This is a genomic window from Haloarcula marina (genome assembly GCF_024218775.1).
Lineage (GTDB): Archaea > Halobacteriota > Halobacteria > Halobacteriales > Haloarculaceae > Haloarcula > Haloarcula marina.
In genome coordinates this window covers 2,853,626-2,903,522 of the sequence record NZ_CP100404.1, presented here as the reverse complement: position 1 = coordinate 2,903,522, position 49,897 = coordinate 2,853,626, and the positions used below count along the sequence as shown (strand labels likewise).

Below are 49,897 nucleotides of genomic sequence, written 5' to 3'. Positions count from 1 at the left end.
CCGGCGTCATCGGCGACACCGTCGTCGCCGGTGGACGCGAGTTCTTCGTTCCCGAGTCGACTCACGACACGCCCGAGGAACCCCTGCCGACGGCCGTGTACGGTCTTGACGCCGCGAGCGGCTCGGTCCGGTGGACCCGTGAGTTCCGTGGCGTCACGGCCGGCGGGACGGCCGCGAGTCGGGTCGTGGTCGGCGAGGGTGACCGGGTGACCGGCCTCGACGCGGAAGGGCACACGCTGTGGTCCGCCTCGACCACCGACCCGCGTGCGGTCCTCGCTGTCGGTGACGGCGTCGTCGTGGCCGCTGCGGACGGCGAGGGGTCGACGCTCCGTGCGTTCGGTTCCGACGGCAAAGAGCGGTGGCGCGATACCCGGCCGGTTGAGGAGTTCCTCGCGGTCGGGGACCGCCTGTACGCACTCGGCGACGAAACGGTCGCCTACGACGCCGACGGCGACGTTCGCTGGCAGGTCGACGGCTACAGCCAATGGCCGCTACTAGCCCCCGACGGGGAGACGCTGTACGCTCGTGCGGCGGTCCGGGCCAACGCCGTCGACGCGTTCTCGATTCCCGGCGGCGGCCGTCGGTTCCGCTACGAGACGCCCTCGAACAACGGGTGGCCCGCGGGCGCGACAGACGAGATGGTCGTCGCGGAAGCCATCACGCCGGACCTCGCGGACTTTACGAGTCTGTACGCCGTCGACGGGGAGTCGGGGTCCCCGATGGCCGTCTATCGGCCGACGGACGCAGTCTTCGACGTGGCGGGCGTGGACGAAACGGCCTACGCCGCCATCGGCGACCGTGTGGTCGCCTTCGAGCGGCCCGAGTGAGCGCGGCGTCCGGGCGAACGAAGGCGATATACGCGCCCGTCGGCTACGGCGGCGTAATGAGCAAGCCCAGTCCCGACGTCTACGAGCAGGGCAAGGGCATGGACGCCCACAACGCGGTGATGCGCGACATCCGAGCGCGCAACGACAACACGTACGACCCCCGAGAGCCGACCCGCGTCTGGCTCGACGAGGACAACACGCCCGACGGCGTCTATCAGAGCCTGACCATCATCCTGAACACCGGCGGCTGTCGGTGGGCCCGCGCGGGCGGGTGTACGATGTGCGGCTACGTCGCCGAGAGCGTCGACGGCGGGAGCGTCGCCCACGAGGACCTGATGGCCCAGATTCGACACTGTCTGGACCACGAAGCCGAGAACGCAGACGCGGAGAGCGGCCTCATCAAGATATACACCTCCGGCAGTTTCCTCGACGAGCGAGAGGTCCCCGCAGAGACCCGGCAGGCCATCGCCGAAACGTTCGCCGACCGCGAACGCATCGTCGTCGAGTCCCTGCCGGACTTCGTCGAGGAGGAACGCGTCGCCGACTTCGTCGACGTGGGCCTGGAGACGGACGTGGCGGTCGGCTTGGAGACGGCGACCGACCGGGTGCGCCACGACTGCGTGAACAAGTACTTCGACTTCGCGGACTTCGAAGACGCCTGCGCCGACGCGAAAGCCGCCGGGGCGGGCATCAAGGCGTACCTCCTGATGAAGCCCGTCTTCCTCTCCGAGAAGGAAGCCGTCGAGGACATGAAGCGCTCCGTGAGAAAGTGCGCGGCCGTCGAGGGCTGTCACACCGTCTCGATGAACCCCTGTAACGTCCAGCGCTACACGATGGTCGAGGAACTGTACCACGACGGGGGCTACCGCCCGCCGTGGCTCTGGTCGGTCGCCGAGGTGCTCGAATCGACCGCCGACGAGGACGTCATCGTCGTCTCGGACCCCGTCGGCCACGGGAGCGACCGCGGCCCGCACAACTGCGGCGACTGCGACGACCGGGTCCAGCGAGCCATCAAGGACTTCGACCTGCGACAGGACCCGAGCGTCTTCGAACAGGTCGACTGTGCGTGTGAAGCGACGTGGGACGCGGTCGTGGCCCGCGAGCGGAGTTACTCGCTGCCGTTAGCGCGGTGAGCGAGCGTCGTCCGGAAATCGTTTAATCCCGCCGGGACCTGCACCTCTGTATGGACCCGGACGACGTTCGTCGGGACTGGGCCGAACGCTCCGGCCGGTTCTCGCCCGAGTACTACGCCGAAATCGGCCCGAACGAGGTCAGCGAGACGCTCGCGGACGTGCTCGGTCACTACGTTCACACCGATGCGGCGATTCTCGAACTCGGCTGTGGGTCGGGCCGACACCTCGCGCACCTCCGGAAATCGGGCTATAAGAACCTCACCGGCATCGACATCAACGAGGAGTCCTTCGAGGTGATGGCCGACCACTACCCGCGACTCGCCGAGACGGGCACCTTCCACACCGGCCCCATCGAGGATTTTCTCCCGGAGTTCGAGACGGACGCGTTCGACGTGGTCTACACCGTCGAGACGCTCCAGCACATCCACCCCGACGACGAGTGGGTGTTCGACGAAGTCGCGCGCGTCACTGGTGACCTCCTCGTCACCGCCGAAAACGAGGGCAACGGCCCGACCCGCGGCCGCGCCGAGACGGAAGTGAGCTACGTCGACGACGAGTTCCCGCTGTACCACCGGAACTGGAAGACCGTCTTCGGCGAGCGAGGGCTGGCGCAGTTGATTCGCGAACCGACCGACAGGGACACCATCCGCGTGTTCCGAGCGCCGTAGGCTACAGCACGTCGTCGCGGTCGTGTTTCGCCCGCATCCGTTCGACTTCGCCAGCGTACCGCTCGCGCGTCTCGTCGTCTGCGACGTGCCCGAGGTTGTCGGCGTCGACGGTCATCGAGACGGGCGTCTCCCGGTGGTCGCCCGTGTAGGAGGTCAGCGCCCGTTCCTTGCGGAAGTCGCGCTCCCCGTCGGGCGTCGCGTAGGTGAGGATGATGAGGTTCTGCTCGTCGTCGGAGTAGGTGCGGTCGACCAACCAGACCCGAACGCTCTCCTCGCCCGAAGTCGCCCCGGTTTCTGTCTCCATGAGTGACAGTACGACCGCCGCCTACATGGCTGTGGTGGGTATTCTCACGGGCCGAGACGACCACTTTCACTTTCACTCCGGTAGGATTGCCCTTTTATCCATCGGCGATAGAGTGTCTCGTAGGGGCCGCGGAACACGTCACACGCTCCACTGGCCCCGCTCCATTCCTATCCCCTTTCACGCCGCCGGAGCGACGGCTGACAGAAGACAGATACCAGAGGAGAGACGGCCGTCGAGGCGGCGGGACAGACGCTCCTGACCCGCGTCGGAACGCAGATGGGGTGTTAGTCCGCGAAGCCTTCGAGAACGGGACGGCCGTCGATTCGGCCCAAATCGTCGAGCGACGCGCGCTCGGGGTGGGGCATCATCACGGCGACGTGGTCGTCCTCGCCGGTGACGCCCGCGACGGCGTGTTTCGAGCCGTTGGGGTTAGCCTCGGGGGTGACCTCGCCGTTCTCGTCGCAGTACTTGAACAGGATGCGGCCGTCCGCTTCGAGTTCGTCCAGTCGGTCGTCGGTAATCTCGTAGCGGCCCTCGCCGTGGGCGATGGGGAGTTCGATGACCTCGCCCGCCTCGTAGTGGCTGGTCCACGGCGTGTCGGCGTTCTCGACGCGGAGGTGGACGTGTTCGCACTGGAACCGGGCGCTCTCGTTGGTCGTGAACACGCCGGGGGTGAGCGCGGACTCACAGCCGATTTGCGCGCCGTTGCAGACGCCGAGCACGGGCGTCCCGTCGGCGGCGGCCTCCCGGACCTCGTTCATGATGGGCGAGCGAGCGGCCATCGCCCCGGCCCGGAGGTAGTCGCCGTAGGAGAACCCGCCGGGGAGCATGATGCCGTCGACGTTCTCTGGCAGACCGTCCTCGTGCCAGACGAGTTCGGCGTCGAAGCCGAGCGTTTCGAGGGCCTGGACGGAGTCGCGGTCGCAGTTCGACCCACCGAATTGGATGACGGCTATCATTCCCGTTCGGCGACCTCCACGTCGTAGTCGTGGATGGTCGGGTTCGCCAGCAGGCGTTCGGCCATCTCCTCGGCGCGTTCGGCCGCGTCGTCGGCAGTCTCGGCGTCGAGGTCGATTTCGAACCGGTCGGCAGAGCGCAGGTCGTCGAGTTCGAAGCCGAGGCGTTCGAGCGAGCGCTGGGTGGTCTCGGCCTCGGGGTCGAGGACGCCACGCTTCAGTCGGACGGTGACGGTGGCGGTGAAGGCAGTCATTACTGAGTGCCGGGCGGGCGGCGGAGAAAACGCTTGTGTTATCCGAGCGGCGGCACCGGCGTCCACTCGCTCGGTTGGTCCGGTAACCCCATCACGCGGAGTTCGAGGCCCTCGTCGGTGCTGCGCACGTCGACGCGGGCGTCGAACGGTTGGGTGATGCTTCCGACGACCTGTTCGCCGTGGGCGTCGGGGTCGATGGCACAGACGCCGAGGCCGTCGGCGGTCCGAATCCGACTCGTGACGGTGTTGACGAAACGGAACACGGCCCGCGGGTCGTCGCTGTAGACGAGGAGGGGCGTCAGCGTGTAGATGGCGGTTCTGACCGCGTCGTAGCCGCGCGCGTACGCTTCCTCGTAGTGGTTCGAGAACTCGATGCCGATGCCGGTCAGGTCGGCGGGTGTCTTGACGCCGGAGACGAATTCGTCGCGGCGCTCGTTCTGTTGGACGCAGTCGACGACACGGACGCGTTCGCTCGCGGCACTCCCGCCGACGCGCTCGAAGTCGGCGAGCGTCTCCTGTGCGCCGGTGTCGGTGGTGACGATGATGACGCCGTCGTCGCCGAGGAGGAGCCGAAGCAACAGGTCGCGGGTCCCGGCCAGCGCCGGACCGGTCACGAGGAGGTTCGTTCCGGCGTCGACGGGTGCGAGGGGGAGGCCCTCGAACTCGTAGCCGGGTGCGTGCTGCTGTGTCATCGCGACCACGTCCGCGGAGCCTGTTTCACGTCCTCCCCCTCGGGCTGAAGCCTCAAAGCTATGGCGACGCCCACCGTGGAAAAACGAAGCCTTTTGCATCGCGCCCGCCGAACGAATCCCCAATGAATACCCGTACCGTCCGGAGGTGTCGGCCGTGACGCGCAGTCTCACCGAGATTACCGTCGTCGGCGACGACGACACCGGACTCATCGCCGAAGTCACCTCGCTCCTGTTCGAACGCGGCATCAACATCGAAGACCTGGACCAAGCGGTCCGCGAGGGAGTCTTCCGGATGACTATGCACGTCGACACCGCCGAGATGGTGACGACGGAGGAGAAACTCCGCGAGGACCTCACCGAACTCGGCGACGAACTGGGCGTCGACCTGCAGGTGCGGTTCCCCGCCGACCGCGAGACGCAGTCCATCGCCGTTCTCGTCACCAAGGAGTCCCACTGTCTCGAAGCGCTGTTCGAGTCGTGGGCCAACGGTGACCTCGGCGCGGACATCGAGGTGGTCATCGGCAACCACAACGACCTCCAACCGCTGGCCGAGAAGTACGACGTGCCCTTCCACAACATCGGCGACGAGAAGGGCACGCCCGACGAGGAAGAACTGCTGGAACTGCTCGCGGAGTACGACGCCGACCTCATCGCGCTGGCCCGCTACATGCGCATCCTCTCGCCGGACGTGGTCTTCCGCTACGAGAGCCGTATCATCAACGTCCACCCGAGTCTCCTGCCCGCTTTCCCCGGCGCCTCGGCGTACATGCAGGCCATCGAGGAGGGCGTCCGCATCGCCGGTGTCACGGCCCACTACGTGACGACCGACTTAGACCAAGGCCCCATCATCACCCAGCGAGCGTTCAACGTCCCCGACGACGCCACGGAAGAGGAACTGCAGGCACTCGGCCAACCGCTCGAGGCCGAGGCGCTCATTGAGGCCATCAAACTCCACCTCTCGGACGAGGTGACCGTCCACCGCGGGCGGACGAAACTCCGCGACCCCGAAGAGACGGACGCGCAGTTGGGCGCGCCGGTGGCCCTCGACGAGGAGAACCCCGACCGACCCATCGACGGCCTCGGCGAGTTCGTCGCCGGTGACGACCCGGAACCCGAGGCGGAAGCCGACGACTGACCCCTCGGCCGGGTAGCGAGGCGTTATCCTCTCGGAATAACCCGATTACACCGGATTATGAGGCTCCTACCCCTCGATTCGAAACCGATAGACGATTCATTACAATTTGGCAATAGTCACAGGTTACCACCGTGTCACAGACCATCCAGCGCCATCGGACCGGACTCTCCCCGCTGGACCGGAAACTCGGTGGTGGGATTCCCGGCGGCAGCGTCGTCGCGCTCACCGCGTCACCGGCCAGTCAATCGGAGCTACTGTTGTACTCGCTCGCCTCGGAGGGTCAGACGCTGTATCTGACCGCCGAGCGAACGGCGTTCGCCGTCGAGCGCGCACTCGACAGCACCCGTCGCATGGACCTCTCACAGACCGACGTGCGTCCAATCGACCGCGAGGACCCGGTTACCGACGCCCGGCAGTACCTCACCGACCTGCCGCACCGATCGGTCGTCGTGGTCGACCCGATGGACTGCATCGAGCGGGCCGACTCGGCGTCGGTCCGGGAGTTCCTCGTCACGCTCCGTAAACGCCTGGTCGAGACCGACAGCATCGCCGTCCTGCACTGCCTGAACGGCGGCGACGTTCCCGAAAAGCGCGACCGGACGACGTACATGGCAGACGTGGTCTTACGCCTGCAGACGAATCTCGACGAAGACGACGTGGGTAACTGGCTGTCGGTTCCGAAGTTCCGATGTGGCCCCGCGCTCACCGACGGGATTCGGCTGGAACTCACCGACGAAATTCACGTGGACACGAGCCGCGATATCTGAATCGGCGGCGCTGTCGACCGCTTCTCGAATCGGCCGAACGGCATGCTGAATACTGAGCAGACGTCCGTTAGCTGGAGTCGCCACAGTACCGCCGTCGGCCAGCAATCCGCGCCGTCGACGGTCACGCCAGCGGCTCGAACGACTCTGCGACACGCCTGGTGACCGACTCGTAGGTCTCCAGACAGCCCGCTGCCTCGTCCGCGGCGGTCGTCACGTCGAACACGTAGACCCCGTCGGGTCCGTCGGCGTGGAAGATGTAGCTGACCGCCGGGTCGTCACGCCGACGAATCACGACCGGCCGTTCCTGTCCGCCGTACGTCGTGATCGTGCCGCTCTCGGACTGGTCGTCGAACTCGTAGGCCTCGGTCGCATCGAGCGGTTCGCCGGTCGGGCCGCGTTCGAAGACGGTGATGCTGTGCAGCGGCGAGAGGTCACCCTCACCGTACGCGATGACGGTTCCGTGAGCGACGGCGTCGTCCTGCTCGAGCGTAACCTCTCCGCCCATCGGATAGGAGAACGTCGCGACCATCTCGCGGTCGCCGACGTCGTAGCGCTGCATCGTATCGCCGAACGCGCTCGCACACGACCCGGCGAGGCTCGTCTCGCCGCTGTCGTCACCGCTCTCCCCCGGGAGGCTGCCCCCACTCTCCGGTTCGGTTTGGGTGGCGGTCGCGTCCCCACCACGGTCTGGTTCGCTACCCGCACATCCTGCCAGTGCGCCGAGGGCCAACAGCCCCAGCAGCTCGCGTCGGGAATACGTCATGCGGACAGGACCTTCAGTAATCGCCGAACTCTTTCGCACGGCGGGGCCAGCGGTCCCACGGTCAGGCCCCCTCGAACGTGGTCTCCGGATTCGGCGCGAGGCTCTGCACCACCGCCGACTGAGCGGCCTCGGCGGCCGCGATACACGCGGGACGGGCCTCGTCGGACACCCCTAACCCGCTGAACAGCACGGCACCTACTCCGTAGTATCGGCGGTCGCTACCCGAACCGTACGGCAGGAACACGGACAGTCCCGGTTGGTAGTACGGATACGTCCCCTCGGCGAGGCCCAGCACGGGACGGGACTCCCCGTCGTACGTGACCTCGTCGACGACCTCGCGCGGTTCGGTGTCGAGATTCGTCAGGAACTCGATTTCATCGTCGCGCTCGGCCGCGGTCAGCGGCACGTTGTCCTGACTGACACGCAGCGTCAGGGCGAAGTCGTCGTCCCCGACCGGCGGGCTGGTGAATCGGACGAAGTGCCCTCTGGAGTGGCTGGTACTCTCTCCGGGCGTCCACGCGACTACGTGGTCGTAGGTGCAAAAGAACGGCGTCCCCGCGGCGTCGTACGAAGTCGTCTGCCCTTCCCAGGGAGCACAGACCCCCGCCGATTCATCGAGCGTCGTCGTTGGGTCGCTCGTGGTCGTTACGGGCGTCGAAGTCTCTGCTGGGGTCGCCGTCTGTGATTCCGTCGTCGCGGTTCCCCCCGAATTATTGGCGGTCTCCCCGCTCCCACCGTCACCACTGAGGCAACCGGTGAGCGCCGCGGTCGCCGCGGTTGCCCCGAGCAGCAGTCGTCGTCTCGTCAGCCGGTCTCCTGACATAAATTACACACGACATATGTGTATTTATACATATGCAATACCCTACAGGAACCGCTCAGTTCGACGACCGACGACCGGTCCCGAAATGTCCCCCCGCGCAGTGGCGGTGAAGAAGTTTCGACTGCCAGATAGGGACTACCTTCTCCGTGGGTGGCAACGGAGAGACGACCCGAGGGCGCGGCCGACGGGAGGCGCGTCACCCCGGCCGCGATGACTGGGTATTCACGTCCTAAGCGCCTGAAACCCTCGCGAACGTCGGCTCGGGGAAAGGCTCAATACGTCCTGTCACGGATACCTGTCATGACTCCCAAGCACACGGATTCTCGTGACACCGGCGACGCCGCCGGGACCCGGAATCCACGCGGTAGGCGGGCGTTTCTGGCCGGTGCTGGGGCCTCTCTCGCCGCGCTCGCTGGCTGTACGTTCAACGTCAACGTCGGCGGGGGTGGGTCGACATCCGAGCCACAGACGGCGACCCGGACGCCGACTCCGACGCGGACGGCGACGCGGACCCCGACGCCCACGGCTACCGAATCCCCCACGCCGACGGCGACGGCCACGCCCGAACCGGACCCGGAGCTAGAGGTCATCACGGTCCAGCCAGAGCCGATAGCGGTCGAACTCGTGACGCCCGCGCCGGAGTTGCGCTACCGCGTCGAGCGGTTCTACCTCTACATCGACGAGGCATCGGACGCCGTGTTCAACGGCCCGAACACCGAGGAGATATACGGCGAGATAACTATCTCCGCGACCGCCCGGGGAACGTCGGTGTCGACGACGAAGGACCGGAAGCGGGTCTGGTCGGCCAACGAGGGCAGTGCCAAGGAGATAGCGGAGGACGACGGACTGGTTCTCGAGACCGAGTTTGCACCGGTCGAGTTCGTCTTCCCCAATCTCTCGGCGGCGGAGCGTGCGAACGCCTACATCGAAATCACGGGAACCTTTCGCGAAGCTGACAACGGCGGGAACGTCGACGACGTGTTCAGCGGCTTCCGGGACAACACCCGGTGGCATCTCACGGAACCGACGGTCGAGTCAGGGTTCAGCGACTCCAGCGGCCAGTCGCGGTTCGTCATCCCGTTCAGCAGCGACGGCAACACGCTGATGAACCTCTCGTACAACGTCGTCGAGGTGTAACTCGGCAGGGCGACGATAGCCTCTCCCGACCCTCGGTCTAGTAAGTGGCTGCCGTCCCTTCGTTCGCGAACGAGAATTTCGACAGAGCCGATTCAGAGGTCCCGAGCGGCGTCGACGGCGGCCTCCAGCGACGGGGCGTCGAACACGTCGCCACCGACGTAGGCGTTCGTCCCCGCACAGTAGAGGTCCCGAGCGACGCCGATAACTGACTCGTCGAGCGGTTCCGGGGACGACTCACACAGCGACTTCCAGTCGGCGACGCCGTCGGCTTTCGCGCGCTCCTTGGCCGCGCCGACGGCATCGACCCACTCCGGTTGGGTGCGCTTGTGGTACTGGCGGATGACCTCCTTCGAGACTTGCTGGCCGTCGTAGGAGAAGCGGTTCTCGTCGAACGTGCCGACCACGTCGGCGACGCGAATCTGTCCCTCGTGGTACAGACACTCGATTTTCCCGTCCTCGTGAACGAGGCCCGCCTCGGCGGCTTGGTCGGTGACGATGTGGTTGACCGCGAGCGCCAGTTCCTCCAGTTGGTCGACGCTCGCCGCCCCCGCGATGCGGTCGGCCGCCTCTCGGCCGAGGTAACTGTCCTGTTCCTCGTACTTGGTGGAGAACTCGACGACCGGTGTGTCGAGGTCGACCGGTTCGTCGGGCCACTCCTCGAACTCCAGTCCGTGGTCCGCCGGGTCCGTCCGCTTCCGGAGCGAGGACCCGATAGGGACGCGGTTCCGGAAGACGATTTCGAGCGGAATCAGGTAGTTCTGGCCCGCCGCGTCGTGGTAGGCCTCGTAGTCGTACTCCCCGTCGGCGAAGGGCAGGTCGGGGACCTGCGTCAGCGCGATGACCATCTCTTCGGGTGCGTGGCCCGCCGAGAGCGCCTCACCGAGGTCGAGCACGTCGTCGGTCCCGTCGACGCGGACGCCCTCGTAGTGGGTCGGGATGTGGTTCTCTTCGAGCAACTGGAAGTTGAACGCGCCCATCGTACACAGCGAGGCCCCCTTCTCCGGAATCTCGTCGGGCATCTTCCCCCAGTCGAACACCGAGTAGTCGTCCGTGAACACGAACGCGCCGCGGCCGAGGTCGGTGGCCGTCGCGGGTTCGTCGACGCGGAACTCCTTGACGCTCGTCATTGGCGGCGCTTTGCGGCCGGGGACAAAGACGTTTCTCACTCGGCGTCGCCGTCGCCGGTCGGCCGCCGCGACCGCTCGCCGAGGCCCGGCGTCGGCGGCATCCGGCGCTTGTGGACCGTCTCGGTACACATCCCGACCAGTCGTTTCGCGGTCGCGTCGTCGATGTCGACGGCGTCGGCGGCCGTCTCGACGGACTCGCCCTGTTCGACGACCCGCCAGAGCAGGGAGTCGATAGTGTCGTAGGTCGCTCCGAGGTCGTCGGCGTCGGTCTGTCCCGGGTAAAAGCCCGCCGTCGGGGGTTTCTCGACGACGCTCTCGGGGAGACTGAGGTGCTCGCCCAGCGCCCGCACCTCCGTCTTGTAGAGGTCGCCCAGCGGGAACAGGTCCGCCCCGGCGTCGCCGTACTTCGTGACGTAGCCGAGGAGGAGTTCGGAGCGGTTGGCCGTCCCGAGGACGAGTCGGTTCGTCCGGTTGGCGGCGTAGTAGGCACACACCATCCGGAGGCGGGCGACGGCGTTGCCCAGCGCGCGGTCGGGCGTCGGCGTCCGGGCGGAGTCGGCGTCGGGGTCCAGCACCGGGCGGACGCTCTGGTCGAACTGGTGGAGGAGGGGCCGGAGGTGCACGCGTTCGAAGTCGATGCCGAGGTGGTCGGCTATCGTCCCGGCGGTCATCGCGTCGGCGGCGTCGCTCTTGTGACACGGGAGGCCGAGGCCGAGGACGCGTTCGGGGCCGAGGGCGTCGGCGGCGAGCGTCGCGGCCACTGCCGAGTCGAGGCCGCCGCTCATCGGGACGACGACGCCCGTGGCGTCGGCGGCCTGTACCTGGTCGCGGAGGAAGGCCGTGACCGCCGACTCGACCGCGTCGACGTCGCTGGTGGAGGGTTCGACTGGACTGTCGGAATGTCGTATCGTTTCACTCATCATTGGTCGTGCGTCTTCGTCTGTTGAGTAAACGAATCGAACGAGCACATATACGACTAGTCCTTAAACACTTCCAACACTGGGAGGGAGTGCTAGTGTTCCCCCGCCCGTCTGCGGATGGGAACCGCTTTGCCCCGCGGGGGTAAGGTCCAGCTACATGGCGGCGAACCTACTGGTCGAAGCGGCCATCATCGCCGCGGCGACGGCGGCGATATGGAAGGGCAGCGAGTGGCTCGAGATGGCAAGCGAGCGCCTGGCGGCCCACTACGGCCTCCCGGACGTCGTGCAGGGGGCCATCATCGTCGCCATCGGGTCCAGTTTCCCGGAACTCGCCACCGTCGTCGTGGCGGCCCTCGACGGGTCGATGCCGCTCGGCGTCGGCGCTATCGTCGGGTCGGCCATCTTCAACGTCCTCGTGATTCCCGCGGCCGCGGGTATCCTCACGGGCGGCGACGTGGACTCGAACCGGACGCTCGTCTACAAGGAGGCGCAGTTCTACATGCTCGCGGTGTCGGTGTTGCTCATCACCTTCGCGCTGGCGGTCATCTACTACCCCGGCGAGGCGTCGCTGTCGGGCGTCGTCACCCGGCCGCTGGCGGTCATTCCGCTGGCGCTGTACGGCCTGTACGTCTTCATCCAGTATCAGGACACGGCGGACCACCAGCACGATACCGGGGGCGAAGACGGCGTCGCCGTCCGCCGACAGTGGCTCTTCTTGCTCGCGGGGCTGGCGGTCATCCTCGTCGCCGTCGAGAACCTCGTTCACTCGGTGGGCGTCATCGGGCAGGCGGCGGGGGCCGACGAGTTCCTCCTCGGCGTGACCATCCTTGCGGCGGCGACCAGCCTCCCCGACACGCTGGTCAGCGTCCGCGCCGCCCGCGACAATCGGGGCGTCACCTCGCTGGCGAACGTCCTCGGGTCGAACACGTTCGACCTCCTCGTCGCCATCCCGGCGGGCGTCCTCCTCGTCGGCGCGTGGACCGTCGACTTCGCGATGGCCGTCCCGATGTTCGGCGTCCTGACGGCGGCCACCGTCCTCCTCTTCACGACGCTCCGGACGGACCTCGCGCTGAGTACCGTCGAGTCCTACGCCCTTCTCGGAACGTACCTCGCGTTCGTCGCGTGGGTCGTCGCGGAGACGGTGGGGGCTATCGGCGGCGTGCTTCCGTCCGGGTGACCGACCGCCGGGCGAGCGACGCGGGTCCCGCTCAGTCGGCGAGCGGTATTTCAGCGACGCGAGTCAGTACTAGCTCGAATGGACTCGACGATTCGACTGGCGACGGCGGACGACGCGGGCGCGATTGCGGACATCTACGCGCCCGTCGTCGAGCAGACGCACATCTCGTTCGAGACCCGTCCGCCGACGCCCGAGGAAATCGCCCAGCGCATCGGCAAGACTGTCGACCGACTGCCGTGGCTGGTCTGTGAATACGACGACGAGATAACGGGATACGTCTACGCGAGTCCGTACAGAGAGCGCGAAGCGTACCAGTGGGCCGTCGAGGTGTCGGTGTACGTCCACGATTCGTGGCGGCGACACGGAATCGCGACCGCGCTCTACGACTCGCTGTTCGCGCTCTTGGAGCTTCAGGGACTGCGAACGGCCTACGCCGTCATCGCGCTCCCCAACCCTCGGAGTGTCGCGTTCCACGAGTCACACGGGTTCGAGAAGGTGGGCATCTACCGCGACGTCGGCTACAAGAACGGCGATTGGCACGATGTCGGGCACTGGGGCCGCTCCCTACAATCTCTCTCGACCGCTCCATCGCCGCCGACCCCGCTTCCCGAACTGCGTGATAGCGACGCGTACGCCGAGGCACTCGCCGCGGGACGCTCGTCGCTCCGTTCGTGACGAGACGCCGCTGGCAGACACCCACACGCTTTTGGCTGTCGTCCACTTTCAGTGGAGCAATGCCGGACGCCTCCGACGCCTCGCCGACCGGTGAATCCGACTTCGAGCACCGGCCGGTGACGGACCAGTCCTTCGAGAACGCGCTCGCGAAGGCCCGCGACGGCGTTCGCCTCTCGGTCGCCGACGGCGTGGAACTCATCACGACCGGGACAGACCACGAGGGCATCGACCGCCACCGGAAGGAACTCGTCCTCGAAGCGGCCGACCGACGCCGGGCCGAAGTCGTCGGCGACGAGGTGACGTTCGTCGCCAACCTCAACAACAACGTCACGACGGCCTGCAACACCGGCTGTCTGTTCTGTAACTTCAAGGACCGCTCCGAGCAGTTCCGCAGCAGCTACCAGGACGACCACGGCGGCTTCACCAAGACGCCCAGCGAGTCCCGCGACATCGTGGCCGACGCCGTCGACCGGGGCGTCTACGAGGTCACGTCCGTCTCGGGACTGCACCCGGCGCTCGCGTTGGACGAGGAGCATCTAGAGATTCTCGAAGCGAGCGACCGCGGCGACCTGAACTACCGGCCCGCCGCCGAGTACGACGTGGACCCCGGGACCTACTGCGAGCAGTTGCGCGCGATGGATGTCGGTGGCGTCCATCTTCACTCGATGACGCCGGAGGAGGCCTACCACGCCCGCCGCGGGACGGACTGGTCCTACGAGGAAGTGTTCTCCCGCCTCAAGGACGCGGGCCTCGACAGCGTCCCCGGAACGGCCGCCGAAATTCTCGTCGACGAGGTTCGGTCGGTCATCTGCCCCGGAAAAATCGACACGGGCGAGTGGCTTGACGCGATGGAGGCCGCCGCCAGCGTCGGCCTCGGCCTCACCTCGACTATCATGTACGGCCACGTCGAAAACGAGATGCACCGCGTGCTCCATCTCGAAAAGATTCGTGAGCTACAGGACCGAACCGGCGCGATAACGGAGTTCGTCCCGCTCTCGTTCGTCCACGAGGAGACGCCGCTGTTCGAGCGCGGGATGGTCGACGGCGGGGCCAGTCCCGCCGAAGACGAACTGATGATCGCCGTCGGGCGACTCTTCTTGGACAACGTCGACCACGTCCAGTCCTCGTGGGTGAAGTACGGGGACGCCCGCGGTCTGAAACTGCTCACCTGCGGGGCCGACGACTTCATGGGCACCATCCTCTCCGAGGAGATAACGAAGCGCGCCGGTGGCGGCTACGGGGAGTTCCGGTCGTTCCGCGAGTACACGGACATGATTACGGCCATCGGTCGGACGCCGGTCGAGCGGTCGACCGACTACGAGCAACGCCGCGTCGTCGACCCGGAGTCGGCCGTGGTCGGGCCGGAACTCGGACCGCGGGCCGACGGGACGCCGCTGTTGGACTGACCGACCAACGGCGTCGGCACTCCGCGTCGATTTCGACAGGAATCTGATAGGCAGGCACGGAGACCCGTCCCCGCCGTGTGACTGCCGCCAGGGAGGCTGTCAGAGGCACGCCCTGGCATGAACAGACATGGTCCCCGGTGGGGAAATATGTACTGCCTAGCTGACTAGGTGGTTCCGGAATACCTCCCAAATATCGGGGGATAGGCGTCCCGCGCTCAGATAGTCACCGGGTTTTCGCCGCGTTCGAGGACCGCGCGGAACCGCCGCCCCGCCCCGTCGTCCGCGTCGATTGCGGCCTCGATGGGCGGGGTGAGCCACCCGTCGTCGGCGAAGCGCTCGTACACCGGCAGGCGTTCCCTGAGCGGAACCTCGGCGGCGTCGGCGACGGCCCGCAGTTCCCGCAGGGCGGGCCACTCGTACTCGGGGTTGATGTGGTCGACGGTCACCGGCGAGACGCCGCCGAGGTCGTCGATGCCGCAGTCGGTTAACTCCCGGGCGGGCGCGAGGTTCGGCGGGACCTGAACCGACACCTCCTCGGGCAGTCCCGCGCGGGCCATCGCCGTCACGCGCCGCATCGTCGCGAGGTCCGGCGAGCCGTCCCGCCAGCGCTCGTTCTCGACGACCGGTTGGACGATGACCTCCTGTACGTGGCCGTACCGTTCGTGCATCTCCCGGATGGCGAGGACGCTCTCGGCGCGGTCCCGCCAGTCTTCACCGAGGCCGACGAGGATGCCCGTCGTGAAGGGCACGCCGAGTTCCCCCGCGGTCCGAATCGTCGCGAGTCGCTGGCCGGGGTTCTTGGCACGCGGGCCGCCGTGGGCCTGCACCTCGGCCGTCGTCTCCAGCATCACGCCCATCGAGGCGTTGAGGTCCGCCACCGTCTCCATCTGCTCGCGCGTCTGGTCGCCGGGGTTGGCGTGCGGGAGCAACCCCTCTTCGAGCGCGATTTCGCAGGCCTCGCGGAGGTACTCGTGGATGGTGTCGTGGCCCAACTCCGAGAGTTGGGCGTACAGTTCGGTGTAGCGGTCGTCGGGGTCGTCGCCGAAGGTAAAGAGCGCCTCCGTACACCCCGCGGCGGCCCCCTCGCGGCACGTCTCGCGTATCTCCGCGGGCGTCATCAGCGTGGCCTGTCCCGGCGGGTCGTAGTACGTGCAGTAGGTGCAGGTGTACCGGCAGGCCGTCGTCAGCGGGACGAACACGTTCCGACAGTACGAGAGTTCCTCGGCCGCCGAAACGTCTGCTGGGGTCACCGAAAGCAGTCGCTCCACGTCGTCCTCGGACAGAGACAGGTCGATACCGTACGCGTCGGCCCCGGGAATCACGTTCGCGGGTGCGTGCCGGACGACTAAAAGGGTTCACTCACGGGTGATGCCGACCCGGCCGTCGTCAAGGGCCAACTCGAAGCCCGCGTCAATCAACCAATCGGCGGCGACGCCGTCACCGTGCAACAGCACTTCCGCGAGGTCGGCCGGTTCGTCGATGTCGGTCGCCAGCACCCGCGAGTCGACTTCCGCGAGCGTTCCCCCCACCTCGTCAGCGATGCGTCGGTGGTCGCGTATCGACGCGCCGTGGTAGTCGACTCGAAAGTCGGGGTGGCGACAGACGAACGCGTTCGTCCCGCCGCCGAGTCCCGGGGCCAACACCACGTCCGCGTCGGGCGCGAACAGGCGGCCGACGGCGTCGGGCGTGAGCAAGGGGAGGTCCGCCATCACCACCGCCAGCGCCCCGTCCTCGGCGGCAAGCAGGCCGTTGACCAGCGAGTCCAGCGGTCGGTCGTCGACGGCTACCGGCGCGTCGGCGTCGACCGGCGCGGTGGCGACGACTTCGGGAGCGTGGCCAGCGGTATCGAGCGCCGACAGCACGTCCGCGAGCATCGCCTCGGTGAACTCGCGGCGCTCGTCGGCCGTGAGAACGGAGGAAAGCCGCGTTTTGGGGTCCGACCCCGAGACGGGGACGACGACGCGCATTACAGTTTGCTGTAGTCGTCACCCTGCGTCTGGGTGTAGAGGTAGTAGCCGCCGCCACCAAGCAGGAGGAGGACGACCAATGCGCCACCGGCCAGCAGGAGCGTCTGGGTCGTCTGCTGGCTCTGCTGGGCCTGTTGGGCCGTGTTCTGGGACTGCTCGGCGAGGTCGATTGCGTTCTGGAAGTTGCCGTTCTCGTAGGAGGAGACGGCGCTGTCGAGCAGTTGCTCGGCCTCGCTGTTGCCGCCCGCCGCGTCGATGGCCGCCTGCGCGTCGTCGATGGCCTGTCGGGCCTCGCGACTGTCGGCGGTGTAGTGGTGGGCGGTGTCGTTCTGGAACTCCTCTTCGTTGTTGCCGCTGACGCGGGTCAGGCTAGCGACGCGGAACTGCTCCTCTGGCTGGTAGGTGTAGTTCTCGACTTCGGGCGTCGTCCCGGTGAGTTCGACGGTCACCTGGTCGCCGTTGTTGTCGATGTCCAGCGCCTGCGAAAAGTTCTGGCCGCCGTAGGTCGCTTGGCTGACCTGACTCCCCGCCCGCAGGACGGTGACGGTCCAACTCACGTCCTGCAGTTGGGTCTGTCCCTGCAGCGTCCACTCGTTGGACGTGTCAGTGAACGGGTCGTCGATGGTGTAGGTCACCGTCACCTCGTCGCCGACGGCAGCGTCGGAGGGAACGCCCTCGGCCGAGATGGTGAAAGCACTCGCCGTGCCTGCGAAGGCGAGCAACCCGGCCACACAGAGGAGGGCGATGGTTCCCTTAGAACAGTGGGTCAAGTTCATCTTCGTCGTCTTCTACCAACTGCTCCAAGTTATCTTCGCTTTGCTGGCGGATGTCGTCGATGTTGTCTTGGGCTTCGATGGCGACCTGCTGCAGTTCCTTGATGCGCGGAACGTTGTGGACGCCAGCCAGCAGGATGGACGCGGCGACTTTCGGCGCGTTCGTCGGGTAGTCGCCGCCCCGGACCTCCATCGACCCGGTCTGCTCCTCCAGCCACTTGCGGCCGCGCTCGATGCCTTTCCGATTCAGGTGTTCGGGCGGGCCAGCCATGACGAGGAGCGCGCGCTCGGCCCCTTCGATTTCACAGGGGAGCGTGAGTCGGCCGAGCGCGGCCTTCCGGACCAGCGACGTGATGCGGTTGGTCGTGTTGGCGGTGTCCATCCCGTCGTCGCCGCCGTCGTCGCCCTTGAACCGCGAGAGCAGGCCGCCGCCGTTCGAGGAGCGTTCGACCTCCTCGGAGGCGTAGCCGACGGTGGAAACGCCGCCGCCGTCCAGCGTGTTGATGATCTCCGAGGAGTCGACGACGCTCTCGGCGATGTTGTCGCCCGCCTCCACTTCACCGGCCCCGAAGAGGACGCCGAAGCGGCGAACGATTTCCTCGTTGATGTGGTCGTAGCCGCCTTCGACGGACTCGCCGGTCTTGCGCCACGCGTCGTTGTCGAACACCATCAGGTTGTCCACTTCCCGGACGAACGTCTGGAACGACCGGGCCGCGTTCAGGGTGTAGATGCCACCCTCGTCGCTGCCGGGGAGGACGCCGAGTCCGTAGACGGGTTCGGTGTAGATGCGCTTCAGGTGTTTCGCGATGACCGGCGAACCGCCGGACCCGGTCCCGCCGCCGAGGCCAGCGACGACGAGGAACGCGTCGACTTCGTGGACGGGTATGTTGTCGATAGCACCCTGAATCTCGTCGATATCTTCTTCGGCGATTTCCGCGCCGAGTTCGTTGTCTGCGCCCACCCCGTGGCCCTTCACGCGGGCCTGTCCGATGAGCACTCGATTCTGTTCCGGGATCTGGTTCAGTCCGAGCAGGTCGGCTTTGGCCGTGTTGACCGCCACGGCAGAGCGGACGATTCCCGAGTTCGTATTCTGGTCGTACTCGAGGAATTTGTCCACGATTTTACCACCGGCCTGCCCGAAGCCGATCATCGCGAGTTTCATTTGAGGGTACTCCGCTTAAAAGGCATAAGCAGGAATGCGCGTATAAGTGTTTTGCCCAAATCTCGGCCGTGAGATTGACCTCGAGTAATCAAATATTACTGATGGTATGCAGTTGTTATCCCCGTCAGGGCGGGCGACAGGCGTCCTCTCATAGACTGAGACCTGTCGGTCTCACGACCACGTCCACTAACCGTCACTATCGGCGGTGAAATCATCTCTGCATACCCGTTCCGAATCGGGCGTCGAGCGCGTGGCCTACGCGACGCCCAGATACTCCCCGTACGTCTTCATCGAGTCGGGGTCGACACCGAACGCGTCGATGTCGTTGTGGCTGGGGGTGTTGTCGAAATCGAGTCCCTCGTACTGGTCGCCGCCCATCGGGAATCCGAGTGCGCCCAGGACGGGCAGGCCGACTTTCGCCAGCGGCATCGGGAGGGGGACGATGGTGACGGATTTCCCTTCGGCCTCGTAGACGAGTTCCGTGGCCGCCCGCAGGGACAGCACCTCGGGACCGCCGACCTCGTAGGTCTGTCCGACGTGTTCGTCGTCCTCGAGGGCGTCGGCCAACATCGGGACGAGGTCCTTCACCCAGATGAGTTGGAAGTGGGCCTTCTCGCCGCCGCCGGGGAGCGGGTACAGCGGAACGCCGGGCGCGAATATCTGCTTCAGGCGCTTCGTGAAGTAGCCGAACTCGTCGCCGTCGCCGAAGACGATGGAGGGCCGGAAGACGACCCACTCGCGGTCCGAATCCCTGACCGCCTCCTCGGCTTTCCCCTTCGCGCGGAGATAGTGGGTGGGGCCGTTCGGGTCCGCGCCGAGCGCGCTCATCTGGAGGAACCGAGTGACGCCGTGTTCCTCGGCGGCCCGGAGGGCGTTTTTCGTCCCCTGATAGTGGACCACGTCGTGCATCTCGTTGCCGCCGTCGGGTTCGAACAGCGGGGTGAGTGCGGGGAGGAAGACGGCGGCGTCTTTCCCCTCGAAGGCCCCTTCGATGCTGTCGTAGTCGGTCACGTCGCCCTCCTTGCGGGTCACGCCCGTCGGGAGGTCGGCGTCGTGTGGGTTCCGCGACAGCGCGGTCACCTCGTGGCCGCGGTCGTCGAGTTCTCGACACAGGTACTGTCCGACAAATCCGGTCCCGCCGACGACGAGTACGTCCATACCGCTTTTTTCGCCGCCAGCCACCGTAAAGGTATGGCGCAACCAGTTTGGTTCGGCCGCTCCGGGGCGCTTACGTACCCCCACGCCGACGCTCGGGTATGCTCGTCACGCTCGAAGGACTCGACGGGAGCGGAAAGACGACCGCTCGGGAGCGACTGCAGGCCGACGCCGCCCTCCCAGACGACGCCGTGTTCACCCGCGAACCCACGAACAGTTGGTACGGCGAGGCGGTCCAGCGCTCCATCGACGACGACGGCGCCGACTCGGTGGCGGAACTGTTTCTCTACACCGCCGACCACGCCGCCCACCTCGCCGACACGGTCCGGCCCGCCCTCGCCGAGGGTCGACTCGTCGTCTCGGACCGCTACTCCGACTCGCGCTACGCCTACCAGGGGGCGACGCTCGCCGCGACCGACCGGTTCGAGGACCCGCTGACCTACATCCGCGAGGTCCACGCGCCGTGGACCCGACCGCCGGACCTGACGGTCTATCTGGACCTCGACCCGGAAGCGGCGGCCCGCCGAAGCGGCGCGACGAACAAGTTCGAGGCGGCCGACTATCTGGCCGACGTGCGCGAGAACTACGAGCGACTCATCGAGGCGGAACCCGAGCGATTCGTCCGGGTCGACGCCGCCGCCGACCCCGACGACGTGTACGACCGCGTGAAAACGGCGATTCTCGACCGCCTGTGAGTCAGTTCGTCGGCGTCGGGAGTTCGTCGGGCGACGGCATCCACACGTAGTCGAAGGTCATCCCGACGGCGAGGGGGACGACGATGGCCGTCAGTACCGCGACGTTCGTGCTGAGGTCGAGGCCGCCGCCGAATCCGAGGACGGCGAACACCATGAACAGGACGAACATCGCGAACGGACAGAGCAAGACGGAGTAGAGGAAGCCGCCCCACCGCGTGTTCATCCGGACGCGGAAAAAGCGTGTCATGAGTGCCGTCACGGCGCTGTTCACCAGCACGATGACGAGCAGTCCGACGATAGCGAGGACGCTGACCATACCGGCGGTAGGGCGTCGACGCTCTTTGCCGTGTCGGAAGTCACTCCAGACAGATGTAGGTCCGCGTATCGGCCACCCCCTCCAAGTCGCGGACGCGCGTCGCCACCGAGTGCATCACGTCGTACACTTCCTCGCCGCTGGCTTCGGCGATGATGTCGTACTGCCCGGCGACGATGTGCGCCTCGGTAATCCCCTCGGACTCCCTGACCGCCGCGAGGAGGTCCTCTGACTTCCCCGCGACGGTCTTTATCATGATGAATGCCGTTACCATACTGTGACATGACGTACCAAACAGACAAAAAGTTTCGCGCGCTTGACCACTCCGGCGCTCGGACGGGCGGCGGGATTGCGTGCAATTCGACTTCCGTCCGTCACATCGGCCCGCGGCGCGGGCGGGATACTTTTATTCACCACCACCGTGTATAGGTTCACATGCGATTTGTTATCGTGGGTGCAGGACGCGTCGGCCTCCGGACCGCGCGCGTCCTCCAAGAGAGCGGTCACGAGGTCGTCCTCATCGAGGCCGACGAACAGGCCATCGAGCGCGCCCGCACCGCCGGGTTCGAGGTCATCGAGGGCGACGGCGCGCTCGAAGAGACGCTGGGGGCCGCCGACCTCGAATCCGCCGACGCACTCGGGGCGCTCACCGGCGACCTGAACGACAACTTCGTCGCCTGCATGATCGCGAAAGAACACGGCTGTCGGACAGTGATGCGCATCGACGAGGACTACCGCGAGGAGATTTACCGCCGCTACGCCTCGGAAGTCGACGAGGTCATCTACCCGGAACGACTCGGCGCTATCGCCGCGAAGAACGCCCTGTTGGGCGGGAACATCCGCGCCGTCGCCGACATCGCACAACACCTCCAACTGGTGGAGTTCACTATCACCGACTCCTCGCCGATGAACGGGTACTCGCTGTCGGAACTCGAACTGCCCGCCAACGCCGAACTGCTCGCCCACGGGAAAGGTGAGGACCCGCTGACGGTCCCCAACCCCGACGAAACGCTCGAACTGGGTGACCACGTGGTCATCCTCGCCGACTTCGACACGCTCGCCGACGTCCGGAGTATCGTCGTCGGCGACGCGGGTCGCGCAACCGCACTCGGAGGTGCATAACGATGGTTACTGCATACGTCATGGTCAAAGCCCACACCGGAGACGCCGACCGCCTGAAGAACGAAATCGAAGCCGTCGACGGCGTCGAGGAGGTCCACATCGTCGCGGGAGACGTGGACCTCATCGCGAAAGTCGTCGTCGGAAGCCCCGCCGAAGTCAAGGACGTGGCCGCCACCCACATCCAAGGCGTCGACGGCGTCGAAGGCACCCAGACGTATATCGCGATGGACTAGAATCCACTTTTTACTGCGTCGGGTTCGCGTCGCCGTTTCGCGGCGCGCGAACCGTTCCTTGCAAAAACGTGGGAAAAACGGCCGAACTCGCGGCGACGCCGCGAGTTCGGTGTCGGTCGGAGCACAGCGATGACAGGCTCGGCAGTGCTCTGCGTTGACGGTGAAACCGCTCGCTTCGCTCGCTGGACGTCCCAGCGACCGCTACAGCGGCGTCCCGCCGCGCGTCCCCTCGCTGCCGCCCGTGCTGGCCGAGTTCATCAGTTCCGCGACCGTCCCCACGTAGTCGTACCCGGGGACGATACCTTCGACGTAGGTCCCCTCGACGTACTCTACGAACGCTTTCGCCGCGTCGGCGGCCTCGCGTTCGCCGCCGAGACTGAACCGGTAGGTGACGAGCACGTCCTCGCCGTCGCGTTCCACGGTGTATTCGTCGAGTTCGACGGCGACGCGGGTGGCCTTCGGCGCGTCTTCGAGACGCCGTTCGAACGTCTCGAACCACCCGTCCCTGACCGCCGGTCCGACCTCGTCGGCCGTCGACGCCTGCAACGACGGCGCGCGGACGGTCACCGCGTAGTTCGTCGCCCACGTCTCGCCCTCGCTCGCGGTCACGCGCCCGTCGAAGCGCGTCGTCTCCAGCGCGTACCCGTCGCCGTCGGGCACGAATCCGTCGCGGCGGTCGAAGGTCTCTCTCACGTCGTCCGGGAGGTCGGTCATCGGAACGATATAGCGGCCTCAGGAGGAAAAACGCGTCGTCTCGGCCCGTTAGCTCGCGTCTTCGCCTGCCGCGAAGACGGTAATCCAGCCGTCGTTTTGCACCCTGACGAGAAACTCCGCGTACCGGAATTCGACCGCGCCGTCCTCGTACTGGAACCGGTGTGCTGGACTCTCGAAGAACGTCCGTTCGAGCGCGGGTGCGTCGATACACTCGTACAGCGGCGGCGACTTCACCTCGTGAAGGCCGACCTCCCGGGCCGCCGCGATGGCCGCGACGATTTCCGTGACGAATTCGGTCCCCTCCTCGGGGTCGTAGTGTCGCTGGGCCGTCTGTCGCCACGCCGACGGCACGTCGTGGTCCGGAACGCCGCCGTGTCGGTCCCGGTCTGGGACGCCGTCGTCGCGCTCATTCATCGGTCATGTCACTCCGGGCGTGTTCTTCTTGATTCGCGTCGACGCTCGCACCCATCCCGAGGAGCGCCGACAAGACTTGCTCGGCGTGCGGTCCGGGGCGTATCGTCTCCGTGCACTCCTCGAAGGTCACGATGTCGTCGTCGACCAACTTCGGGACGTGAGCGTGATACAGCGAGGCGTACGCCTTCTCGTAACTCGTGGGCGGAACCTCCTGTTCCGGCACGTCTCGTTCCCACGCCGCGACTTTCGTCGCCAGTTCTTCGAGCGTCCACTCCGTGTCCTCCAGCAGCGTATAACACAGATACCGTCGACGCGGATGGCCCAGCGCGTCGTACACGTAGTCGAGCGACAACACTTCTCGCGGCGGGAGTGACACATCGCTGGCCGCCGGATGCGTGACCGAGAGCGTCTCCTCGTCGGCCGTACTGTCGTCGTCCATGGCTCGATATTGTAATTCGAACTACAACTAATCTCCGGTAAAACATATCGCAGTGCCAGTGGGGGTATCGATGCGGAGCACGGGATTCGCACCGTACTGCGACCGCTCGCGCACCCGAGGGTACAGGTGTTGGTGTCTGAGTAAAGTTGGAGTGGGACCGCCGAGGAATCAAATACCCTCGTGGGCAACCGCTCCGACGGTGCGAACGTGCCGAAACAAAGTGTGGTGGGTTCATCGTCTCAGTCTTCCAGTTGTAGGTTCTCGATGTATGGCCGACGGCGTTGCTCCAACCGCTGACGTGCCGTCGCCTTGTCGTAGTACGATTCAATCACTTCGAGCGTTGCGTTCACGCGCTCCCCGACGACTTCCGCCGGGAGGCCCATGTCCCGTTGCCACGTGATACTGCCCGTTCTGACCCGATGCGGCGACACCGACGACGGACACTTACTCGCATGGTGGACGTGGACGAACTCGCAGGTATCTCGCTCCATCCCGTGCGGACACAGCTCGTGCAAACACGGCTGGGTAGCGAGATAGCACCAGACGCGCAGGGTGTTCTCCGCCGGTCGGCCCTGAACCGTCGTGAAAAGCGGCTGTCGCCCGTCGTCGTGGGCCTCAGTCCGGTACTGGTCGACGTACGTATCCAGCACCTCGCACACCGACGGCGGCAAGCCTACCGCTCGCTCGCCGTCGCTGTCGTTCTTCAGCGGCGTACCCGAACCCGGACGGTGGCGGAACTCGACATACTGCTCCTCGCTGTGGTAGTCTCGAAGGTCCAGCGAACGAGCCGCGCCGACGCGACAGCCCGTGAACCAAAGCAGTTCCAGCAGGGCGTGCTTGTCCGTCCCTCGACGCTCCGGGTTCTCTCGGAACGACTGGATGAGCGCGTAGGCGTCGCCCTGCTCAAGCATCTCGTCGTTCGTGTCTTCGCCGTCGGGGACGCCCGGAACGTGGACCTTCTCGGGGAGGCCGTCGTCGACCACCTCGATGCGGGCCAGATACTCCAGCCAGTTCTTGAACGTTTGCATCTCGGCGTTCAGCGTCACCGCCGAGACGCCCGCCGACCGGCGGTGAGTCTCGTACTCGTCGAGCGTCCAGCCGTCGAGGTCGCGCATATCCTCGATGCCTCCCTCGTCGTCGGCCCACTCGACGAAGTGCTTCAGTCGGTAGTGCCACGACTTGATGGACGACGCCGACGCCTCGGTGCGTCGGTGGTCGAGATAGCGGTCCCTCGCCTCACGCGGCGAGAGTGACGGCGGGCCGGTCACTTCCACTCGACCCCCTCAACGTCGACCTTCGAGCGGGCGCGGCCCAACAGGTTGCCGACAGTCCCCGGCTTCCGCCCGGTGTGTCGCCCATACTCCCGAACGCCGAAGCCGCCGAGTTCGACTGCTTCGTACACCTCTCGCTCTGCTTCCGTGAGCGGCGATAGGTCCGGCTCGAAGTCCCGTAGCTGTGCCTGCGCCGCGGTCATGCTCTCGTCTCGCTGGTCGGCGGCGTCGCCTCGACCGCGTCGGGCACGACCATACCGGCGGTCGTGTCGGACACCGCCATCTCTCGGCGCTCGTCGTCCGCAACGCGGCGCTTGAGGCAGGTCCGGTCGGTACCGTAGCTCTGTACCCGAACCTCCGAGATGGTGGACACCCGGTGCGGTGGGACCTTCACTCGCTCGCCGTCCCACTGCCGGACCGCAACCCACCCACTGCTCAGGGTGTAGTAGTCGGCCACGAACACCGGACCCTCAGAAGCGAGCTGAACGACGGCGGGCGTGTAGCTCCCCGGCAGGTCCTCCGGGTCGACGGCGTCACCGCTCATGGGCCGTCCTCCGCGTCGTCACTCTTTTGCTGGCCGCTACCGTCGTCCGATTCGGGGGCCTTGAGGCTACTGGACATAGTTTAGGCGGCCCCCTTCTCAGATTCTTCCGTCCGGTGGTTCTCGTCCGTACACAGCACCGTCTCCGGGCACTCAAATGGTGAGTCCGTCGCCTGTCGAATGATGTGGCGGACGTACTCTGAGTACCCCATCTCGTGCCTCTCTGCTTCTCTCTGTATGTCTTGGTCCATCTCAAGCGGCATCGAGATAGACACTGATAGGCTTCTCTGAGCCATGCGTTAATTAGCAATTACTCGCTGAGACATATAGTTTACGCAGTGGCTAAAAAATCACTACTGCGTCTCAGAAGACTCTCCCGGCACTATCATACCCCCAGAGATTGATAATTAACCAATAATGCGATACTCGGGAGATTGGATGGTGCTTGCGGACGACAGAATCCTAGAATATATTCGTGAGAAGGATTCTGGCCGTCCAAAAGAGATGAAAGACAGTGGCTACGTCAGATACACCCGGTCCTATATTTCGAAGCGGTGTAAGAAGTTGGTTGAGCATCGTTTACTTCGGGATTTAGGAAATGGAGTCTACACAATTACAGAGCGAGGAGAACGCTACTTAGACGGCGAGATAGATACGTCCGAAGATGCACCGGATGAAGTAAAATCCTTCGTCGATGAGAACGGCCCCAGCGCTGGCGAGAACCACGAGCAAGCCTGAATGATGGACGGGAGAAAGTCGGCTTACTGGATGGAACAGTTGGACGAGCGTATCATGGAGTTCATCCGCTCCGAGGGATGGGCCTCACCACGCCTGCTCGAAAGTGAACGCGGCTTCAGCGCCTCCGAGAGCCGAATCCGCGAGCGGTGCATGTGTCTACACTACGCCGGGTTTATCGAGCCGATTCATGGAGATATGTACGACCTGACGAGCGAGGGTATTCTGTACCTGAAGGGCGACCTCGACGCTGAACACTATCCCGAACCCAAGCCGAGCAAGGTATTCAAAGACCGTTTCGCAACGCCCTCTAACTGGTCGCACGCGAGTGTAAAGCCGTATTGGTAGAATGTTATGAATTGGTCTTTCAATAGGCTCCCCTCAATAAATACAGGTATAATAGTCAGCTTTGTACTTATTTTTGGCAGTGTGGGCGCTTTTACTACTGCTCTATTCTATTTGACGCCTCTTCCGACAGTATCCGTACTTCGCGCCGTTGGGATTTTTAGTAGCGTTATCCTCTCTTTTGCTCTTTTAGTGGTGTATATTCAAATGGCCAGTGAGCAATCAACACAAACTCAAGCAGTAGCTAAGCAAGCAAAACTACAAGAACAAGTTATAGCGATACAAGAAAGGCAATCAGATATCTTAGATAACCAGACAGAATTAATGAGGTCAGAGCGTGCACCATTGATAACTATTGAAGATTATTTTGCCATAGAAAATCGGTTATTTGTGGTATTGTCGAATTACGGTGATGCCTTGGCAAAAAACCCCAAGTTAGAGGTGATTGTACGTGGCGTTGTTGAGTCAGAGAATACGGGTAGTGGGAAAGGAAAATATGTCACAGAGGTATTGAAAAACGGTTCAGATGGGTTTTTGATGCCTTTGACCCGACCGGATAGAATCAGCACTGGTGATGAAGTTCTACAAGCCAAGGAATTGAATCAGACTTTCGCAGGTCCGGTGTATATTGATATCGCCTCAGATGAGATGACGCTTGACAAATTCCCTTATAGTGTTGATGATTGGATAGCAGAAGGCTATTCTGCACTTGTGATGCAAGTAATTGTTTACACTGAGTATACTTATCCGATTTCTGGTCATGTGAAACGAGCTATCAAACCACAATATATAGAGTTAGAATACGGAATGAGCTTTGAGGAAGCAATTGAACACGGAATAAACGCATATGGCCCAGGAATATGGAATGATGAGACAGAATTCGTTATGATGGATGGGCAAAAGCAACACACAGTCGATAGGGAGTAAGTTTGGCAGAGACTTATTCTGATAAAATTCACCAAACCTCCTCGCACGATAGCCCTCAGTTAGCTTTATGATGCCTAGTGGATGGCTCTAGCGACCCCATCTGGACTACCTCGGCGCTTTCGTCGCCGCCCTCTAGGAAGTCGACTTTGCCCCGCTCTCGTCGAATCGCCTCCGGGCTGAACTCTCCGAGGTAGTGCTTCCTGAACGTGTCCCAGTCCTCCCAGCCACCGAAGGACATCACGACCGACGGAATCACGCCCTGCTCTAGTAGGTACGTGCCCCACGTCCGCCGGAGGTCATGAACGTCGAGGTACTGCCAGCCGCGGTCGTCCGTCTCGGCCTCCAGGGCGTCGGCGGCGCGTCGGACCCAGCGGTAGACCGTCGACCCCGCCACGTCTATCAGCGGCTCGTCGTCGTCCTGCTGGTACGCCAGCGTCTCCGCGATGGTCACAACCTCCTTCGGTACGGGCGGCTCTCGGTACTTGTCTCGCTTCGCGTAGCTCTCCCACACGCGGATGTGGTCGCCGGTCGGACCGTCGACGAGGTCTTGCGGGCACACCTCGACGATTTCCGAGCGCCGCAGTCCGACCCGACCGGCGAGCAGGAAGGCTAACCGCTGGTGCGGCGTCTCGGCCTGCTCGATGAATCGCGTCAGTTCGTCGTCCGACAGCCACACCCGCTTACCGTCGTCGTTGTCGTAGTCCTTCAGCCTCATGCACTCGTTCCCCAGTTCTATTGCAAAACATCTAGTTTTTTCGGTGAACTCGGGGGTCAGCAGGGGTCAGATAGAGCGAGATTGCACCAGAATGGCGGGTTCTCGGGCACCGGATTTGGGTATCGTGCGTTGGTCAGTACAAAAGAGGGTCATTCGGCCCATTCTCTTGTTGGTTACTGAGAAGAAATTCCCAAGTTGTGAAATGCTGTCACACTTCTCTTTCAGGGTGAATTTGAGCGTCACCCCGGCGGAAAATACGCGAGCCATAACTGGACACCTGCGAAGAAGATCAGAACGACTGATGTAAAGATAATCCATTTCTGAAATTGCTTCGGGCGCTTCACCGTCGAAATATAGTGCGAACGGTCCCAAACGCTGAACGCACTTGTAGGGTGTAGTGTGTATGTAGAATCACCAGGTTCGAGAGACCGAGGCTCGCTTTTTATATTGATACCGGATTTAATAGAAAATCCGAGGACTGCGTGGCCTTCATAGGTCAATGGTCCAGTTTCAACGGTCACTGTGGTCGTTTCACCCGGTGCAAGCTCCGTGCCCATCTTGACGTTCCTCGACCACACCACGTCGTCGTCAATTTCGATGAAAAAATGAACTGTCGTATCTTCTCGCCACTGTACATCAGAGTTGTTTGAAAAGGTAATCTCAACAGTCGGCTGAGAGTCTGTCCACAGAACCGGCGACGGTTTATCTTTAGGTTCAGCCCCTATTTCCAGCCCGTACAGGTCGTGCGTCTGAATGGCAGACATATACTTCTCGAAGTGGCATACACCAAGTTAAGAATTCGCCAACGCACGGCACTACAGAGCTTAACAAGCAGATGTACCAAACGGTAGTTGCAGTCCAGATGACTAAGTATTAAACTACGGTCTACACTAGAATAGAGGATTCTCGGGCACAAATATCCGACTCCACGACGGGAATAGTGAGATGTTAATCTGTTAAATAACGATATACGTATTCGGAGAAAGCTATATTCCACAGTGCAAATGTCAGTCCAAGAACTATCGTAGCGTAGAGGCCGTACCTCTCCCCAGTAGTCTGTACGACATACAGTGAATAAACCGTCAAGAATGGGAGAAAAAGAGCAACGGCCCTTTCTAAAACTCCGATATACTCCGCAGGACCTGCTTCTGCAACAAATTCGGAATATGATGGGATTTCCATTTTATACGAGTTGTATGCTCGATTAGTTGCAAATACACATAAAATTACTTCGTCCGAATTAGTGTGGGCATCCGAATACTAGTCAAACGCCAGCGACCGCGCCGAACACCTCGACGACCGCCGACCGCCCGCCGTGCTTCCACACCCAATCAATCGGCATCGGCCACCCGAGCGCGTGCTGTACCGAGTCGTCGGCGGCGATGAGCGCGAAGACGACGACGGCTACCCGGTGACGCCGCGGCCAGTATTCGGACCACGCCGGGCGGAAGGGAGCGAGTATCACCACCGCGTTCGCGGCGAGCGTCAGCGTCGCGCCGATAACGGGATAGCGCGGCCACACCAGCCCGAAGGCGACGACGCCGCCGAGGATGCCGCTCAGGACTATCCACGGCTCCCTGTCGCGGTGGTCGTCCCACACGATGAGGACCGGCACGAGCGCCGCCAGCAGCATCGTCACGTAGTGGTGCGGCAGGGCCGCGTTGCCGTCGGGAACGACGTGATACGGAAACATCACGGCTGTTGCTCCTCACTGTCGACAGCGTCGGCGTCCTCGACGCGAGGGCCGTACACCGCGTCGGCCATCGCCTGCTCGCTCTCCTTGCCCGGCGGAGCCTTGTACGGGAGCTTCGACGCGACCCACCGACCGAAGCCCTCGATGCGCTCCATGCCGTACCGGGTCGGGACCGCCATACCTGCCACGAGGCAGAGAACGGCGAGTGCGAGAGACTGTGCATCTGGGGTCGGAATCTGTGAGAGTTGTAGTGCTATCATGCGGTGTTGCCCGTGAAAGTCCACTTCACGTAATCGCTACTGCTGGTGTCCGTCTCGTAGTGCAGTACGAACCCGTCGATGTGGCCGTTTCCGTCGAAGGTGTAGTTCTCGACGTAGGTTCTTCCCCGGCTGGGACTCCACTCGTTGCCGCTGTCGAATACTCCAGCCGTCGCGGAACCCGAGACGTAGGAGTTCGTGAGTGAAACGGTCGTGCTGTAGATGCCGGTGCTACCGGGGTCCAGCGTGCCGCTCTCGTCGGTCGGCGTCCCGAGGTGCGCGTCAGCGTCCCCGGCGTGTGACGAGAGGGCCGACGCCGCGCCGGTCTGGTCGTCGGTGACGTTGTGGGGGTTGTCAGTCCGTCCCTCGTGCGTGCTTACCTCGCCGTCGACATACGGACGAGTCGCCACGCGGTTGCCCTGCTCGTAGAGGTCGGCGTCGACGGCCTCGGCGGTCATCGCGTCGAAGTCGAGACGGAATAGTTGCCGCTGGTCGTCGTACCGTTGCCAGCGGATGTGATTATCGGTCGCGTGCCATAGCGTCTCGATTCCGGTACCAGACGCCTCTATCTTGTTGAGGGCCGTGATGTTGCCCATTTCGAGGTGTAACGGTCCCTCGATGATGCGAACCTCTCCGTTGGGCGTGATGCGGAGCATCTTACTCCACGACGCCGCCGAGTCGTCATAGTGCCGGATACGGAAGTCGTCTTGGTACTTCCGCACGCCCCACTTGTCGGCGGTGTCGCTCTCCTCGGTCGCGTTGGTACCTCGGAGGTGCAGTCCCCGGTAGTCGTCTCCCACCTCGATGTTGCGGGCGAGGTCGAGGGCGGTCCCGTTGACGCGGAGGTTCGACGCCAGCGCCAGCGCGAGGCCCTGCGTGCCGTCCTCGGTCAGCGGGTCCGAGACGGTCACGGGGTCGTGATGGTCGGCGGCAGAGACGCCCGCGATGTTGTCGTGCGAGATGGCCGACTCGTCTACCGCGAGGTCGTTGTTGCCGTCGACGGTGAGCGCGTTGCCGATTGCGAGGGCGAGTGCCTGTCCCGAGCGCGTCAGCGGGGCCGAGACGGTCACGGGGTCGTGATGGTCGGCGGGTGCCACGTTGTTGAGCTGGTCGTGGCTGATGTAGCCGGTCACGTCCCACGTCGACCCGTCGTAGACCTTCGCCTCACCCTGTCCGTCTGCACCGCCGTCCGTGTCGTACCACGAATCGCCCTTCTCGGGGTTGGCGGGTTCGGCGGCCTGCACGTAGTCCCAGCCGCCGCCAGCGGATGCTTGGAGGAACGGCATTACTCGCCTCCCTCCTCGCTCTCGACGGTGCGAACGGTCGACAGTACGCGCTCCTCGATGAGTCGAAGCCGGGGCAGGACGCCCCGCAGGTGGCTGTCCTCGCCGGTGACGAGCTGGCGGGTGCGCTTGCTCCGGGTGGTGTTGGCCTGCACCTGCTGGAGTACCTGCCGGACCGCCGCGGCGACGTAGGTTGCCGCCGCCGCCGTCACGATAGCCGCCGCTTGCACGACGTAGCCGGTGATGGGGTCCATCAGCGGCCACCTCCCGAGAGAGACGCCCCGAGCTGTGCGTAGGGTGCCAGCACCCACAACAGCGCGAGGAGTCCGATTGCTCCAGCGGCGAGCTTGAGGTTCCGACCGCCAGCGCCGCCGAGGTCGAGGCCGCCGCCGCCGTCCCCGTTGGAGTCGTCACCGGGAGGCTCCGGCGTCGGTACGTGTCCCTCTGCGACCGTCAGTACAGCCGACTCCGTGCCCGTCTCCATGCCGCTACCGGGCAGTCTGACGTTGGCCTCAATCTCGACTTCGCCGCCGTCCTCTGGGGCCGTGAACGTCGCCGTGTACGTCTCGTCGCGGGTGCCTACCTCGGTCGTCGTGTGGCACATCGGCCCCTTCGTCCGGGTCGCTCCGTCCGGGCCGTGAAAGTCCACCTCGATAGTGTAGCCCGGCGGTGCGAGGCCGCATTTGTCGCCGTCCCACGGGTTGATGTAGGCCGCGCCGTTGGAAACGAGCGCGTCCACCTCGAAGGACTCGCCGGGGTCCACATGGTCCGGCACGTCGACGCGGCGCAAGATGATGTTGCCGCCCTTCGTCTCCGTCATGCTTGCGCCCCCTCGAAGATGATGCCCACGCCGTCACCGGCGCTGTTGGTCTTGATGTGCAGGTCTGCGGTCGTGGTGCCCTCCCAGCCGAATACGTTGCCGGGGTCGGTCAGCGGTACGAACTGCTCGGCGGCGTCTCCGAGGTACACGTCGCCGCTGTTGCCGGGAAGGTAGACGATGAGCGCCGCGCCCCCGTCCGGTATCGTCAGGTCCGGCAGTTGCTCCGGGTCGGTCCCCGAGGTCGTCACCGTCTGGATGGTCGCACCGTCGGGGTTGCTGACCGCGGCCTCAATCGACTTCTGCCGCTTCTCGTTGCTGGGGGCCTGCGGGTTGCCGTCCTCGTCTTGGACGTTCAGTATGTCCTCCACTCTGCCGTTAGAGTAGATGGTCACTCGCCGCTCACCTCCCAGCCGATAGGTTGGACTGTGTACGTGCGGGTCGTCGTGTCCGAGAGGTTGCGGCAGTAGACGGTAAGACGGCTCTCGAACCGCTTTGCCGGGATGAACGTCGGCACCATATCGTCTATGTCCGTCGGCGGGATGGGCGACGGGCCGTAGACGCGCTGGCCGTCCATCCACACCTCGTAAGACGAGTCCGGGTGCTTGCTCATCGCGAGGAACGGCAGGACGAACTCGGTGATACGCTGGCGCGGCTCGAAGGTGACGACGAGCTGTTGTCCGGGGTCCAGCTCGCGGGTGATGGGGTCGTTGTACCCCACGTCGCCGGGTTCAGGCTTCGGGATGACCGTCACGCCTGACCGCCCTCCTGCTTGATTCGCTGGCGCTGAGTCTCTACCTCGGCGTCGTCCATGTCCTCGACGACAGCCTCAGTTTCCGGCATGGGCACCTCCTCGCTGACTGGCGATGAGTCCGGCCAGCGCGACTACGATACCGACGGCCTCGGGGTTCTGCTCGATGGTCGCTCGGAGCTGTGCCGGGATGCCCTGCTGGTGGCCGCCGTCGCCTCGGTCGTCAGGCTGACGGGGCGCGTTGGGCGGTGTGGCTCCCTCGGAGTTGTCCGGGTCGGCGTCGTTGACGCCTCCCGAATCCGTGCTGTCGTCAGGTCCGGGGACGTTAACCTGACCGTCCCCGTCGCCATCGAGGACGTTGGGGCCGTCCTCGTTGTTGGCGTCCGGGTCGTCGCCGTAGTGGTCCGAGGGCATCCCGCCCTCGTAGTCGTCCGTGGTCGTCTCGCTCTCGTCAGGGTAGCCGATGCGCTGGCCGCTGACGGTGATTCCGCCGAACTCCTCGGCGGCCTGTATCTGTCGGTCGGTCGGTTCCCCGCCGTACCGCAGATTGTTGCTGAGACTACTGCGGAGGGCGTCGAGGCTGATGCCGTTGGACGCTACGGGGTTGTCGTCGCCGTCGGAGTCGTCCCCGATGCTCACACCCGTCGCTGTCCGAGGAGCTGGAGTCCGTCGACGTGTCCGACCCGTTCACCGCCTCGTCCCAGCTACTCGTATCGTCGTCGTAGATGGGCGCGTTGCCGCTGTCGTCGTCGGCGGTGTTGACTCCCGTTTCGGTGTTGGTGATGCTCCCGTCGTCCTCGATGACCATATCATCCCTCTCAGCCACCCATTGCTCCATCCCGTTGAGTTCGCTCATCGGCTATCACCGTCGCTGAAAGCCTCGTAAACGAGTGCGAGGAACAGTAGGATGTTGATGAGCTGGGCGGCCATCATCACATCGTCTTGGCTCCAGCCGGACCGCTCGACGGTCGCCGTCAGCGGGCCGTTCGTCTGACTGTTGCTCCCCGGTACGGACTCGTCGCTGTCGGCGTCGGTCGCCTCGAAAGTGACCGATTGCTCGAAGTCCTCGCCGGGGGTGCTGTCGCTCTCCCATATCGGCGTGTAATCGCTCGAAAATGGCATTGTGAGACTCCTACGCCTGCCCCATCGCCGCCTTGATTGCGGCGGTGAGGCCACGCACCTCACTCGACCCCCGCATGACCGGGACGTTGAGTAGGGCGTTGGTCGGTTCGGTGCCGTCGCCGTCGTTGTCGGTCCATCGGACCGTGTACGGTGCATCGAGGTACGCGATAACCTCCATATCAGCGCCGAGCCACGGGTGCATCTGACTGTCGGTGAGTCGCAGGTACTCGGGTTGCTCCAGCTGGGGTGCGGCGTTGACCAGACCGAGGTTAGCGGAGTACAACCGCTGGCTCTGCTTGGTCGACTCGCCCGGCGCTCGCTTCCGAAGCTCCAGAGAGGCCGCGTCTCCGGCGATGTAGTAGACGTGAACGTTGCTGTTGGTGTTGGGGTCCGTCACGTCGATGGTGTCGGCGTCGTAGTCCACGGCGTCCGGGGTGCCGTAGTACGTGCCGTCGAGCCACACGACGACCGACTGAGTAACCGGACTGTCCACGAGGTCGTGCGTGAGGCTGAACGTCTCGGAGTCGCCCGCGCTCCCGTCGCTGGTGAACTTCTCGTACGCCGGGATTGCGACTTTGAAGGGGTTGTCGCGCCCCTGTCGGATGTAGTGCGCCGTATCGACTCGGTAGGTGCCGATTTCAGACCGCTGGCCCTGCGAGTTGACCGACGTGTCCATCTTCTCCGGGGTGATGTGCCCCGGCTGGCGGGTCGTCTGCTCCAGTCGCTCGGCTAGCTCTGCCTCCATGAGTTACCGGCTCCGTTGCTCCACGGCGGCGGAGTCGATGAACGCCTGAGACTCCGACCAGTCGATTTGTGCCGCCGAATCACACATCAGGTACGCCGTGTCGATGTCGCGCACGTCGACGTACGGGGTGGGTTCTCCGGCCTTCGAGGGGTGCGACTCGGGGAACTGGAGAGTGAGCTTGCAGGCGTCGATGTTGTCGACGTTGCGTTGCTCGGTGATGGATAGCGTCACGTACTGGTCGATGGACTCGACCACCTCGGAGACGACCAGCTGGCCCGTGTGCCCGTTGGGTTCGATGACGAGGTACAGCGTGGTGTTGACCGGGAGCGGGTCGCCGTTGCTGTCGCGCAGGTCGAGATACAGGGGGAGGCCCTGCATCTCACCGCGTGCGATTTGGTTCAGGATTCGGAGGAACTGGCCGCGCTCCGGCGAGATTTCGAGGATGGGCGTCGGGACCGGACTCGACGGGGCGTTTTGAACCGGAGTGACCGCCTCCGCACTCTTGCCCTTCGACGCGTAGAGGTCTTGTCCCATCAGTTACCCTCCATCACGCGGGTTCGGAGTGCTTCGAGGGTGTGGACGCCGCCGCCGATAGCGACCTTGCGGCCCGCGCCGCCGTAGACAGCGCCGCCCGCCGCGACGGTCAGGCCGTAAGCCTCGTCGGGGAGGTCCTTGCCCATCTTGTTCTCGACGCCGTGCTTGACGAGTGCCGGTGCAGCGAATCCACCCATCACGAGGGCTACGTCCATGACGTACTCCTCGGATGCGAGGGTCGACATTGCATTACTAAAATCCATGCAACCCTACGCACGACTCCTCTACCCATCAAATACCGACGAACTGAAGAAGTACGATAGCAACCTGTGGCTTGCCCGGACTGTCCGAGCCAGTCAGAGGTCGGCCATGTCCATCAGCGCCCGGACCGCCTCGGCGTTGCACGGGGTACTACCGGGACGGTCCTTGCCGATACGTTCCTGTATCCGCTCGAAGCGTTTGGCGTCGTCTCCGTAGAGTGTTATTTGTGTCCTCATGCGCTGTACTCCGGCATTTGGAGGTGGTTGCCCTGACTCCCGTAGTGCGTGCTTTCCATGTTGACGTGCTGAGTGTTGATACGGCGGATTTCGCCGTCGTTGTTGCTGTATATCCACTCGCTACCGATGGTGTGGCCGTCCTCGTCGGTATGCTTCTGGAGCGTGGTCGGCGTCTCGCGGTCCGACGGCAACAGCTCGTCGGTCAGAGTCGACGCCGGGACGTTGGCCGCCGGGTTGTGCAGGTTGTCGGGGTACTCCACGTCGACGGCCCCGAGGTCGCCGCCCCGGAACCCGCCTAGAATCCGCTCCTGACATTGCGTACTCACGGTCAGGTCTATCTCCGCGAGTCGCTGAGTCACCCACATGGATGACGTGCCCTCGCCTCTCCCGGTCGTCGCTATCTCCTTGATGGGTTCGGGCAGTTTGACCTGCTGGGGTGCGACGAAGTGGGCCTCATCCACAACTACCAGCTCATCGCGCCGGAGCGTCCTCGACGCCGCCGCAATCTTGGTACAGACCTGCCGCCACTCGTCGGTAGTCACTTGGTGGTGACGCTCCAAGACGAGCATCGGATTTTCGTCGAGGATTGCCCGCCAGTCGTCCACGGAGAAGTGCAGTTCTCGCGGCCCAACTATCCAATGCGCGGCGTATCCTGCTTTGACGAGTCCCCGGTACTCTCCGCAGTAGTCCAGCACCGTGAGGGCGGCGTACGTATCGGCGTCGGCTACGTTCGTCTCCATCCACGCCTGAGCGTGGAACGACTTGCCCCAGCCGCTCTGTGCCGCCAGTAGCAGACTACTCACGCCTCGGTATCCTCCTCGGCGGCGTCAGCGGTCGTCAGCCGGATAGTCTCGCCCTGTGCCGTGCCGACCGTCTGCGCGTCTCCCTCGGCCAGCGCGGTCAGGTCCACCTCCCGAAGTATCGCGTGGTCTGGCCGGTCGTCGCGGTCGCCGGTCGCCGTCGACGCCCCGTGCATCTCGATGGCGGCGACGAGTCCGGCGACCAGCAGGCCGACGCCGATTGCCTCCAGCACGTCGCCTCGGGTGGCCCTCATTGCAGGCCCTCCGTGTTGGCGCGGATGGCCGCCTCGGTCGCCTCGCTCGCTCCGGCGAGTATGTCGGTCAGGGCGGTGGCGCGGTCGAACTCGACTACCTCCGCCTCGAAGCGAGAGAGTGAGATGCCCCACGTATTGACGGTGTGGGCGTCGGCCAGCGAACGGTCCGAGTGCATCGAGTCGGCCCCGTTCGCCCGGTACGTGTCGGCCCATCGCTCTATCTGTGCGTCCCACTCCTCGGGCGTCATCTCGGCGTAGTGAGCGAGTTGGGCGGCTTCCTCGCCGTCCAGCTCCTCGGGGCCGCATTGCCGAATCCACACCTCAGACAGCGACGGACCGCCGGGGCCGTAGCCGTCCACGAGGTCGATAATCTCGGCTACCCGCTCCTCTTTGTCGAGTCGGTCCACGTCGTCGGCGGCCTCGACGCCGAGGGTGTCGCGCTGGTCCATGACTGCCGCCCGTTGCTCCGTCTGGATTTCGGCCAGCACGTCAGCGAGCGCGCGGATACGGTCGCTTTCGTGGGGGTTGGTGAGTTCGGCCTTTGCCTCTCGCGCCTGCTTGAGTTTGTCCATCATCGTCAGAAGTTGAGTGCGTCCGTCAGTTCGCCGCTGAGGGCGTCCATTGCGTCTTTTGCGAGGTCCGTTTCAGTCAGGATGACCACCAGAGCGATGCCGAGAGTTCCGAGGGCGAGTGCCTGCCCCGGCGGTATATCCTGACCGACGCCGGACTGAGCCAGCCACTCGTCTACCTGCTGGTCCAGCTCGACAGGCGGGGCGCGGGCCAGCTCCTCTATGTCCTCGGCAGTCTTGCCCGTCTCGCCGTCGCTCTGCTCGGCCACTTCCCCGAGGACGAGTGCCAGCATCGTCACGTACTGGTCCCCCCACGACTCGCCTTCGATGCCTTCGAGGGGGTCGGGCATCTCGTCGGCCTGCTCGTCGCCGTCGTCGGTCGCCTCGTCGCCGTCGTCGTCGGCTTGGTCGTCAGACTGAGCGCCCGCCTCGGCCTCTATCTCCTCGGAGTCGATACCGAGTGCATCGAGGTCCACGTCGGCTTTCTCCTCGCCCTCGATTTCGGGGCGGTCGTCCTCCTCGACGGACTCGCTCTCCGGGCCGTCCTCCGCGTCGACCGGGGCCGCGCCGGGGTCGGACTCGTCGGTATCGGCCTCACTCATCCCACGTCACGCCTCCGTCTGCGTCGGCGGCGTCGTCGCGGTCGTCGCGGTCGCGGTCGCCGTCGCCGTCGCCGTCGGCAACCTCGCTCTCTATCTCGACGGGTTCGCTCGTCTCCTCGCTCTCTCTGGTCGCCATGATTGCGAGCAAAGCGAGCAACCCGACAGCGGCCAGCGCCTTGCCGATAGGGACGCCTCGCCCGCCGCCTTGATTCGCCTGATTCTGCTTGCTTCGGTCGCTCTCTGTCTGCTTCTCGCCGCTCTCCTGTTGCTGTATCGCCTGCTGTTGCTGGTACTCGTCGGCTTGGTCCATGTCTGAGGTGGTCGTCTGCTGGTCGTCGCCTTGCTCGTCCGGGTCGGATTCCGGCGCCTCGGCCTGCTCTCCGTCTGCTTCTTGCTGGTCGTCGCCTTGCTCGTCCGGGTCGTCGTCCTCTGTCTGTGCCTCCACGTCGGCTTTGAGGGCGTCCCAGTCGTGCTGTTGGTCGCTCTTTGCGTTGATGTGGGACCGGATGGACGCGAGAGACGCGCCCCCGGTGTGGTCGCACCCCTCTACGGGGCAGTAGTATGGCTGTTTCATCAGTAATCGAGTAGTCCCCCGCTGTCGGGGTATGCCTCTTTCTTCGCTTCTGCGGCGGCCTCCTGCAACTCTCTGTCAGCGTTGTGTCCCGTCACCTCGTTGGGCTGGAGTCGGTCGGTGAAGGCTTCCGCCACCTCCTCGGCGGTCGCCGCGTCGTCTGTCTCGACTATCTCCATCGGCCCGGCGGGGCCGGTCAGCCTGACGACCCATACGCCACGGCTGGGACTGTCGAGAGAGACGGAGTGCGGGCCGCCGCTCCACGTCGTGCCCTGCTGTCTCCACGCGGTCGGGGCCGTCTCGTTGCCCGCGTCGTCTGCTCCGGTGAGAGTCACCTGTTTTTCTTCGGCGGCTTCCTCGCTCTCCACCCCTACCGAGAGTGTGCCCTGTTGCTCGGCGGCGAACTGCTGGGCGCTCTCCGGGCCGTCCTCCGCGTCGACCGGGGCCGCGCCGGGGTCGGACTCGTCGGAGTCTGCGAAGTGGTCGAGCGTCCTCACTATCGGGATGTTGCCGGGCATCGCGTCGGCGGCGTCGAGGAGCGTGTGCAGGCGGTCGGGGTGCATCTCGTCTTGGCCGTTCGCCTCCCGAATCCGGTTGATGGCCCGCCACGCTTGCCGGGCGTTGATGGTCGATTCTCTCACCTGCGAGATGGCCGCCTCCAGCTCCCGTATCGCGCCTTTGTAGCCGGTCCAGCTCTTGCGGAGTGCCCCGGCTACCTCGGGCCGTAGCTCCATCTCGGGGTACTCGTCGCCGCCGACCGTCACCAGCTCGGTTTGCTCGCCCTCGTCGTCGCGGTCGTCGTCGAGGAACTGTGCCACCTCATCCTCGGAGTAGCCGCAGACGTTTTGAAGGAACTCGCACGCCTCGGGGTCGCCGTTCTCACACCCGCCTTCGGCGTGGTCGCACCCTTCCTTTCGCGCTCGGCGGGCGGCCCGGCCCGCCTTCTCCTCGACGCTCTCCGTACGCCGTTGGTCGCCGGACTCCCGGCCAGCTCGTTGCATCACCTCTCGATGCTCGTCCACCGTCAGCGTGCCGTCGTAGTAGCTCGTCCAGTCCTCGACGCCCTCGGCCTGCGCGATGCCCTTTACCGACCGGGCGTGCCCCTCGTTGGCGCGAGGTTGCGAGTAGTCGAGACGGTCGCGCTCGGCGTCAGATAGCGGTACCTGACCGGGGCCGCTGGACCGCTCGCCTTTGCCGTCCTCGGCCCGCAGGCGCTCGTCCTCTAACACGGCGTCGGGCGTGTCGGAGACGTACGCGACGGTCAACAGCCGCCGGTCGTCGTCTACCGGGCACAGGTAGTCCTCTCGTCTCTCTCGCGCCGCGTCGGCGGCGTCTTTACTTCCATACTCAATTCGCTCAGTCACTTCAGTAAGGTCCTCCGCGAGAACGGACGGACTTACTAGAAATAAAACCTGTTGATAAATTGATAATTAAGCAAGCAAAAAGAATGCAGTAGCCGACTGACTACGTATCTCTTTGCTGGTGAGTGTCCGCAACTACCGTGCAACTCTGAACGACGTGCCGCGGATAGTCACGCTTCGCACGACGGCGTGCGTCGCGTCGGTCTTCTGCTTTGACTTGGATGTGCGTCCGGGAGTTCGAGGCAGGGTTGTCAAGCGTCACCCGGTACGTTCCGCTCGCAGACTGCTCACGCATCTGCCCTCACACCTCCCTTCGCGGGGTCGTGCCGGGAGTACGGGCGGACGTGGACGGCCATATAGTCGCTCGGCGGAATCCCGTTCTGGAGGTGGACGTATCCGCGCTTCTCCAACCGACGGAGAAGGCGGTGAGCGTCGGTCTGGTCGATGTTGTCGACGGCCTGTGCCAGCGCTCGCTTGGCCGTTTCGCCCCGCACGATACCGCTCTTGGTTCGCTTCTTGCACAGCGTCCGGTACGCAACAGCGAGGTCGCGGTTGTCGGGGTCAGCGTAGGGTTCGAGTCCGCCGTCTTCACTCGGCTGGTTGACCTGCTGGCGGACGTACTTTTCGAGGTCGGCACTCATGTTGTCGACCTGCTCCTTGAACTGCTCTTTCAGGTGCGTAGGGAGCCGGAACGTGATTTTGTCGTTCCCGCTCTCCTCGTGCAGTTGGTTCCCGCCGGTCATGTCTGACTAGACACCTCCTCGTAAGACGTGGCGAAATCCCCATACGGCGCGCTGACAGCCGACGGGAATAGTACTTGTAGGACAGGGGGGCGGGGGGGTCGCCGGAAGGTCTCGCGCTAGGGCGGGTGCGTGTGTGCGCGTCATCGGCGGCCCTCCGTCTTCTCTCGGGCGTCGGCCAGCAGGTTCCCGATAGTGCCGGGCGACCGACCGGACAGCCGTGCGTACTCCCGAACGCCGAGGCTCCCGAGGTCGCAGGTGAGGAAGGCGTCGAGTTCGGCAGGAGTAAGGTGGTCGTAAGCGGTCGGGTCGTCGTCGAGGCGGAGCCATGCTGGTGGCGCTGGGTACTGACGCCCCGTGTCGAGATGGGTCACGACGATGCCGCCACGGACCCACTGCCACCACAGAGAGGCGACGTGAGCGCACCATCCGCTGTGGAACTTGTAGCCCGCGCAGTCGCACTCGGCGGCGAGTGTGCGGCCTGTGAGTGCCCACAGAACGCGGTGGTAGTCGTCGCCGTCGGACAGGCTGACGATGCGCTCGGCGTCGTTCACAGCGCCGCCCTCGTCGTCCTCCTGCTGTGCGCGTTGCCACGCCGTCGACAGCGTCCAGTCGGCGGGCATGGAGAGCGTCGACGGCCCGCCCAGCATACCGGGCAGGTCGTCGCTTGCCTGCCAGCTACGGTCGGCGCGACTCATGGCCGACAGCCTCCCTCGTCGAGCGCCGGACAGCGTTTCAACTCGCGGTCGATGACGAAGCCGCAGATGGTACAGACTTCCCCGAGGTGGGCGTCAGCCGCGTGGCTCACGCTGACCACCTCGTTGAAGTGAAAAAGCGGCATAGAGGGCCGCTTTCCTTTATTTTGGAGTGGGACCGCCGAGGAATCAAATACCCTCGTGGGCAACCGCTCCGACGGTGCGAACGTGCCGAAACAAAGTGTGGTGGGTTCATCGTCTCAGTCTTCCAGTTGTAGGTTCTCGATGTATGGCCGACGGCGTTGCTCCAACCGCTGACGTGCCGTCGCCTTGTCGTAGTACGATTCAATCACTTCGAGCGTTGCGTTCACGCGCTCCCCGACGACTTCCGCCGGGAGGCCCATGTCCCGTTGCCACGTGATACTGCCCGTTCTGACCCGATGCGGCGACACCGACGACGGACACTTACTCGCATGGTGGACGTGGACGAACTCGCAGGTATCTCGCTCCATCCCGTGCGGACACAGCTCGTGCAAACACGGCTGGGTAGCGAGATAGCACCAGACGCGCAGGGTGTTCTCCGCCGGTCGGCCCTGAACCGTCGTGAAAAGCGGCTGTCGCCCGTCGTCGTGGGCCTCAGTCCGGTACTGGTCGACGTACGTATCCAGCACCTCGCACACCGACGGCGGCAAGCCTACCGCTCGCTCGCCGTCGCTGTCGTTCTTCAGCGGCGTACCCGAACCCGGACGGTGGCGGAACTCGACATACTGCTCCTCGCTGTGGTAGTCTCGAAGGTCCAGCGAACGAGCCGCGCCGACGCGACAGCCCGTGAACCAAAGCAGTTCCAGCAGGGCGTGCTTGTCCGTCCCTCGACGCTCCGGGTTCTCTCGGAACGACTGGATGAGCGCGTAGGCGTCGCCCTGCTCAAGCATCTCGTCGTTCGTGTCTTCGCCGTCGGGGACGCCCGGAACGTGGACCTTCTCGGGGAGGCCGTCGTCGACCACCTCGATGCGGGCCAGATACTCCAGCCAGTTCTTGAACGTTTGCATCTCGGCGTTCAGCGTCACCGCCGAGACGCCCGCCGACCGGCGGTGAGTCTCGTACTCGTCGAGCGTCCAGCCGTCGAGGTCGCGCATATCCTCGATGCCTCCCTCGTCGTCGGCCCACTCGACGAAGTGCTTCAGTCGGTAGTGCCACGACTTGATGGACGACGCCGACGCCTCGGTGCGTCGGTGGTCGAGATAGCGGTCCCTCGCCTCACGCGGCGAGAGTGACGGCGGGCCGGTCACTTCCACTCGACCCCCTCAACGTCGACCTTCGAGCGGGCGCGGCCCAACAGGTTGCCGACAGTCCCCGGCTTCCGCCCGGTGTGTCGCCCATACTCCCGAACGCCGAAGCCGCCGAGTTCGACTGCTTCGTACACCTCTCGCTCTGCTTCCGTGAGCGGCGATAGGTCCGGCTCGAAGTCCCGTAGCTGTGCCTGCGCCGCGGTCATGCTCTCGTCTCGCTGGTCGGCGGCGTCGCCTCGACCGCGTCGGGCACGACCATACCGGCGGTCGTGTCGGACACCGCCATCTCTCGGCGCTCGTCGTCCGCAACGCGGCGCTTGAGGCAGGTCCGGTCGGTACCGTAGCTCTGTACCCGAACCTCCGAGATGGTGGACACCCGGTGCGGTGGGACCTTCACTCGCTCGCCGTCCCACTGCCGGACCGCAACCCACCCACTGCTCAGGGTGTAGTAGTCGGCCACGAACACCGGACCCTCAGAAGCGAGCTGAACGACGGCGGGCGTGTAGCTCCCCGGCAGGTCCTCCGGGTCGACGGCGTCACCGCTCATGGGCCGTCCTCCGCGTCGTCACTCTTTTGCTGGCCGCTACCGTCGTCCGATTCGGGGGCCTTGAGGCTACTGGACATAGTTTAGGCGGCCCCCTTCTCAGATTCTTCCGTCCGGTGGTTCTCGTCCGTACACAGCACCGTCTCCGGGCACTCAAATGGTGAGTCCGTCGCCTGTCGAATGATGTGGCGGACGTACTCTGAGTACCCCATCTCGTGCCTCTCTGCTTCTCTCTGTATGTCTTGGTCCATCTCAAGCGGCATCGAGATAGACACTGATAGGCTTCTCTGAGCCATGCGTTAATTAGCAATTACTCGCTGAGTCATATATAGTTTACGCAGTGGCTAAAAATCACTACTGCGTCTCAGAAGACTCTCCCGGCACTATCATACCCCCAGAGATTGATAATTAACCAATAATGCGATACTCGGGAGATTGGATGGTGCTTGCGGACGACAGAATCCTAGAATATATTCGTGAGAAGGATTCTGGCCGTCCAAAAGAGATGAAAGACAGTGGCTACGTCAGATACACCCGGTCCTATATTTCGAAGCGGTGTAAGAAGTTGGTTGAGCATCGTTTACTTCGGGATTTAGGAAATGGAGTCTACACAATTACAGAGCGAGGAGAACGCTACTTAGACGGCGAGATAGATACGTCCGAAGATGCACCGGATGAAGTAAAATCCTTCGTCGATGAGAACGGCCCCAGCGCTGGCGAGAACCACGAGCAAGCCTGAATGATGGACGGGAGAAAGTCGGCTTACTGGATGGAACAGTTGGACGAGCGTATCATGGAGTTCATCCGCTCCGAGGGATGGGCCTCACCACGCCTGCTCGAAAGTGAACGCGGCTTCAGCGCCTCCGAGAGCCGAATCCGCGAGCGGTGCATGTGTCTACACTACGCCGGGTTTATCGAGCCGATTCATGGAGATATGTACGACCTGACGAGCGAGGGTATTCTGTACCTGAAGGGCGACCTCGACGCTGAACACTATCCCGAACCCAAGCCGAGCAAGGTATTCAAAGACCGTTTCGCAACGCCCTCTAACTGGTCGCACGCGAGTGTAAAGCCGTATTGGTAGAATGTTATGAATTGGTCTTTCAATAGGCTCCCCTCAATAAATACAGGTATAATAGTCAGCTTTGTACTTATTTTTGGCAGTGTGGGCGCTTTTACTACTGCTCTATTCTATTTGACGCCTCTTCCGACAGTATCCGTACTTCGCGCCGTTGGGATTTTTAGTAGCGTTATCCTCTCTTTTGCTCTTTTAGTGGTGTATATTCAAATGGCCAGTGAGCAATCAACACAAACTCAAGCAGTAGCTAAGCAAGCAAAACTACAAGAACAAGTTATAGCGATACAAGAAAGGCAATCAGATATCTTAGATAACCAGACAGAATTAATGAGGTCAGAGCGTGCACCATTTGATAACTATTGAAGATTATTTTGCCATAGAAAATCGGTTATTTGTGGTATTGTCGAATTACGGTGATGCCTTGGCAAAAAACCCCAAGTTAGAGGTGATTGTACGTGGCGTTGTTGAGTCAGAGAATACGGGTAGTGGGAAAGGAAAATATGTCACAGAGGTATTGAAAAACGGTTACAGATGGGTTTTTGATGCCTTTGACCCGACCGGATAGAATCAGCACTGGTGATGAAGTTCTACAAGCCAAGGAATTGAATCAGACTTTCGCAGGTCCGGTGTATATTGATATCGCCTCAGATGAGATGACGCTTGACAAATTCCCTTATAGTGTTGATGATTGGATAGCAGAAGGCTATTCTGCACTTGTGATGCAAGTAATTGTTTTACACTGAGTATACTTATCCGATTTCTGGTCATGTGAAACGAGCTATCAAACCACAATATATAGAGTTAGAATACGGAATGAGCTTTGAGGAAGCAATTGAACACGGAATAAACGCATATGGCCCAGGAATATGGAATGATGAGACAGAATTCGTTATGAATGGATGGGCAAAAGCAACACACAGTCGATAGGGAGTAAGTTTGGCAGAGACTTATTCTGATAAAATTCACCAAACCTCCTCGCACGATAGCCCTCAGTTAGCTTTATGATGCCTAGTGGATGGCTCTAGCGACCCCATCTGGACTACCTCGGCGCTTTCGTCGCCGCCCTCTAGGAAGTCGACTTTGCCCCGCTCTCGTCGAATCGCCTCCGGGCTGAACTCTCCGAGGTAGTGCTTCCTGAACGTGTCCCAGTCCTCCCAGCCACCGAAGGACATCACGACCGACGGAATCACGCCCTGCTCTAGTAGGTACGTGCCCCACGTCCGCCGGAGGTCATGAACGTCGAGGTACTGCCAGCCGCGGTCGTCCGTCTCGGCCTCCAGGGCGTCGGCGGCGCGTCGGACCCAGCGGTAGACCGTCGACCCCGCCACGTCTATCAGCGGCTCGTCGTCGTCCTGCTGGTACGCCAGCGTCTCCGCGATGGTCACAACCTCCTTCGGTACGGGCGGCTCTCGGTACTTGTCTCGCTTCGCGTAGCTCTCCCACACGCGGATGTGGTCGCCGGTCGGACCGTCGACGAGGTCTTGCGGGCACACCTCGACGATTTCCGAGCGCCGCAGTCCGACCCGACCGGCGAGCAGGAAGGCTAACCGCTGGTGCGGCGTCTCGGCCTGCTCGATGAATCGCGTCAGTTCGTCGTCCGACAGCCACACCCGCTTACCGTCGTCGTTGTCGTAGTCCTTCAGCCTCATGCACTCGTTCCCCAGTTCTATTGCAAAACATCTAGTTTTTTTCGGTGAACTCGGGGGTCAGCAGGGGTCAGATAGAGCGAGATTGCACCAGAATGGCGGGTTCTCGGGCACCGGATTTGGGTATCGTGCGTTGGTCAGTACAAAAGAGGGTCATTCGGCCCATTCTCTTGTTGGTTACTGAGAAGAAATTCCCAAGTTGTGAAATGCTGTCACACTTCTCTTTCAGGGTGAATTTGAGCGTCACCCCGGCGGAAAATACGCGAGCCATAACTGGACACCTGCGAAGAAGATCAGAACGACTGATGTAAAGATAATCCATTTCTGAAATTGCTTCGGGCGCTTCACCGTCGAAATATAGTGCGAACGGTCCCAAACGCTGAACGCACTTGTAGGGTGTAGTGTGTATGTAGAATCACCAGGTTCGAGAGACCGAGGCTCGCTTTTTATATTGATACCGGATTTAATAGAAAATCCGAGGACTGCGTGGCCTTCATAGGTCAATGGTCCAGTTTCAACGGTCACTGTGGTCGTTTCACCCGGTGCAAGCTCCGTGCCCATCTTGACGTTCCTCGACCACACCACGTCGTCGTCAATTTCGATGAAAAAATGAACTGTCGTATCTTCTCGCCACTGTACATCAGAGTTGTTTGAAAAGGTAATCTCAACAGTCGGCTGAGAGTCTGTCCACAGAACCGGCGACGGTTTATCTTTAGGTTCAGCCCCTATTTCCAGCCCGTACAGGTCGTGCGTCTGAATGGCAGACATATACTTCTCGAAGTGGCATACACCAAGTTAAGAATTCGCCAACGCACGGCACTACAGAGCTTAACAAGCAGATGTACCAAACGGTAGTTGCAGTCCAGATGACTAAGTATTAAACTACGGTCTACACTAGAATAGAGGATTCTCGGGCACAAATATCCGACTCCACGACGGGAATAGTGAGATGTTAATCTGTTAAATAACGATATACGTATTCGGAGAAAGCTATATTCCACAGTGCAAATGTCAGTCCAAGAACTATCGTAGCGTAGAGGCCGTACCTCTCCCCAGTAGTCTGTACGACATACAGTGAATAAACCGTCAAGAATGGGAGAAAAAGAGCAACGGCCCTTTCTAAAACTCCGATATACTCCGCAGGACCTGCTTCTGCAACAAATTCGGAATATGATGGGATTTCCATTTTATACGAGTTGTATGCTCGATTAGTTGCAAATACACATAAAATTACTTCGTCCGAATTAGTGTGGGCATCCGAATACTAGTCAAACGCCAGCGACCGCGCCGAACACCTCGACGACCGCCGACCGCCCGCCGTGCTTCCACACCCAATCAATCGGCATCGGCCACCCGAGCGCGTGCTGTACCGAGTCGTCGGCGGCGATGAGCGCGAAGACGACGACGGCTACCCGGTGACGCCGCGGCCAGTATTCGGACCACGCCGGGCGGAAGGGAGCGAGTATCACCACCGCGTTCGCGGCGAGCGTCAGCGTCGCGCCGATAACGGGATAGCGCGGCCACACCAGCCCGAAGGCGACGACGCCGCCGAGGATGCCGCTCAGGACTATCCACGGCTCCCTGTCGCGGTGGTCGTCCCACACGATGAGGACCGGCACGAGCGCCGCCAGCAGCATCGTCACGTAGTGGTGCGGCAGGGCCGCGTTGCCGTCGGGAACGACGTGATACGGAAACATCACGGCTGTTGCTCCTCACTGTCGACAGCGTCGGCGTCCTCGACGCGAGGGCCGTACACCGCGTCGGCCATCGCCTGCTCGCTCTCCTTGCCCGGCGGAGCCTTGTACGGGAGCTTCGACGCGACCCACCGACCGAAGCCCTCGATGCGCTCCATGCCGTACCGGGTCGGGACCGCCATACCTGCCACGAGGCAGAGAACGGCGAGTGCGAGAGACTGTGCATCTGGGGTCGGAATCTGTGAGAGTTGTAGTGCTATCATGCGGTGTTGCCCGTGAAAGTCCACTTCACGTAATCGCTACTGCTGGTGTCCGTCTCGTAGTGCAGTACGAACCCGTCGATGTGGCCGTTTCCGTCGAAGGTGTAGTTCTCGACGTAGGTTCTTCCCCGGCTGGGACTCCACTCGTTGCCGCTGTCGAATACTCCAGCCGTCGCGGAACCCGAGACGTAGGAGTTCGTGAGTGAAACGGTCGTGCTGTAGATGCCGGTGCTACCGGGGTCCAGCGTGCCGCTCTCGTCGGTCGGCGTCCCGAGGTGCGCGTCAGCGTCCCCGGCGTGTGACGAGAGGGCCGACGCCGCGCCGGTCTGGTCGTCGGTGACGTTGTGGGGGTTGTCAGTCCGTCCCTCGTGCGTGCTTACCTCGCCGTCGACATACGGACGAGTCGCCACGCGGTTGCCCTGCTCGTAGAGGTCGGCGTCGACGGCCTCGGCGGTCATCGCGTCGAAGTCGAGACGGAATAGTTGCCGCTGGTCGTCGTACCGTTGCCAGCGGATGTGATTATCGGTCGCGTGCCATAGCGTCTCGATTCCGGTACCAGACGCCTCTATCTTGTTGAGGGCCGTGATGTTGCCCATTTCGAGGTGTAACGGTCCCTCGATGATGCGAACCTCTCCGTTGGGCGTGATGCGGAGCATCTTACTCCACGACGCCGCCGAGTCGTCATAGTGCCGGATACGGAAGTCGTCTTGGTACTTCCGCACGCCCCACTTGTCGGCGGTGTCGCTCTCCTCGGTCGCGTTGGTACCTCGGAGGTGCAGTCCCCGGTAGTCGTCTCCCACCTCGATGTTGCGGGCGAGGTCGAGGGGCGGTCCCGTTGACGCGGAGGTTCGACGCCAGCGCCAGCGCGAGGCCCTGCGTGCCGTCCTCGGTCAGCGGGTCCGAGACGGTCACGGGGTCGTGATGGTCGGCGGCAGAGACGCCCGCGATGTTGTCGTGCGAGATGGCCGACTCGTCTACCGCGAGGTCGTTGTTGCCGTCGACGGTGAGCGCGTTGCCGATTGCGAGGGCGAGTGCCTGTCCCGAGCGCGTCAGCGGGGCCGAGACGGTCACGGGGTCGTGATGGTCGGCGGGTGCCACGTTGTTGAGCTGGTCGTGGCTGATGTAGCCGGTCACGTCCCACGTCGACCCGTCGTAGACCTTCGCCTCACCCTGTCCGTCTGCACCGCCGTCCGTGTCGTACCACGAATCGCCCTTCTCGGGGTTGGCGGGTTCGGCGGCCTGCACGTAGTCCAGCCGCCGCCAGCGGATGCTTGGAGGAACGGCATTACTCGCCTCCCTCCTCGCTCTCGACGGTGCGAACGGTCGACAGTACGCGCTCCTCGATGAGTCGAAGCCGGGGCAGGACGCCCCGCAGGTGGCTGTCCTCGCCGGTGACGAGCTGGCGGGTGCGCTTGCTCCGGGTGGTGTTGGCCTGCACCTGCTGGAGTACCTGCCGGACCGCCGCGGCGACGTAGGTTGCCGCCCGCCGCCGTCACGATAGCCGCCGCTTGCACGACGTAGCCGGTGATGGGGTCCATCAGCGGCCACCTCCCGAGAGAGACGCCCCGAGCTGTGCGTAGGGTGCCAGCACCCACAACAGCGCGAGGAGTCCGATTGCTCCAGCGGCGAGCTTGAGGTTCCGACCGCCAGCGCCGCCGAGGTCGAGGCCGCCGCCGCCGTCCCCGTTGGAGTCGTCACCGGGAGGCTCCGGCGTCGGTACGTGTCCCTCTGCGACCGTCAGTACAGCCGACTCCGTGCCCGTCTCCATGCCGCTACCGGGCAGTCTGACGTTGGCCTCAATCTCGACTTC

General features: G+C 63.5%; 80 protein-coding genes (3 of these 80 running past the window's edge). 18 read left to right on the top strand and 62 right to left on the bottom strand.

Translation table 11 applies throughout. The annotated features are described in order from the left end of the window. The 3 genes in view from NJQ44_RS15445 to NJQ44_RS15435 are tightly spaced (at most 56 nt apart) and all read left to right on the top strand, a layout consistent with a single transcriptional unit that may run on beyond the window. Window positions 1–827, top strand: partial view of an outer membrane protein assembly factor BamB family protein gene (locus NJQ44_RS15445; protein WP_254272227.1) — the 3' portion only. 559 nt of this gene lie to the left of the window's left edge; only the last 827 of its 1,386 coding nucleotides appear in the window; its start codon lies off the left edge, out of view; it ends in the stop codon at window positions 825–827. 56 nt (window positions 828–883) lie between these two features. Continuing rightward, window positions 884–1,960 carry an archaeosine biosynthesis radical SAM protein RaSEA gene (locus tag NJQ44_RS15440; RefSeq protein WP_254272226.1) on the top strand — a complete coding sequence of 359 codons (1,077 nt, stop codon included), beginning with the start codon at window positions 884–886 and terminating at the stop codon, window positions 1,958–1,960. Window positions 1,961–2,010: 50 nt separating this feature from the next. Further along, window positions 2,011–2,628 carry a class I SAM-dependent methyltransferase gene (locus NJQ44_RS15435; RefSeq protein ID WP_254272225.1) on the top strand — a complete coding sequence of 206 codons (618 nt, stop codon included), beginning with the start codon at window positions 2,011–2,013 and terminating at the stop codon, window positions 2,626–2,628. Window position 2,629: 1 nt separating this feature from the next. Here NJQ44_RS15435 and NJQ44_RS15430 read toward each other — a convergent pair whose 3' ends face one another. The 4 genes from NJQ44_RS15430 to NJQ44_RS15415 all read right to left on the bottom strand — a co-directional run bounded on the left by NJQ44_RS15430 (window position 2,630) and on the right by NJQ44_RS15415 (window position 4,834). Beyond that, window positions 2,630–2,932 (bottom strand): DUF7967 family protein, encoded by a 303-nt coding sequence (locus NJQ44_RS15430; protein WP_254272224.1) that lies wholly within the window; start codon window positions 2,930–2,932, stop codon window positions 2,630–2,632. 284 nt (window positions 2,933–3,216) lie between these two features. After that, window positions 3,217–3,891 (bottom strand): phosphoribosylformylglycinamidine synthase I, encoded by a 675-nt coding sequence (purQ, locus tag NJQ44_RS15425; RefSeq protein ID WP_254272223.1) that lies wholly within the window; start codon window positions 3,889–3,891, stop codon window positions 3,217–3,219. Next, a complete protein-coding gene (gene purS / locus NJQ44_RS15420) occupies window positions 3,888–4,142 on the bottom strand; it encodes a phosphoribosylformylglycinamidine synthase subunit PurS (RefSeq protein WP_254272222.1) in 255 nt (84 codons plus the stop codon). Before purS ends, purQ begins: the two co-directional genes overlap by 4 nt. 38 nt (window positions 4,143–4,180) lie before the next feature. Continuing rightward, window positions 4,181–4,834 (bottom strand): DUF7504 family protein, encoded by a 654-nt coding sequence (locus NJQ44_RS15415; protein ID WP_254272221.1) that lies wholly within the window; start codon window positions 4,832–4,834, stop codon window positions 4,181–4,183. Between the two features lie 145 nt (window positions 4,835–4,979). On the opposite strand from NJQ44_RS15415, the gene NJQ44_RS15410 reads away from it, so the two are divergent. Next, window positions 4,980–5,969, top strand: a complete 990-nt coding sequence (locus tag NJQ44_RS15410) for a formyltetrahydrofolate deformylase (RefSeq protein WP_254272220.1) — start codon at window positions 4,980–4,982, stop codon at window positions 5,967–5,969. Window positions 5,970–6,100: 131 nt separating this feature from the next. Then, on the top strand, window positions 6,101–6,736 hold the full coding sequence (locus tag NJQ44_RS15405; protein WP_254272219.1) for an RAD55 family ATPase: 636 nt from the start codon (window positions 6,101–6,103) through the stop codon (window positions 6,734–6,736). Between the two features lie 121 nt (window positions 6,737–6,857). Here NJQ44_RS15405 and NJQ44_RS15400 read toward each other — a convergent pair whose 3' ends face one another. Both NJQ44_RS15400 and NJQ44_RS15395 read right to left on the bottom strand, forming a co-directional pair. Further along, the gene (locus NJQ44_RS15400; RefSeq protein ID WP_254272218.1) at window positions 6,858–7,499 is read right to left on the bottom strand and encodes a hypothetical protein; all 642 of its coding nucleotides are present in this window, start codon (window positions 7,497–7,499) and stop codon (window positions 6,858–6,860) included. Window positions 7,500–7,560: 61 nt separating this feature from the next. Beyond that, complete coding sequence (locus tag NJQ44_RS15395) at window positions 7,561–8,322, bottom strand: hypothetical protein (protein ID WP_254272217.1); 762 nt, start codon at window positions 8,320–8,322, stop codon at window positions 7,561–7,563. Window positions 8,323–8,622: 300 nt separating this feature from the next. On the opposite strand from NJQ44_RS15395, the gene NJQ44_RS15390 reads away from it, so the two are divergent. Continuing rightward, window positions 8,623–9,459 carry a hypothetical protein gene (locus NJQ44_RS15390; RefSeq protein WP_254272216.1) on the top strand — a complete coding sequence of 279 codons (837 nt, stop codon included), beginning with the start codon at window positions 8,623–8,625 and terminating at the stop codon, window positions 9,457–9,459. A 92-nt stretch (window positions 9,460–9,551) separates the two neighbouring features. On the opposite strand, the gene NJQ44_RS15385 is transcribed toward NJQ44_RS15390, so the two are convergent. Continuing rightward, window positions 9,552–10,586, bottom strand: a complete 1,035-nt coding sequence (locus tag NJQ44_RS15385) for a phosphoribosylaminoimidazolesuccinocarboxamide synthase (protein ID WP_254272215.1) — start codon at window positions 10,584–10,586, stop codon at window positions 9,552–9,554. Window positions 10,587–10,621: 35 nt separating this feature from the next. Further along, window positions 10,622–11,506, bottom strand: coding sequence for an NAD+ synthase (locus tag NJQ44_RS15380; protein WP_254272214.1), 885 nt, complete (start codon window positions 11,504–11,506; stop codon window positions 10,622–10,624). 157 nt (window positions 11,507–11,663) lie between these two features. On the opposite strand from NJQ44_RS15380, the gene NJQ44_RS15375 reads away from it, so the two are divergent. The 3 genes from NJQ44_RS15375 to cofH all read left to right on the top strand — a co-directional run bounded on the left by NJQ44_RS15375 (window position 11,664) and on the right by cofH (window position 14,764). After that, window positions 11,664–12,683, top strand: a complete 1,020-nt coding sequence (locus NJQ44_RS15375; protein ID WP_254272213.1) for a sodium:calcium antiporter — start codon at window positions 11,664–11,666, stop codon at window positions 12,681–12,683. A 78-nt stretch (window positions 12,684–12,761) separates the two neighbouring features. Then, window positions 12,762–13,358 carry an arsinothricin resistance N-acetyltransferase ArsN1 family B gene (locus NJQ44_RS15370; protein WP_254272212.1) on the top strand — a complete coding sequence of 199 codons (597 nt, stop codon included), beginning with the start codon at window positions 12,762–12,764 and terminating at the stop codon, window positions 13,356–13,358. Window positions 13,359–13,417: 59 nt separating this feature from the next. Beyond that, on the top strand, window positions 13,418–14,764 hold the full coding sequence (cofH, locus tag NJQ44_RS15365; protein ID WP_254272211.1) for a 7,8-didemethyl-8-hydroxy-5-deazariboflavin synthase subunit CofH: 1,347 nt from the start codon (window positions 13,418–13,420) through the stop codon (window positions 14,762–14,764). Between the two features lie 215 nt (window positions 14,765–14,979). Here cofH and cofG read toward each other — a convergent pair whose 3' ends face one another. The 5 genes from cofG to NJQ44_RS15340 form a co-directional block, all read right to left on the bottom strand. Beyond that, window positions 14,980–16,086 (bottom strand): 7,8-didemethyl-8-hydroxy-5-deazariboflavin synthase subunit CofG, encoded by a 1,107-nt coding sequence (cofG, locus tag NJQ44_RS15360; protein ID WP_254272210.1) that lies wholly within the window; start codon window positions 16,084–16,086, stop codon window positions 14,980–14,982. Window positions 16,087–16,119: 33 nt separating this feature from the next. Beyond that, a complete protein-coding gene (gene cofC, locus NJQ44_RS15355; RefSeq protein WP_254272209.1) occupies window positions 16,120–16,731 on the bottom strand; it encodes a 2-phospho-L-lactate guanylyltransferase in 612 nt (203 codons plus the stop codon). Further along, entirely contained in the window at window positions 16,731–17,507 is a 777-nt protein-coding gene (locus tag NJQ44_RS15350; protein ID WP_254272208.1) for a hypothetical protein, read from the bottom strand. Before NJQ44_RS15350 ends, cofC begins: the two co-directional genes overlap by 1 nt. Then, on the bottom strand, window positions 17,485–18,666 hold the full coding sequence (locus NJQ44_RS15345) for a tubulin/FtsZ family protein (RefSeq protein WP_254272207.1): 1,182 nt from the start codon (window positions 18,664–18,666) through the stop codon (window positions 17,485–17,487). Before NJQ44_RS15345 ends, NJQ44_RS15350 begins: the two co-directional genes overlap by 23 nt. 255 nt (window positions 18,667–18,921) lie before the next feature. Next, window positions 18,922–19,824, bottom strand: a complete 903-nt coding sequence (locus NJQ44_RS15340; RefSeq protein ID WP_254272206.1) for a complex I NDUFA9 subunit family protein — start codon at window positions 19,822–19,824, stop codon at window positions 18,922–18,924. Between the two features lie 98 nt (window positions 19,825–19,922). Between NJQ44_RS15340 and tmk the strand changes: the two genes are divergently transcribed. Continuing rightward, window positions 19,923–20,516, top strand: coding sequence for a dTMP kinase (gene tmk, locus NJQ44_RS15335; protein WP_254272205.1), 594 nt, complete (start codon window positions 19,923–19,925; stop codon window positions 20,514–20,516). A gap of 1 nt (window position 20,517) precedes the next feature. Here tmk and NJQ44_RS15330 read toward each other — a convergent pair whose 3' ends face one another. Beyond that, the gene (locus NJQ44_RS15330) at window positions 20,518–20,832 is read right to left on the bottom strand and encodes a DUF7991 family protein (RefSeq protein WP_254272204.1); all 315 of its coding nucleotides are present in this window, start codon (window positions 20,830–20,832) and stop codon (window positions 20,518–20,520) included. Between the two features lie 40 nt (window positions 20,833–20,872). Continuing rightward, window positions 20,873–21,103, bottom strand: a complete 231-nt coding sequence (locus tag NJQ44_RS15325) for an Lrp/AsnC family transcriptional regulator (RefSeq protein WP_254272203.1) — start codon at window positions 21,101–21,103, stop codon at window positions 20,873–20,875. Between the two features lie 161 nt (window positions 21,104–21,264). Between NJQ44_RS15325 and NJQ44_RS15320 the strand changes: the two genes are divergently transcribed. Then, window positions 21,265–21,951: a potassium channel family protein gene (locus tag NJQ44_RS15320; protein WP_254272202.1), complete on the top strand. Its 687-nt coding sequence runs from the start codon at window positions 21,265–21,267 to the stop codon at window positions 21,949–21,951. Between the two features lie 2 nt (window positions 21,952–21,953). Continuing rightward, complete coding sequence (locus NJQ44_RS15315; RefSeq protein WP_254272201.1) at window positions 21,954–22,184, top strand: Lrp/AsnC family transcriptional regulator; 231 nt, start codon at window positions 21,954–21,956, stop codon at window positions 22,182–22,184. 201 nt (window positions 22,185–22,385) lie between these two features. Here NJQ44_RS15315 and NJQ44_RS15310 read toward each other — a convergent pair whose 3' ends face one another. The 7 genes from NJQ44_RS15310 to NJQ44_RS15280 all read right to left on the bottom strand — a co-directional run bounded on the left by NJQ44_RS15310 (window position 22,386) and on the right by NJQ44_RS15280 (window position 25,814). After that, window positions 22,386–22,898, bottom strand: a complete 513-nt coding sequence (locus tag NJQ44_RS15310; protein ID WP_254272200.1) for a DUF5813 family protein — start codon at window positions 22,896–22,898, stop codon at window positions 22,386–22,388. A gap of 48 nt (window positions 22,899–22,946) precedes the next feature. Next, window positions 22,947–23,312 carry a HalOD1 output domain-containing protein gene (locus NJQ44_RS15305; protein ID WP_254272199.1) on the bottom strand — a complete coding sequence of 122 codons (366 nt, stop codon included), beginning with the start codon at window positions 23,310–23,312 and terminating at the stop codon, window positions 22,947–22,949. Continuing rightward, complete coding sequence (locus NJQ44_RS15300; RefSeq protein WP_254272198.1) at window positions 23,305–23,751, bottom strand: DUF7344 domain-containing protein; 447 nt, start codon at window positions 23,749–23,751, stop codon at window positions 23,305–23,307. The genes NJQ44_RS15305 and NJQ44_RS15300 overlap by 8 nt, the downstream gene beginning before the upstream one ends. Window positions 23,752–23,990: 239 nt before the next feature. Continuing rightward, complete coding sequence (locus tag NJQ44_RS15295) at window positions 23,991–25,019, bottom strand: tyrosine-type recombinase/integrase (RefSeq protein ID WP_254274686.1); 1,029 nt, start codon at window positions 25,017–25,019, stop codon at window positions 23,991–23,993. Continuing rightward, a complete protein-coding gene (locus NJQ44_RS15290) occupies window positions 25,016–25,225 on the bottom strand; it encodes a sigma factor-like helix-turn-helix DNA-binding protein (RefSeq protein WP_254272189.1) in 210 nt (69 codons plus the stop codon). Before NJQ44_RS15290 ends, NJQ44_RS15295 begins: the two co-directional genes overlap by 4 nt. Next, complete coding sequence (locus tag NJQ44_RS15285) at window positions 25,222–25,566, bottom strand: hypothetical protein (protein ID WP_254272188.1); 345 nt, start codon at window positions 25,564–25,566, stop codon at window positions 25,222–25,224. Before NJQ44_RS15285 ends, NJQ44_RS15290 begins: the two co-directional genes overlap by 4 nt. Before the next feature lie 80 nt (window positions 25,567–25,646). Then, a complete protein-coding gene (locus NJQ44_RS15280; protein WP_254272187.1) occupies window positions 25,647–25,814 on the bottom strand; it encodes a CopG family transcriptional regulator in 168 nt (55 codons plus the stop codon). 166 nt (window positions 25,815–25,980) lie between these two features. Here NJQ44_RS15280 and NJQ44_RS15275 point away from each other — a divergent pair, with 166 nt between their 5' ends. From NJQ44_RS15275 to NJQ44_RS15265, 3 genes are all read left to right on the top strand, one after another. After that, window positions 25,981–26,301: a MarR family transcriptional regulator gene (locus NJQ44_RS15275; protein ID WP_254272186.1), complete on the top strand. Its 321-nt coding sequence runs from the start codon at window positions 25,981–25,983 to the stop codon at window positions 26,299–26,301. Between the two features lie 54 nt (window positions 26,302–26,355). Further along, a complete protein-coding gene (locus NJQ44_RS15270) occupies window positions 26,356–26,646 on the top strand; it encodes a hypothetical protein (RefSeq protein ID WP_254272185.1) in 291 nt (96 codons plus the stop codon). 81 nt (window positions 26,647–26,727) lie between these two features. Further along, a complete protein-coding gene (locus NJQ44_RS15265; RefSeq protein WP_254272197.1) occupies window positions 26,728–27,570 on the top strand; it encodes a hypothetical protein in 843 nt (280 codons plus the stop codon). Window positions 27,571–27,625: 55 nt separating this feature from the next. Here the strand turns inward: NJQ44_RS15265 and NJQ44_RS15260 are convergent, their stop codons facing one another. The 30 genes from NJQ44_RS15260 to NJQ44_RS15115 all read right to left on the bottom strand — a co-directional run bounded on the left by NJQ44_RS15260 (window position 27,626) and on the right by NJQ44_RS15115 (window position 43,660). Next, window positions 27,626–28,285, bottom strand: coding sequence for a site-specific integrase (locus NJQ44_RS15260; RefSeq protein WP_254272183.1), 660 nt, complete (start codon window positions 28,283–28,285; stop codon window positions 27,626–27,628). 239 nt (window positions 28,286–28,524) lie between these two features. After that, window positions 28,525–29,049 (bottom strand): hypothetical protein, encoded by a 525-nt coding sequence (locus NJQ44_RS15255; protein ID WP_254272182.1) that lies wholly within the window; start codon window positions 29,047–29,049, stop codon window positions 28,525–28,527. 184 nt (window positions 29,050–29,233) lie between these two features. Continuing rightward, window positions 29,234–29,467, bottom strand: coding sequence for a hypothetical protein (locus tag NJQ44_RS15250; RefSeq protein WP_254272181.1), 234 nt, complete (start codon window positions 29,465–29,467; stop codon window positions 29,234–29,236). A gap of 82 nt (window positions 29,468–29,549) precedes the next feature. Beyond that, window positions 29,550–29,978, bottom strand: coding sequence for a hypothetical protein (locus tag NJQ44_RS15245; protein ID WP_254272180.1), 429 nt, complete (start codon window positions 29,976–29,978; stop codon window positions 29,550–29,552). After that, window positions 29,978–30,238, bottom strand: coding sequence for a hypothetical protein (locus NJQ44_RS15240; protein WP_254272179.1), 261 nt, complete (start codon window positions 30,236–30,238; stop codon window positions 29,978–29,980). The genes NJQ44_RS15245 and NJQ44_RS15240 overlap by 1 nt, the downstream gene beginning before the upstream one ends. Beyond that, complete coding sequence (locus tag NJQ44_RS15235) at window positions 30,235–31,521, bottom strand: hypothetical protein (protein ID WP_254272196.1); 1,287 nt, start codon at window positions 31,519–31,521, stop codon at window positions 30,235–30,237. Before NJQ44_RS15235 ends, NJQ44_RS15240 begins: the two co-directional genes overlap by 4 nt. Further along, the gene (locus NJQ44_RS15230) at window positions 31,521–31,772 is read right to left on the bottom strand and encodes a hypothetical protein (RefSeq protein ID WP_254272195.1); all 252 of its coding nucleotides are present in this window, start codon (window positions 31,770–31,772) and stop codon (window positions 31,521–31,523) included. Before NJQ44_RS15230 ends, NJQ44_RS15235 begins: the two co-directional genes overlap by 1 nt. Then, window positions 31,772–32,338, bottom strand: a complete 567-nt coding sequence (locus tag NJQ44_RS15225) for a hypothetical protein (protein ID WP_254272194.1) — start codon at window positions 32,336–32,338, stop codon at window positions 31,772–31,774. The genes NJQ44_RS15230 and NJQ44_RS15225 overlap by 1 nt, the downstream gene beginning before the upstream one ends. After that, entirely contained in the window at window positions 32,335–32,730 is a 396-nt protein-coding gene (locus NJQ44_RS15220; RefSeq protein ID WP_254272193.1) for a hypothetical protein, read from the bottom strand. Before NJQ44_RS15220 ends, NJQ44_RS15225 begins: the two co-directional genes overlap by 4 nt. After that, entirely contained in the window at window positions 32,727–33,089 is a 363-nt protein-coding gene (locus NJQ44_RS15215) for a hypothetical protein (protein WP_254272171.1), read from the bottom strand. The genes NJQ44_RS15220 and NJQ44_RS15215 overlap by 4 nt, the downstream gene beginning before the upstream one ends. Before the next feature lie 75 nt (window positions 33,090–33,164). Next, on the bottom strand, window positions 33,165–33,725 hold the full coding sequence (locus tag NJQ44_RS15210) for a hypothetical protein (RefSeq protein WP_254272192.1): 561 nt from the start codon (window positions 33,723–33,725) through the stop codon (window positions 33,165–33,167). Next, window positions 33,646–33,942 (bottom strand): hypothetical protein, encoded by a 297-nt coding sequence (locus NJQ44_RS15205; RefSeq protein ID WP_254272191.1) that lies wholly within the window; start codon window positions 33,940–33,942, stop codon window positions 33,646–33,648. Before NJQ44_RS15205 ends, NJQ44_RS15210 begins: the two co-directional genes overlap by 80 nt. Beyond that, a complete protein-coding gene (locus NJQ44_RS15200) occupies window positions 33,939–34,208 on the bottom strand; it encodes a hypothetical protein (RefSeq protein ID WP_254272168.1) in 270 nt (89 codons plus the stop codon). Before NJQ44_RS15200 ends, NJQ44_RS15205 begins: the two co-directional genes overlap by 4 nt. A gap of 10 nt (window positions 34,209–34,218) precedes the next feature. After that, window positions 34,219–34,953, bottom strand: coding sequence for a hypothetical protein (locus NJQ44_RS15195; RefSeq protein ID WP_254272167.1), 735 nt, complete (start codon window positions 34,951–34,953; stop codon window positions 34,219–34,221). Window positions 34,954–34,956: 3 nt separating this feature from the next. Continuing rightward, entirely contained in the window at window positions 34,957–35,487 is a 531-nt protein-coding gene (locus tag NJQ44_RS15190) for a hypothetical protein (RefSeq protein WP_254272166.1), read from the bottom strand. Continuing rightward, window positions 35,487–35,732, bottom strand: coding sequence for a hypothetical protein (locus tag NJQ44_RS15185; RefSeq protein ID WP_254272165.1), 246 nt, complete (start codon window positions 35,730–35,732; stop codon window positions 35,487–35,489). The genes NJQ44_RS15190 and NJQ44_RS15185 overlap by 1 nt, the downstream gene beginning before the upstream one ends. A gap of 111 nt (window positions 35,733–35,843) precedes the next feature. After that, window positions 35,844–35,984, bottom strand: a complete 141-nt coding sequence (locus NJQ44_RS15180; protein ID WP_254272164.1) for a hypothetical protein — start codon at window positions 35,982–35,984, stop codon at window positions 35,844–35,846. Continuing rightward, window positions 35,981–36,787, bottom strand: a complete 807-nt coding sequence (locus NJQ44_RS15175) for an ATP-binding protein (RefSeq protein ID WP_254272163.1) — start codon at window positions 36,785–36,787, stop codon at window positions 35,981–35,983. The genes NJQ44_RS15180 and NJQ44_RS15175 overlap by 4 nt, the downstream gene beginning before the upstream one ends. Beyond that, on the bottom strand, window positions 36,784–37,038 hold the full coding sequence (locus NJQ44_RS15170) for a hypothetical protein (RefSeq protein WP_254272162.1): 255 nt from the start codon (window positions 37,036–37,038) through the stop codon (window positions 36,784–36,786). The genes NJQ44_RS15175 and NJQ44_RS15170 overlap by 4 nt, the downstream gene beginning before the upstream one ends. After that, complete coding sequence (locus NJQ44_RS15165) at window positions 37,035–37,613, bottom strand: hypothetical protein (RefSeq protein ID WP_254272161.1); 579 nt, start codon at window positions 37,611–37,613, stop codon at window positions 37,035–37,037. The genes NJQ44_RS15170 and NJQ44_RS15165 overlap by 4 nt, the downstream gene beginning before the upstream one ends. Before the next feature lie 2 nt (window positions 37,614–37,615). After that, window positions 37,616–38,209: a hypothetical protein gene (locus NJQ44_RS15160; RefSeq protein ID WP_254272160.1), complete on the bottom strand. Its 594-nt coding sequence runs from the start codon at window positions 38,207–38,209 to the stop codon at window positions 37,616–37,618. Further along, on the bottom strand, window positions 38,202–38,783 hold the full coding sequence (locus tag NJQ44_RS15155; RefSeq protein WP_254272159.1) for a hypothetical protein: 582 nt from the start codon (window positions 38,781–38,783) through the stop codon (window positions 38,202–38,204). Before NJQ44_RS15155 ends, NJQ44_RS15160 begins: the two co-directional genes overlap by 8 nt. Then, window positions 38,783–40,144 carry a hypothetical protein gene (locus NJQ44_RS15150; RefSeq protein WP_254272158.1) on the bottom strand — a complete coding sequence of 454 codons (1,362 nt, stop codon included), beginning with the start codon at window positions 40,142–40,144 and terminating at the stop codon, window positions 38,783–38,785. The genes NJQ44_RS15155 and NJQ44_RS15150 overlap by 1 nt, the downstream gene beginning before the upstream one ends. A gap of 284 nt (window positions 40,145–40,428) precedes the next feature. After that, the gene (locus NJQ44_RS15145; RefSeq protein ID WP_254272157.1) at window positions 40,429–40,884 is read right to left on the bottom strand and encodes a hypothetical protein; all 456 of its coding nucleotides are present in this window, start codon (window positions 40,882–40,884) and stop codon (window positions 40,429–40,431) included. A 140-nt stretch (window positions 40,885–41,024) separates the two neighbouring features. Continuing rightward, window positions 41,025–41,579, bottom strand: a complete 555-nt coding sequence (locus NJQ44_RS15140; protein ID WP_254272156.1) for an SWIM zinc finger family protein — start codon at window positions 41,577–41,579, stop codon at window positions 41,025–41,027. Next, a complete protein-coding gene (locus NJQ44_RS15135) occupies window positions 41,576–41,722 on the bottom strand; it encodes a hypothetical protein (RefSeq protein WP_254272155.1) in 147 nt (48 codons plus the stop codon). The genes NJQ44_RS15140 and NJQ44_RS15135 overlap by 4 nt, the downstream gene beginning before the upstream one ends. A gap of 114 nt (window positions 41,723–41,836) precedes the next feature. Continuing rightward, entirely contained in the window at window positions 41,837–42,865 is a 1,029-nt protein-coding gene (locus tag NJQ44_RS15130) for a tyrosine-type recombinase/integrase (protein WP_254274686.1), read from the bottom strand. Beyond that, entirely contained in the window at window positions 42,862–43,071 is a 210-nt protein-coding gene (locus NJQ44_RS15125) for a sigma factor-like helix-turn-helix DNA-binding protein (RefSeq protein WP_254272189.1), read from the bottom strand. The genes NJQ44_RS15130 and NJQ44_RS15125 overlap by 4 nt, the downstream gene beginning before the upstream one ends. After that, on the bottom strand, window positions 43,068–43,412 hold the full coding sequence (locus tag NJQ44_RS15120) for a hypothetical protein (RefSeq protein WP_254272188.1): 345 nt from the start codon (window positions 43,410–43,412) through the stop codon (window positions 43,068–43,070). The genes NJQ44_RS15125 and NJQ44_RS15120 overlap by 4 nt, the downstream gene beginning before the upstream one ends. An 80-nt stretch (window positions 43,413–43,492) precedes the next feature. Continuing rightward, a complete protein-coding gene (locus NJQ44_RS15115) occupies window positions 43,493–43,660 on the bottom strand; it encodes a CopG family transcriptional regulator (protein WP_254272187.1) in 168 nt (55 codons plus the stop codon). Window positions 43,661–43,827: 167 nt separating this feature from the next. Between NJQ44_RS15115 and NJQ44_RS15110 the strand changes: the two genes are divergently transcribed. The 3 genes from NJQ44_RS15110 to NJQ44_RS15100 all read left to right on the top strand — a co-directional run bounded on the left by NJQ44_RS15110 (window position 43,828) and on the right by NJQ44_RS15100 (window position 45,052). Continuing rightward, entirely contained in the window at window positions 43,828–44,148 is a 321-nt protein-coding gene (locus NJQ44_RS15110) for a MarR family transcriptional regulator (protein WP_254272186.1), read from the top strand. A 54-nt stretch (window positions 44,149–44,202) separates the two neighbouring features. Beyond that, window positions 44,203–44,493 carry a hypothetical protein gene (locus tag NJQ44_RS15105; RefSeq protein ID WP_254272185.1) on the top strand — a complete coding sequence of 97 codons (291 nt, stop codon included), beginning with the start codon at window positions 44,203–44,205 and terminating at the stop codon, window positions 44,491–44,493. Window positions 44,494–44,827: 334 nt separating this feature from the next. Beyond that, a complete protein-coding gene (locus tag NJQ44_RS15100; protein WP_254272184.1) occupies window positions 44,828–45,052 on the top strand; it encodes a hypothetical protein in 225 nt (74 codons plus the stop codon). A gap of 424 nt (window positions 45,053–45,476) precedes the next feature. On the opposite strand, the gene NJQ44_RS15095 is transcribed toward NJQ44_RS15100, so the two are convergent. Further along, window positions 45,477–46,136, bottom strand: coding sequence for a site-specific integrase (locus NJQ44_RS15095; RefSeq protein ID WP_254272183.1), 660 nt, complete (start codon window positions 46,134–46,136; stop codon window positions 45,477–45,479). Window positions 46,137–46,376: 240 nt separating this feature from the next. Further along, a complete protein-coding gene (locus NJQ44_RS15090) occupies window positions 46,377–46,901 on the bottom strand; it encodes a hypothetical protein (protein ID WP_254272182.1) in 525 nt (174 codons plus the stop codon). Between the two features lie 184 nt (window positions 46,902–47,085). Next, window positions 47,086–47,319: a hypothetical protein gene (locus NJQ44_RS15085; protein WP_254272181.1), complete on the bottom strand. Its 234-nt coding sequence runs from the start codon at window positions 47,317–47,319 to the stop codon at window positions 47,086–47,088. A gap of 82 nt (window positions 47,320–47,401) precedes the next feature. After that, a complete protein-coding gene (locus NJQ44_RS15080) occupies window positions 47,402–47,830 on the bottom strand; it encodes a hypothetical protein (RefSeq protein ID WP_254272180.1) in 429 nt (142 codons plus the stop codon). Then, window positions 47,830–48,090 (bottom strand): hypothetical protein, encoded by a 261-nt coding sequence (locus tag NJQ44_RS15075; protein ID WP_254272179.1) that lies wholly within the window; start codon window positions 48,088–48,090, stop codon window positions 47,830–47,832. Before NJQ44_RS15075 ends, NJQ44_RS15080 begins: the two co-directional genes overlap by 1 nt. Then, window positions 48,087–48,887, bottom strand: coding sequence for a hypothetical protein (locus NJQ44_RS15070; RefSeq protein WP_254272178.1), 801 nt, complete (start codon window positions 48,885–48,887; stop codon window positions 48,087–48,089). Before NJQ44_RS15070 ends, NJQ44_RS15075 begins: the two co-directional genes overlap by 4 nt. Beyond that, window positions 48,769–49,332, bottom strand: coding sequence for a hypothetical protein (locus tag NJQ44_RS15065; RefSeq protein WP_254272177.1), 564 nt, complete (start codon window positions 49,330–49,332; stop codon window positions 48,769–48,771). Before NJQ44_RS15065 ends, NJQ44_RS15070 begins: the two co-directional genes overlap by 119 nt. Before the next feature lie 40 nt (window positions 49,333–49,372). Beyond that, entirely contained in the window at window positions 49,373–49,525 is a 153-nt protein-coding gene (locus NJQ44_RS15060; protein WP_254272176.1) for a hypothetical protein, read from the bottom strand. Window positions 49,526–49,624: 99 nt separating this feature from the next. Then, a protein-coding gene (locus NJQ44_RS15055; protein WP_254272175.1) for a hypothetical protein crosses the window boundary here: on the bottom strand, window positions 49,625–49,897 show its 3' portion. Its footprint extends 78 nt past the window's final position; 273 of the gene's 351 nt are visible here — the last part of the coding sequence; its start codon lies off the right edge, out of view; the stop codon is at window positions 49,625–49,627. Further along, window positions 49,884–49,897 carry the 3' portion of a hypothetical protein gene (locus NJQ44_RS15050; RefSeq protein WP_254272174.1) on the bottom strand. 295 nt of this gene lie beyond the right edge of the window, so the window shows 14 of its 309 coding nt (coding positions 296–309); its start codon lies off the right edge, out of view; its stop codon occupies window positions 49,884–49,886. Before NJQ44_RS15050 ends, NJQ44_RS15055 begins: the two co-directional genes overlap by 92 nt.

Bases quoted from the DNA above. Each gene is read 5' to 3' on its own strand.
- NJQ44_RS15440 (WP_254272226.1), top strand. From the start codon at position 884: ATGAGCAAGCCCAGTCCCGACGTCTACGAGCAGGGCAAGGGCATGGAC.
- NJQ44_RS15435 (WP_254272225.1), top strand. From the start codon at position 2,011: ATGGACCCGGACGACGTTCGTCGGGACTGGGCCGAACGCTCCGGCCGG.
- NJQ44_RS15430 (WP_254272224.1), bottom strand. From the start codon at position 2,932: ATGGAGACAGAAACCGGGGCGACTTCGGGCGAGGAGAGCGTTCGGGTC.
- purQ (WP_254272223.1), bottom strand. From the start codon at position 3,891: ATGATAGCCGTCATCCAATTCGGTGGGTCGAACTGCGACCGCGACTCC.
- purS (WP_254272222.1), bottom strand. From the start codon at position 4,142: ATGACTGCCTTCACCGCCACCGTCACCGTCCGACTGAAGCGTGGCGTC.
- NJQ44_RS15415 (WP_254272221.1), bottom strand. From the start codon at position 4,834: ATGACACAGCAGCACGCACCCGGCTACGAGTTCGAGGGCCTCCCCCTC.
- NJQ44_RS15400 (WP_254272218.1), bottom strand. From the start codon at position 7,499: ATGACGTATTCCCGACGCGAGCTGCTGGGGCTGTTGGCCCTCGGCGCA.
- NJQ44_RS15395 (WP_254272217.1), bottom strand. From the start codon at position 8,322: ATGTCAGGAGACCGGCTGACGAGACGACGACTGCTGCTCGGGGCAACC.
- NJQ44_RS15390 (WP_254272216.1), top strand. From the start codon at position 8,623: ATGACTCCCAAGCACACGGATTCTCGTGACACCGGCGACGCCGCCGGG.
- NJQ44_RS15385 (WP_254272215.1), bottom strand. From the start codon at position 10,586: ATGACGAGCGTCAAGGAGTTCCGCGTCGACGAACCCGCGACGGCCACC.
- NJQ44_RS15380 (WP_254272214.1), bottom strand. From the start codon at position 11,506: ATGAGTGAAACGATACGACATTCCGACAGTCCAGTCGAACCCTCCACC.
- NJQ44_RS15375 (WP_254272213.1), top strand. From the start codon at position 11,664: ATGGCGGCGAACCTACTGGTCGAAGCGGCCATCATCGCCGCGGCGACG.
- NJQ44_RS15370 (WP_254272212.1), top strand. From the start codon at position 12,762: ATGGACTCGACGATTCGACTGGCGACGGCGGACGACGCGGGCGCGATT.
- cofH (WP_254272211.1), top strand. From the start codon at position 13,418: ATGCCGGACGCCTCCGACGCCTCGCCGACCGGTGAATCCGACTTCGAG.
- cofC (WP_254272209.1), bottom strand. From the start codon at position 16,731: ATGCGCGTCGTCGTCCCCGTCTCGGGGTCGGACCCCAAAACGCGGCTT.
- NJQ44_RS15350 (WP_254272208.1), bottom strand. From the start codon at position 17,507: ATGAACTTGACCCACTGTTCTAAGGGAACCATCGCCCTCCTCTGTGTG.
- NJQ44_RS15345 (WP_254272207.1), bottom strand. From the start codon at position 18,666: ATGAAACTCGCGATGATCGGCTTCGGGCAGGCCGGTGGTAAAATCGTG.
- NJQ44_RS15340 (WP_254272206.1), bottom strand. From the start codon at position 19,824: ATGGACGTACTCGTCGTCGGCGGGACCGGATTTGTCGGACAGTACCTG.
- tmk (WP_254272205.1), top strand. From the start codon at position 19,923: ATGCTCGTCACGCTCGAAGGACTCGACGGGAGCGGAAAGACGACCGCT.
- NJQ44_RS15330 (WP_254272204.1), bottom strand. From the start codon at position 20,832: ATGGTCAGCGTCCTCGCTATCGTCGGACTGCTCGTCATCGTGCTGGTG.
- NJQ44_RS15325 (WP_254272203.1), bottom strand. From the start codon at position 21,103: ATGGTAACGGCATTCATCATGATAAAGACCGTCGCGGGGAAGTCAGAG.
- NJQ44_RS15320 (WP_254272202.1), top strand. From the start codon at position 21,265: ATGCGATTTGTTATCGTGGGTGCAGGACGCGTCGGCCTCCGGACCGCG.
- NJQ44_RS15315 (WP_254272201.1), top strand. From the start codon at position 21,954: ATGGTTACTGCATACGTCATGGTCAAAGCCCACACCGGAGACGCCGAC.
- NJQ44_RS15310 (WP_254272200.1), bottom strand. From the start codon at position 22,898: ATGACCGACCTCCCGGACGACGTGAGAGAGACCTTCGACCGCCGCGAC.
- NJQ44_RS15305 (WP_254272199.1), bottom strand. From the start codon at position 23,312: ATGAATGAGCGCGACGACGGCGTCCCAGACCGGGACCGACACGGCGGC.
- NJQ44_RS15300 (WP_254272198.1), bottom strand. From the start codon at position 23,751: ATGGACGACGACAGTACGGCCGACGAGGAGACGCTCTCGGTCACGCAT.
- NJQ44_RS15290 (WP_254272189.1), bottom strand. From the start codon at position 25,225: ATGACCGCGGCGCAGGCACAGCTACGGGACTTCGAGCCGGACCTATCG.
- NJQ44_RS15285 (WP_254272188.1), bottom strand. From the start codon at position 25,566: ATGAGCGGTGACGCCGTCGACCCGGAGGACCTGCCGGGGAGCTACACG.
- NJQ44_RS15280 (WP_254272187.1), bottom strand. From the start codon at position 25,814: ATGGACCAAGACATACAGAGAGAAGCAGAGAGGCACGAGATGGGGTAC.
- NJQ44_RS15275 (WP_254272186.1), top strand. From the start codon at position 25,981: ATGCGATACTCGGGAGATTGGATGGTGCTTGCGGACGACAGAATCCTA.
- NJQ44_RS15270 (WP_254272185.1), top strand. From the start codon at position 26,356: ATGGAGTTCATCCGCTCCGAGGGATGGGCCTCACCACGCCTGCTCGAA.
- NJQ44_RS15260 (WP_254272183.1), bottom strand. From the start codon at position 28,285: ATGAGGCTGAAGGACTACGACAACGACGACGGTAAGCGGGTGTGGCTG.
- NJQ44_RS15255 (WP_254272182.1), bottom strand. From the start codon at position 29,049: ATGTCTGCCATTCAGACGCACGACCTGTACGGGCTGGAAATAGGGGCT.
- NJQ44_RS15250 (WP_254272181.1), bottom strand. From the start codon at position 29,467: ATGGAAATCCCATCATATTCCGAATTTGTTGCAGAAGCAGGTCCTGCG.
- NJQ44_RS15245 (WP_254272180.1), bottom strand. From the start codon at position 29,978: ATGTTTCCGTATCACGTCGTTCCCGACGGCAACGCGGCCCTGCCGCAC.
- NJQ44_RS15240 (WP_254272179.1), bottom strand. From the start codon at position 30,238: ATGATAGCACTACAACTCTCACAGATTCCGACCCCAGATGCACAGTCT.
- NJQ44_RS15235 (WP_254272196.1), bottom strand. From the start codon at position 31,521: ATGCCGTTCCTCCAAGCATCCGCTGGCGGCGGCTGGGACTACGTGCAG.
- NJQ44_RS15230 (WP_254272195.1), bottom strand. From the start codon at position 31,772: ATGGACCCCATCACCGGCTACGTCGTGCAAGCGGCGGCTATCGTGACG.
- NJQ44_RS15225 (WP_254272194.1), bottom strand. From the start codon at position 32,338: ATGACGGAGACGAAGGGCGGCAACATCATCTTGCGCCGCGTCGACGTG.
- NJQ44_RS15205 (WP_254272191.1), bottom strand. From the start codon at position 33,942: ATGAGCGAACTCAACGGGATGGAGCAATGGGTGGCTGAGAGGGATGAT.
- NJQ44_RS15200 (WP_254272168.1), bottom strand. From the start codon at position 34,208: ATGCCATTTTCGAGCGATTACACGCCGATATGGGAGAGCGACAGCACC.
- NJQ44_RS15195 (WP_254272167.1), bottom strand. From the start codon at position 34,953: ATGGAGGCAGAGCTAGCCGAGCGACTGGAGCAGACGACCCGCCAGCCG.
- NJQ44_RS15190 (WP_254272166.1), bottom strand. From the start codon at position 35,487: ATGGGACAAGACCTCTACGCGTCGAAGGGCAAGAGTGCGGAGGCGGTC.
- NJQ44_RS15185 (WP_254272165.1), bottom strand. From the start codon at position 35,732: ATGTCGACCCTCGCATCCGAGGAGTACGTCATGGACGTAGCCCTCGTG.
- NJQ44_RS15180 (WP_254272164.1), bottom strand. From the start codon at position 35,984: ATGAGGACACAAATAACACTCTACGGAGACGACGCCAAACGCTTCGAG.
- NJQ44_RS15170 (WP_254272162.1), bottom strand. From the start codon at position 37,038: ATGAGGGCCACCCGAGGCGACGTGCTGGAGGCAATCGGCGTCGGCCTG.
- NJQ44_RS15165 (WP_254272161.1), bottom strand. From the start codon at position 37,613: ATGATGGACAAACTCAAGCAGGCGCGAGAGGCAAAGGCCGAACTCACC.
- NJQ44_RS15160 (WP_254272160.1), bottom strand. From the start codon at position 38,209: ATGAGTGAGGCCGATACCGACGAGTCCGACCCCGGCGCGGCCCCGGTC.
- NJQ44_RS15155 (WP_254272159.1), bottom strand. From the start codon at position 38,783: ATGAAACAGCCATACTACTGCCCCGTAGAGGGGTGCGACCACACCGGG.
- NJQ44_RS15145 (WP_254272157.1), bottom strand. From the start codon at position 40,884: ATGACCGGCGGGAACCAACTGCACGAGGAGAGCGGGAACGACAAAATC.
- NJQ44_RS15140 (WP_254272156.1), bottom strand. From the start codon at position 41,579: ATGAGTCGCGCCGACCGTAGCTGGCAGGCAAGCGACGACCTGCCCGGT.
- NJQ44_RS15135 (WP_254272155.1), bottom strand. From the start codon at position 41,722: ATGCCGCTTTTTCACTTCAACGAGGTGGTCAGCGTGAGCCACGCGGCT.
- NJQ44_RS15125 (WP_254272189.1), bottom strand. From the start codon at position 43,071: ATGACCGCGGCGCAGGCACAGCTACGGGACTTCGAGCCGGACCTATCG.
- NJQ44_RS15120 (WP_254272188.1), bottom strand. From the start codon at position 43,412: ATGAGCGGTGACGCCGTCGACCCGGAGGACCTGCCGGGGAGCTACACG.
- NJQ44_RS15115 (WP_254272187.1), bottom strand. From the start codon at position 43,660: ATGGACCAAGACATACAGAGAGAAGCAGAGAGGCACGAGATGGGGTAC.
- NJQ44_RS15110 (WP_254272186.1), top strand. From the start codon at position 43,828: ATGCGATACTCGGGAGATTGGATGGTGCTTGCGGACGACAGAATCCTA.
- NJQ44_RS15105 (WP_254272185.1), top strand. From the start codon at position 44,203: ATGGAGTTCATCCGCTCCGAGGGATGGGCCTCACCACGCCTGCTCGAA.
- NJQ44_RS15095 (WP_254272183.1), bottom strand. From the start codon at position 46,136: ATGAGGCTGAAGGACTACGACAACGACGACGGTAAGCGGGTGTGGCTG.
- NJQ44_RS15090 (WP_254272182.1), bottom strand. From the start codon at position 46,901: ATGTCTGCCATTCAGACGCACGACCTGTACGGGCTGGAAATAGGGGCT.
- NJQ44_RS15085 (WP_254272181.1), bottom strand. From the start codon at position 47,319: ATGGAAATCCCATCATATTCCGAATTTGTTGCAGAAGCAGGTCCTGCG.
- NJQ44_RS15080 (WP_254272180.1), bottom strand. From the start codon at position 47,830: ATGTTTCCGTATCACGTCGTTCCCGACGGCAACGCGGCCCTGCCGCAC.
- NJQ44_RS15075 (WP_254272179.1), bottom strand. From the start codon at position 48,090: ATGATAGCACTACAACTCTCACAGATTCCGACCCCAGATGCACAGTCT.